The 57,671-nt window shown below is 36.1% G+C and carries 30 protein-coding genes (1 of these 30 running past the window's edge); 8 read left to right on the forward strand and 22 right to left on the reverse strand.

The features are described 5' to 3' along the window. The 4 genes from C245_RS0109105 to C245_RS0109120 all read left to right on the forward strand — a co-directional run. Positions 1 to 1,368 (forward strand): gliding motility-associated C-terminal domain-containing protein (locus C245_RS0109105; RefSeq protein WP_017496282.1); only part of this gene is annotated, 1,368 nt, incomplete at its 5' end. A 144-nt stretch (positions 1,369 to 1,512) separates the two neighbouring features. Continuing rightward, the gene (locus C245_RS0109110) at positions 1,513 to 2,430 is read left to right on the forward strand and encodes a type IX secretion system membrane protein PorP/SprF (RefSeq protein ID WP_017496283.1); all 918 of its coding nucleotides are present in this window, start codon (positions 1,513 to 1,515) and stop codon (positions 2,428 to 2,430) included. 11 nt (positions 2,431 to 2,441) lie between these two features. Beyond that, entirely contained in the window at positions 2,442 to 4,376 is a 1,935-nt protein-coding gene (locus C245_RS0109115; protein ID WP_017496284.1) for an OmpA family protein, read from the forward strand. Positions 4,377 to 4,457: 81 nt separating this feature from the next. Further along, a complete protein-coding gene (locus C245_RS0109120; protein ID WP_017496285.1) occupies positions 4,458 to 4,937 on the forward strand; it encodes a hypothetical protein in 480 nt (159 codons plus the stop codon). 379 nt (positions 4,938 to 5,316) lie between these two features. On the opposite strand, the gene C245_RS0109125 is transcribed toward C245_RS0109120, so the two are convergent. From C245_RS0109125 to C245_RS0109165, 9 genes are all read right to left on the reverse strand, one after another. Further along, a complete protein-coding gene (locus C245_RS0109125; protein WP_017496286.1) occupies positions 5,317 to 9,759 on the reverse strand; it encodes a non-ribosomal peptide synthetase in 4,443 nt (1,480 codons plus the stop codon). Positions 9,760 to 9,936: 177 nt separating this feature from the next. Then, positions 9,937 to 10,902, reverse strand: coding sequence for a hypothetical protein (locus C245_RS0109130; protein ID WP_017496287.1), 966 nt, complete (start codon positions 10,900 to 10,902; stop codon positions 9,937 to 9,939). Further along, positions 10,889 to 11,836 (reverse strand): cysteine synthase family protein, encoded by a 948-nt coding sequence (locus C245_RS0109135; protein ID WP_017496288.1) that lies wholly within the window; start codon positions 11,834 to 11,836, stop codon positions 10,889 to 10,891. Before C245_RS0109135 ends, C245_RS0109130 begins: the two co-directional genes overlap by 14 nt. A 3-nt stretch (positions 11,837 to 11,839) precedes the next feature. After that, positions 11,840 to 12,631: a bifunctional 2-polyprenyl-6-hydroxyphenol methylase/3-demethylubiquinol 3-O-methyltransferase UbiG gene (locus tag C245_RS0109140; RefSeq protein ID WP_017496289.1), complete on the reverse strand. Its 792-nt coding sequence runs from the start codon at positions 12,629 to 12,631 to the stop codon at positions 11,840 to 11,842. 319 nt (positions 12,632 to 12,950) lie between these two features. After that, positions 12,951 to 14,666 (reverse strand): carbamoyltransferase C-terminal domain-containing protein, encoded by a 1,716-nt coding sequence (locus C245_RS0109145; protein WP_017496290.1) that lies wholly within the window; start codon positions 14,664 to 14,666, stop codon positions 12,951 to 12,953. A 14-nt stretch (positions 14,667 to 14,680) separates the two neighbouring features. Continuing rightward, positions 14,681 to 25,705 carry a non-ribosomal peptide synthetase gene (locus tag C245_RS0109150; RefSeq protein WP_017496291.1) on the reverse strand — a complete coding sequence of 3,675 codons (11,025 nt, stop codon included), beginning with the start codon at positions 25,703 to 25,705 and terminating at the stop codon, positions 14,681 to 14,683. Continuing rightward, complete coding sequence (locus C245_RS0109155) at positions 25,705 to 26,982, reverse strand: KamA family radical SAM protein (RefSeq protein WP_017496292.1); 1,278 nt, start codon at positions 26,980 to 26,982, stop codon at positions 25,705 to 25,707. The genes C245_RS0109150 and C245_RS0109155 overlap by 1 nt, the downstream gene beginning before the upstream one ends. After that, positions 26,982 to 28,055, reverse strand: coding sequence for a hypothetical protein (locus tag C245_RS0109160; protein WP_017496293.1), 1,074 nt, complete (start codon positions 28,053 to 28,055; stop codon positions 26,982 to 26,984). Before C245_RS0109160 ends, C245_RS0109155 begins: the two co-directional genes overlap by 1 nt. 10 nt (positions 28,056 to 28,065) lie before the next feature. After that, a complete protein-coding gene (locus tag C245_RS0109165; protein WP_017496294.1) occupies positions 28,066 to 38,124 on the reverse strand; it encodes a non-ribosomal peptide synthetase in 10,059 nt (3,352 codons plus the stop codon). Between the two features lie 993 nt (positions 38,125 to 39,117). On the opposite strand from C245_RS0109165, the gene C245_RS0109170 reads away from it, so the two are divergent. Both C245_RS0109170 and C245_RS0109180 read left to right on the forward strand, forming a co-directional pair. Beyond that, complete coding sequence (locus C245_RS0109170) at positions 39,118 to 39,639, forward strand: hypothetical protein (protein ID WP_157495804.1); 522 nt, start codon at positions 39,118 to 39,120, stop codon at positions 39,637 to 39,639. Between the two features lie 215 nt (positions 39,640 to 39,854). Continuing rightward, entirely contained in the window at positions 39,855 to 40,532 is a 678-nt protein-coding gene (locus C245_RS0109180) for a hypothetical protein (RefSeq protein ID WP_017496297.1), read from the forward strand. Between the two features lie 169 nt (positions 40,533 to 40,701). Here C245_RS0109180 and C245_RS0109185 read toward each other — a convergent pair whose 3' ends face one another. The 13 genes from C245_RS0109185 to C245_RS0109245 all read right to left on the reverse strand — a co-directional run bounded on the left by C245_RS0109185 (position 40,702) and on the right by C245_RS0109245 (position 55,697). After that, on the reverse strand, positions 40,702 to 40,944 hold the full coding sequence (locus C245_RS0109185; RefSeq protein WP_232424344.1) for a hypothetical protein: 243 nt from the start codon (positions 40,942 to 40,944) through the stop codon (positions 40,702 to 40,704). Positions 40,945 to 41,001: 57 nt separating this feature from the next. Continuing rightward, on the reverse strand, positions 41,002 to 42,357 hold the full coding sequence (locus C245_RS0109190) for a S41 family peptidase (RefSeq protein ID WP_017496299.1): 1,356 nt from the start codon (positions 42,355 to 42,357) through the stop codon (positions 41,002 to 41,004). Positions 42,358 to 42,413: 56 nt separating this feature from the next. Then, entirely contained in the window at positions 42,414 to 43,202 is a 789-nt protein-coding gene (locus tag C245_RS0109195) for a hypothetical protein (RefSeq protein WP_157495805.1), read from the reverse strand. Positions 43,203 to 43,242: 40 nt separating this feature from the next. After that, a complete protein-coding gene (locus tag C245_RS0109200; RefSeq protein WP_017496301.1) occupies positions 43,243 to 44,097 on the reverse strand; it encodes a T9SS type A sorting domain-containing protein in 855 nt (284 codons plus the stop codon). 71 nt (positions 44,098 to 44,168) lie between these two features. After that, positions 44,169 to 45,467 (reverse strand): hypothetical protein, encoded by a 1,299-nt coding sequence (locus tag C245_RS0109205; protein WP_017496302.1) that lies wholly within the window; start codon positions 45,465 to 45,467, stop codon positions 44,169 to 44,171. 525 nt (positions 45,468 to 45,992) lie between these two features. Continuing rightward, positions 45,993 to 48,821, reverse strand: coding sequence for a TonB-dependent receptor domain-containing protein (locus C245_RS22820; protein ID WP_017496304.1), 2,829 nt, complete (start codon positions 48,819 to 48,821; stop codon positions 45,993 to 45,995). A 41-nt stretch (positions 48,822 to 48,862) separates the two neighbouring features. Continuing rightward, entirely contained in the window at positions 48,863 to 49,231 is a 369-nt protein-coding gene (locus tag C245_RS23650) for an STN domain-containing protein (protein ID WP_017496305.1), read from the reverse strand. A 155-nt stretch (positions 49,232 to 49,386) separates the two neighbouring features. After that, positions 49,387 to 50,235 (reverse strand): FecR family protein, encoded by an 849-nt coding sequence (locus C245_RS0109220; RefSeq protein WP_017496306.1) that lies wholly within the window; start codon positions 50,233 to 50,235, stop codon positions 49,387 to 49,389. Between the two features lie 390 nt (positions 50,236 to 50,625). After that, positions 50,626 to 51,204 (reverse strand): RNA polymerase sigma factor, encoded by a 579-nt coding sequence (locus C245_RS0109225; protein WP_017496307.1) that lies wholly within the window; start codon positions 51,202 to 51,204, stop codon positions 50,626 to 50,628. Positions 51,205 to 51,608: 404 nt separating this feature from the next. After that, on the reverse strand, positions 51,609 to 52,406 hold the full coding sequence (locus C245_RS0109230; RefSeq protein ID WP_017496308.1) for a TerC family protein: 798 nt from the start codon (positions 52,404 to 52,406) through the stop codon (positions 51,609 to 51,611). A 37-nt stretch (positions 52,407 to 52,443) separates the two neighbouring features. Beyond that, positions 52,444 to 53,688 (reverse strand): cation:dicarboxylate symporter family transporter, encoded by a 1,245-nt coding sequence (locus C245_RS0109235; RefSeq protein ID WP_017496309.1) that lies wholly within the window; start codon positions 53,686 to 53,688, stop codon positions 52,444 to 52,446. 42 nt (positions 53,689 to 53,730) lie between these two features. Further along, entirely contained in the window at positions 53,731 to 55,023 is a 1,293-nt protein-coding gene (locus tag C245_RS0109240; protein WP_026109967.1) for a CitMHS family transporter, read from the reverse strand. A 17-nt stretch (positions 55,024 to 55,040) separates the two neighbouring features. Beyond that, on the reverse strand, positions 55,041 to 55,697 hold the full coding sequence (locus tag C245_RS0109245) for a DUF2490 domain-containing protein (protein WP_017496311.1): 657 nt from the start codon (positions 55,695 to 55,697) through the stop codon (positions 55,041 to 55,043). A 220-nt stretch (positions 55,698 to 55,917) separates the two neighbouring features. On the opposite strand from C245_RS0109245, the gene C245_RS22825 reads away from it, so the two are divergent. Both C245_RS22825 and C245_RS0109255 read left to right on the forward strand, forming a co-directional pair. Continuing rightward, positions 55,918 to 57,018 (forward strand): sensor histidine kinase, encoded by a 1,101-nt coding sequence (locus C245_RS22825; RefSeq protein ID WP_017496312.1) that lies wholly within the window; start codon positions 55,918 to 55,920, stop codon positions 57,016 to 57,018. Further along, positions 57,015 to 57,671 carry the 5' portion of a response regulator gene (locus C245_RS0109255; RefSeq protein ID WP_017496313.1) on the forward strand. It continues 30 nt past the right edge of the window, so only the first 657 of its 687 coding nucleotides appear in the window; the start codon lies at positions 57,015 to 57,017; its stop codon lies off the right edge, out of view. Before C245_RS22825 ends, C245_RS0109255 begins: the two co-directional genes overlap by 4 nt.

A 57,671-nucleotide genomic window follows, 5' to 3' on the forward strand; every position in this document is an offset into this window, starting at 1 on the left:
GAAGATACCACCAAACCTACCTGGACCACTCTAGCGGGAAGTTTGAATAAAACCATTCAATGTAGTGATACCGAAGGGCTGACAACTGCACAAGCCAGTGCGCCTGTAGCAACCGATAATTGTGATAGCGATGTGACGATCGTGAAAACTACAGGACAGTTTGTACCCTCTGCTACTTGTGCAAATGCCGGAACCTATACAAACAGTTGGGTAGCAAAAGACAATTGCAACAATATTACAGATACTTTCACTCAGGTGATTACAATCGAAGATACCAGCAAACCAGTCTTTAATGGAGTCCTTCCTGCGAATATTACAGTATCATGTGATAAAGTTCCTGCACCGGCTAATATAACAGCATCAGATAATTGTAATGCTAATGTGCCGGTAGTTTATACTGAAACAAAAAACAGTATTGAAAATGAATGCAGCACAAATTATACACTGACCCGTACGTGGACCAGCAGCGATTGTAGTGGTAATACAACTTCCTACACACAGCTAATTACTGTTAAGGATACTACTCCTCCAACAGGAACAATTCCGGCAGATGTTACTTTACAAAACATAGCAGATATTCCTGTTGCCAATACGGGAGCCGTAACCAATACTGCCGATAATTGCAGCCAAACCGTAACGGTAACCGTAAGTGATTCTAATAATGGAGGCACTGGTTGTGGAAACAGTCCTTATATCTTAACAAGAACATACACTTTATCCGATTGTGCCGGCAATAAAACAATACTCGTACAAACCATAACAGTTGTACATGATATTGTTACGACAGCTCCTTTTGCAATTGAAGCCTGTAATGCCGATACTTCAACGGTTAATTTGTTAGGTCCGTTGCCTAGAAATACTTCTACAACCGGTACCTGGATTGATACCAATAATACCGGTGCACTAAACGGCAGTGTTGTAACTACTTTTGGACTTCCGACTGGTAACTATTCATTTGAATATCAAATAAAAGACGAAGCGTGTCCAAGAAGTTTAGTGGTAAACCTTGCGGTTAATGATGATTGCAAAGTTTTGGCCTGCGGAACGATACTGGTTCATAACGCATTCTCTCCTAATAACGACGGTATAAACGACCGATTTGTTATCGACCATATTGAAGACACAGCTTGTTATCCTGACAATAGTGTCGAAATATACAACCGTTGGGGGGTATTAGTATTCGATACTAAAAATTACAACAATACCACCAATGCTTTTGATGGCATTTCAAGAGGAAGAACAACAGTAAGTCAATCAGATGGTCTTCCAACAGGAACTTACTTTTACATTCTTAATTACACCTCCGTAGATGGAAATGGTGCAATACAAATGAACAAAAAAGACGGATACTTATATCTTTCCAGATAAGCAGATACCATCCTGATTGCGTAATTCATCAGTGATCAGGATGGTTTTCAATTGAAAAACTCATGTAATAGATTTCTGAATTCATTTAGCTTATTTTTTTTAAGATTCAAAAGGCAATAACAATATTAAAATAATTTACCTACTATGAAAACAAAATTACTTTCTTTCGTCCTGGTATTTACTGCTATAGTAAGTTATGCACAGCAAGATGCGCAGTTTACACAATATATGTACAATACTATAAATATCAATCCGGCATATGCGGGCTCACGAGGAGCATTAAGCATTTTCGGATTATATCGTACGCAATGGGTTGGACTTGACGGAGCACCGAAAACCAGTACCTTTTCTGTAAATACTCCAATAAACAATAGTAATTTGGGAGTTGGAGTTTCGCTGGTCAATGACAAGATTGGGCCTACAAATGAAAATACTTTTTCTGCAGATCTTTCTTATACCATACAAACCTCAGCAGATTTTAAACTTTCATTCGGGATTAAAGGCTCAGCCAATTTTTTTAATCTCGATGTTACTAAATTAAATCCGGAAAGCCAGGGTGATCCACAGTTTCAGGACCTGAACAATAAATTCTCTCCCAATGTAGGAGCCGGAGTCTATTGGCATTCAGATAAAGCCTACATCGGTTTATCAGTACCTAATTTTATCGAAACCAATCGGTACGATGATAATGATTATGCCATTTACAAAGACAGAATCAATTATTATTTAATTGCCGGGTATGTTTTTGATCTTGACAGACTTCAATACATCAAATTCAAACCCGCTTTACTCACAAAAATGGTTCAGGGAGCTCCGCTTCAGGTAGACGTTTCTGCCAACTTTATGTTTATGGATAAACTTGTGTTAGGTGTTGCCTACAGATGGAGTGCCTCGCTTAGTGCTATGGCCGGGTTTCAGATTAGTGATGGTCTGTACATAGGATATGGTTACGACCGTGAAACCACTAAATTAAACAATTACAATTCTGGTTCGCATGAAATCTTCCTGCGCTATGAATTCTTCAGAAAAAATAGTAAAATGACAACTCCTCGTTTCTTCTAAAATTTTTTATCATGAAAAAATATATACTCCTTTGCACCACCGTAGTAAGTGTTTTTTTATCTAACAGTTTTGCGCAACAGGGTAAAATTGTTTCCGGAGACAAAAAGTACGATAACTATGCCTATATCGATGCAATTAAAACGTATCAGAGAGTAGCCGAAAAAGGTTACAAATCAGAAGATCTCTTTAAGAAGTTAGGTAATTCCTTTTACTTCAATTCCGAATTCGAAAAAGCAGCAAAATGGTATGGCGAATTATTTGCTCAGAATACTGAAGTTGAACCTGAATATTACTATCGATATGCACAATCATTAAAATCAACCGGAGATACAGCCAAAGCCAATCAAATGATGGATTTATTCCGACAAAAATCAAAAAACGACAGCAGAGCCAAACTATATGAAACAGATAAAAATTATCTGGATAAAATAAAAGCCAATTCGGGCCGCTACACTATCGAAAATGCAGGAATAAACAGTAAATACTCCGATTATGGAACAGCTTTCTATCAACACAAAATTATATTTGCCTCAGCCAGAGATACCGGTAATTTCAGTCAAAGAATTCACAAATGGACTGGTGAGCATTTTACCAATTTATATCAATCCGATATCGATGAGAATTTTAATCCTAATGCTCCCAAAAAATTCAAATCTAAAATAAACACCAAATTCCATGAGTCGACTCCTGTTTTTACAAAAGATGGAAAAACTGTTTATTTTACGAGAAACAATTATATAAATGGGAAAAAAGGGAAAAATGAAAGTAAAATTACTTTAGTAAAAATATACAAAGCTACATTTGAAAACGGTGAATGGACCAATATAACAGAGCTTCCTTTTGACAGTAATAATTACAGCACGGCACATCCTGCTTTAAGTCCTGACGAAAAAACACTCTATTTTGCATCGGATATGCCGGGATCAATAGGACAATCTGATCTCTACAAAGTTAGTATTAACGGTAATGGAGAATTTGGCATTCCTGAGAATTTGGGCCCAGGTGTTAACACCGAAGGAAAAGAAAGCTTTCCCTATATAAACGATCAAAATGAAATTTACTTTGCGTCAGACGGACATCCGGGACTGGGAGGTTTGGACGTTTTTGTTGGAAAATTAAGCAATACCGACGTAAGTAATGTTCAAAATCTTGGAGCCGATATCAATTCTCCTAAAGATGATTTTGCTTACATAATCGATACCAAATCGAAAAAAGGTTTTTTTAGTTCCAATAAAGATGGCGGAAAAGGCTCTGATGATATTTATCAATTTTTGGAAAGAATACCACTAACCTGTGTTCAGGAATTATACGGAACTATAACTGATCTGGCTACGGGAGAAGTCTTACCACAAACCAAACTAAGTTTATATTCCGACAGCAATAAAGTCATCGCAACAGCCAACTCTGATTCAAACGGAAACTACACTTTTCCTGTAGAATGTGGGGCAACCTACTTCCTGAGAGCTGAAAAAGAGAAATATTATACCAAAGAAGAAAGTATAACAATCTCAAATAAAAATGGAAGAACAAATTTATCAATAGCATTAGAAAAATCGGATTGCCTGGTAACCATAGGTGATGATCTGGGTAAATGTTTTGGCATTAAAATGATCTATTTTGATCTGGATAAATCAAACATTCGCACAGAGGCAGCTTTAGATTTAGAAAAAATACTTGATGTACTAAACCAGTATCCGAATATGAAATTAGACATTCGTTCTCATACCGATAGTCGGGCAACATTTAAATACAATGAAGCCCTATCCGACAGAAGAGCCAAATCTACCATACAATGGCTGATCAAAAATGGTATCGCACCACAGCGATTAACAGGTAAAGGATACGGAGAAACTGAACTGGTAAACAAATGTTCGGATGGAGTGCCTTGTACCGAAGAAGAGCACCAAATGAACAGACGTAGTGAATTTATTATTACGGCTTTATAATAAAAAAGTACCAATCAATTAATTTTAGGTTCGATTTTTGTTTTACTTTAGATTATTAATAATTTAATACCATTTGAAATCATGAAATCACTAAAATACTTCTTTATTGCAATGACATTCATTGCCGTAAGCTCTTTACAGGCACAGGTATCGGTTAATGTAAATATTGGAACACCGCCAGCATGGGGTCCTGTGGGTTATACAGATGTCCGTTATTATTATTTACCGGATCTCGAGATGTACTACGACATCAATGCATCCAATTACATTTACATAAGTAACGGAAAATGGATCAGAACTAGAAATTTGCCGAGAAGTTACAGAAACTATGACCTTTATAACGAATATAAAGTGGTACTAACCGATTACAGAGGCAATTCACCCTATGACAATTATAAAACTCACAAAGTAAAATATGGTAAAGGCTACAAAGGAAAACCACAAAAAACAATTGGTCAAAAACCAGGGAAAGGGAACAACAAAGAATATAAAGAATATAAAGATAATGGGCACGGAAATGGCAATGGACATGGAAAAGGGCATGGACATGGCAAACACTAAAACGTAAAAAAGAAAGGGGTACTTGGCAAGTACTCCCTTTCTTTATATAATAAATCATTTTTCGCGCTGCGCAAATGTCTCTGACTTTGCGCCAACTTACACTATCTAGTTTAAAGCATATAAGTAATAAAGTGTCAGACTTTAAAAGTAAATTTCTTAGATGTAATTTCCAGAAAAGAAAAGATTTAAAACAATATTAAAAAATAACGGTAAAAAGTCAGGAGACTTTTATAAACTGTAATAATTCATAAGTGCAAAAAAAAGCGCAAAGTCGGAGACATTTGCGCAGCTTTGGGACTTTTATAAACTGTAATGATTCACAAGTGCAAAAAAAAGCGCAAAGTCAGAGACATTTGCGCAGCTTTGGCGATTCAATCCTTTAAAAATTAAAATCAAAATCTAATGTCGTGTTGATTTCCTGCTGTAATTTATCGTCTATTTCTCCAATCTTCCTTAAAGGATTAACGACAATTTCATTTAGCATTTTACCAAATTCTGATACAATCATTTGTATGGTATCTTCCTCAAACAAATCAGAATTGTAATCGATAGTTCCTTTTAACTGATGCTCACTTTCAAACAAATTAAACACAATAGGTATTCTACTGAATTTGCTTTCAATTGGATAAGATGCTAATTTCAATTCATCTAATTCAATGCTGTTTTCAAAATTAAATTCGGGTTTTTGATAGACCAGCATCAGATCGAAAATATCCGACGCTATTTTGTCAAATGGCAGATCCTGATAATTGTTTATTTCCAGTATGTTATGATTAACATTCTCCCATACATCTGTAAAAGTTTGTTCTGACTGTATTTGAGTTCTCAGCACCAGAGTTTTCACAAACATTCCTATTTGATTGTTTAAATCATAGCTATTTCTTCCTGAATTTACGGTACCAATGCATATATCAGAATGGTTGGATAGTTTATAAATTAGAGTATTGATTGAAGCCACTAAAAGGGTGTAGAAAGTCATTTGCTTTTCGGCAGCCAGGTGTTTTAAAAGGAGCGTAACTTCTTCTGTGAGCTCAAATGATAATTTACTTCCGTTTTGTTTATTATTCTGAATACTAAAATCCCTGTCAAATGAATTTTTAGGTGTATAGTTTTGAAGATAATTTTTCCAAAACAACTTATTTTTAGATTGATCCTCTTTTACTGTTTTATTAAACCACTCCGAATAATCTTTAAACTGAAGTTTTAGACTGTTCTCTTTTGTTCGATTTTGAGTGCTTTGATTATAGTTTCGGATAAATTCTTTGATAAAAATTTCCAGTGATAAGCCATCCATCATAATGTGATGTGTCGAAAAAAGGAGTAAATGTTGATTCGTTTCTAAGGGTATCAATTGAGCTCTTATCAACACGTCTTTTTCTAAGTCAAATTCGGTATTACTTAATCGATCGATCGCTTCTTCGATGGAATCATTTTTTAATTGATGTACAACAATTTCAAATCTATTCTTTTCCGGAGCATTTATTTTTTGATACGGAATTCCATCAATTTCAATAAAATTGGTTCTTAGAATTTCATACTTTTCAATGATTTGATTGATGGACTGGTTCACTTTAGCTGTATCTATAATTCCCTCAATAGTATAGCCGGCAGACATATTATAAGCAATCGAATTCTTTGTTTGCTGAGAAGCCAGCCAAATGGTATATTGAGCAGGAGTCAAATCATATAAATCTTTGATTTCAGCTAAAGGTATGGCATTCGATTGGGTTGGCTTTAACTCTTGTAAATAAACAGCCAGTGCTTTTATAGTCGGGAAATCAAAAATCGTTTTTAAAGTAATCTCTACATAAAGGTTTCGGGAAATTAATCCAATCAATTTTACTGCATTCAAAGAATGGCCACCAAGCGCAAAGAAGTTATCCGTTACACTTATGGCTTCTTTTGTATTTAATACTGTTGCCCAATAGTGTGATAGTTTTATTTCTAAATCGGAAACCGGTTCTTTAAAATGCTCTTCGTTTGTATTATACTGAATCTCTCTTTGTGACAACAATTTTCTATCTACTTTTTGATTGGGCGTAAGCGGAAATTCTTCCAGTGGAATAATTGCATTCGGAATCATATAGTACGGAAGCGTCTTTTTCAATTGATTCGTAATTTCAATTGTATCGATGAACTCTTGATTTTTTAAAACATAAGCGATTAAAAAAGCTTCTTGTTGCGCTCCTTTTTTAGCAATGACAACAGTATCTTTAATTGCAGCTATTTGATTGAATTGCGACTCAATATCGCCCAATTCTATTCGATAACCTCTAATTTTTACCTGATTGTCATTTCGCCCTAAAAATTCTATTTCTCCATTGTGATTCCATTTTCCAACATCACCTGTTTCGTAACACAAAGTATTCGTATCAAAAGGATTTTGGATGAATTTTTCTTTGGTTAATTCGTTGTTTTTATAATATCCCAGTGCCAATCCATCGCCAGCAATATAAAGGGCTCCCGGAATTCCGATCGGTTTTGGACCTAAAAACGCATCTAAAATATAGAATTGCGTATTGTTGATGGGTTTACCAATATTGGAGGCTTGCGAGGGGTGCTCTATTTTTTTTATGCTGGACCAAATAGTCGTTTCGGTTGGTCCGTACATATTCCATAATGCGGAACTGTGGCTGATTAGTTTTTGGGCTAGTGATTCGCTTAACAAATCGCCGCCACATAATACTTTTAGTTGTTTATCGCCCTGCCAGTTGGCATTGAATAACATTTGATAAAAACTTGGTGTGGCCTGAAGGATTGTGGGTTTGAGTTCTTCTATTTTTCTAATGATTAAATTAGGATCGGATAACAAATTCTGGTTAGCAATATATAAGGTTGCTCCTGAAATTAAGGGTGCAAAAAATTCTAATATAGAAATATCAAAAGAATAAGTTGTTACTGAAAATAAAATGTCATTTTCATTAATTCCGGGTACCTGCTGCATACTGGTTAAGAAATTAAGCAATGACTGATGTCCAATTTCAACTCCTTTTGGATTCCCTGTTGATCCTGATGTGTATATAATATAGGCCGTATCTTGTGGGGATACGTTTTGAAAAGCTGTTGTATGTAGATCCTCAATTTCAGCAAGAATATGTTCTAATGCTATGGTCTTTACCTGTTTGATCGCCTCAATTTCATTATTATTTTCGTTAATAATGATGCCGGTTTGACTATGGGCCACAATATAGCTTAAACGGTCTTTTGGAAAAGCAGGATCTAACGGAATATAAGATCTGCCTGTTTTTAAAATCCCTAACAAAACAGCGATCATATTAGCAGAGCGACCTAACAAAACAGCAATTGGTGCTTTATCTTCCGTACCAAATTTTGAAACAATATAAGTTGCTATCTGGCTGGATAGCTTATCCAGTTCGCTATAAGAATATGATTTTGTCTCCTCTTTTACTGCAATTTTTTCAGGTACTCTTTTAACTTGTTCCTGAAATAAATCCAGTACCGTTTTATCTTTTGGATACTCAACTTTTGTACGGTTAAAATCAAATACTACTTGTTGCTTTTCTTCTTTGGTTAAGTAGGTTAACTCTTTTAGTTTTTTATCTGAATTATTTAAAACAGCATGAACCAACTTTTCAAAATGATTGACCACTTGTGTGATACTAACCTCATCAAAATAATTCAAATTATAGTCAAAATCAATTTTCACATCTTCTGATTCGTCAAATTCTCTTATGTACAAAGCCAGAGCTACTCTTTCTGATTGATGACTTAATGGAATTACTTTGGTTTGTGTGTTTTTAAAATGAGCGGAGTAATCTTGTTTTTCGTAAGAAAGTGTGATATTAAACAATCGCTCTTTTTGACTGTACAACTGCAATTCCTGAATTAACTTTCCTAAGGGCAGTCGCTGGTGGCGATAATCTTGTTTTAACTGATTTTTGATATCAATTATTAAATCCTGAAAAGTCGCTTCAAAGTCCAATGACATTCTCAAAGGAGAAATTCCCATAAAAAGCCCCACCGTTTTTTTATAAGCAGACTTACTTCTGTTTAAAACGGGCAAGCCGATAGCAAAATCGTTGTTTTCGTGTTTTCTGCCAAAATAAGTGTACAGAATTCCTAAAATTAGAGCAAAAGTGGAACATTTATAGCTTGTGGCTAGTTCATTTAATTGGTTGTAAACCTCTCTTGCAATAATCAGTTCTTTACGGCTGCTTTTGTTTATTTGCACACGGTCATCTAACTTATCGAATAAATTCTCCGGTAATGGTTTGAATTTTTGAGACCAGTATTCTAAATCTTGTTTTAATGATTCTGAATTTTGATATTCGAAATCATCTTGTTCAAAGTCTTTGTAACTAAATGGATAATCGGAAATAATTGCGCCATATTCAGAAATCTCATTGTAGTTCTGAACCAATCTTTGAAACATTAATGAAGTTCCCCAGCCATCGGTTATGATATGATGATACACCGAGAATAAATAGTAAAAATCGTCCTGAACTTTTACTAAAGTGAAAATATGCAAAAGGCTTCCTTTTAATAAATCAAAAGGTTTCATAAATTCCTTTTGCATATAGAGATTTGCTTCCTCAGTTGGGTTTTCAAAGTCTGAAAAATCAATATACCCCAGTTCCGATTGATGGTCTGCTACTATTTGAATACCAACATTTTCTTCCTTTTTTACAATAATACTTCTATAAACATCGTGCTGATCAATCAAGGCAACATAGGCTCTTTTGAATATTTCTATGTTTACTTGACCTTTAATTTCGATTTTAGCCCCAATATTGTAAACAGGCTCATTAGGAAATAATAATTGTTCGAAGTAAATATCTTGTTGGGGCAATGTCAGTTTCATGAATATTCTTTTTATAGTAGTTCCATAACATTATCAGTTACTTTTTATCCATAATTGCTTGGCCGTAGTCCAGTTTTATGATTCTATCGGTCTATTAAAAAAAGGCATCAGTATGGATAACTGCGATAATCGTTTTGCTTCTTCTTTCGGTTTTGGCATTACGTGTTTTCCTAAAAATTACAACGTTTGTCCGATACGCTTATCTTGCGATAATTCATAGAAATATTTGGCTATCCCGATATCAAAAATCGCCATCCCCATAGGACAGAACATTATGGTATCGTTTGCTTTTATAGTTTTTCTTAATTTTCCGGATAAGACATCCGTGATTATAAGAACGTCTTTCTCCAGCAGTCCTTTTGTCTGGTGCATCATTTCAATATCGGTGTTTTCGCGGCATACTTCGTCCCAATTATCAACAATCACGCAGTCAATAAAATCATAAACATCGGCTTCATAATCTCTTAATGAAACATTGAGTTGCAACGAACCCTTTGGAGGTGGAAGATTGATGTATCTTTTTGACGAGGCCGTACAGGTAATAAAAATTTTTGAGTTTAAATACGCTTGTTCCCAATCGTTTGCGAGTACGATTTTATGTTTCCATTTTTCGGGCAGCAACTCTGTGTCAATTGGATTGATATCGTAGACATAAATTTTGTCAATGATATCTTCATGCAAAGTAAAAATCATCTCAAGATGCATCCTCCCAATTGGTCCTAAACCAATAATACCAAAATTTATTTTCTCCTTAATTTCTACTGCTTCTCTGTAGCTTTTTATGATCGCACCAGTAACTGCCGATGTACGTATGGCCGAGACCATGGGCGTATTTATCACCGATATGGGAACACCGGTATCGGCATTATTGAGAATAATAACTGAATTGGCCCTCGGGAGATTATTTTTTATATTGTCAGGAAAGCTGGCGATCCATTTTATGCCCGAAATATTATAATCTCCTCCTACATAAGCCGGCATAGCGATTATTCTGTTTTTTAAATCTTTATATCTAAGGTATGGTTTTATAGGTTGTGCGTAATCCTTTTTTTCTAACAGGAGAACAGTATCTTCAATAACCTGAATAATTTCATTCCAGTTATTCCCTATTTCCAATATATTTTGTTCATTAATGTATTTCATAAGAAGTTTGTTGAAAGCATTTATAATCTATTAATTCCAGGTAATCATCGCCGGAATCGGGTATAATGACCAGGCAATTCTGTTTCTTTTCAGAATTTTCAATATTTTGCAAGGCAGCATAAAAAGCCGCTCCTCCGGAAGCACCAGCCAGGATACCGTACTCATGGAAAAGTTTTTGGCAGCCGCTTATGATTTCCTCTTCACTTAAAATAACATGATCATGTATGTCTGCCAGGGCAATAAAATCAGATGTTTTGCTGGCACCAATACCCGGTAGTTTGCGTTCTTTGGTTATGGTAGAAAAAATCAGTGAGCCTTCAATATCTACCGCTATAATCTTTATTTTTGGAAAATACTTCTTGATATGCTGTGATAATCCGGTGACTGTGGCTCCCGAACTCACAGAAATAAAAATATAGTCTATTTCATCAATTTGATCTTTTATCTCCTCCATCATCGCATTATAAGCCAGGTAACAATTCTTGTTTTTATATTGGTTGGGCTGGAAAGAATTTTTATTTTCTTCAAGATAGTTTTTGATAAATTTTATTCTGTTCAGTAAATAATTACCGGTCTCGTCTTTTTGTGTGATCTGAACGATGTGACTGCACAGCAGTTCCAGCTTTTTCTTTTTGTATAAAGAGATGCACGGATCTATAACCGGTATAAACTTTAGGTCCAGTTTTCTGCAGATCAAAGCGAGCGCTATCCCAAAATTTCCCGAAGTAGATTCGATTACAACTGTGTCTTCATTGATTGAACCATCAAGAATTGCTTCTTCTATTACTTTAAATGCAGATCGCATTTTTATACTACCACCCAGTTGATAGTATTCTACTTTTATAAAAATATTCTTCTCTGCGCATATATTATACAAAGGAGTATTTCCAATAAGTTTTTTTAGTTTGTACAGTTTGTCTAATAATGTATTCATCGATTAGGATTTGTGTTTTTTTGCAATGCAGATATAGGACAACGGATAGGAAAGTTCTTTTTGTTCCAGGTCTTCTTTTAAATTTGATATATCATTCGCATATTCAAATAATTTGTAAAGTGACAGCCCATTATCGGCAATGGCATTGAATAGGTCGGAGAACGTATAATTAAAACTATAGTTTGCGCTTCCTTCATATTCGGTTTTTCCTAAATAATCCAGGCCACCCTCCTCTTTTAATGGTTCTTTTCTAAAATAATTTTCTTCTTCCGAAAGTTTCATATCCTCATCGATAAGCCAGCTAAAAGGATGTTGCTCCTGAATAACCAGAAATCCTTCAGGAGATAATGCTTTAGAGATTTTTTTGATGATCTGATTCAAATCAGGCAGCCAAACCAGGGCACCTACTGTCATTAATACGATATCAAATTTTTCGTTTTCTATAATTTCGTCCATTTCATAAACATCATAGACATGAAATGTACAGTCAAGCCCCAGTTGGTCGTTTAGAAAACGTGCCGAATCGATCGCTTCGTCAGAGATATCGATACCGACACATGTGCCGGCATTCATTTTTTTTAACGAAATCAGTTCCTCACCGTCGTTACAGCACAGTTGAAGTATTGATTTGTTTTGGAATGTTATTTTATTTAATACTTCCAGAAGGTTCTCATCCAAGGTACTAAAGTCCTCTAAAGTGAATTTGCTTTTATATCTCTTCTTAAAATCCTGATGCATTGGATTCACCTCATTCCATGCGATCCTGTTTGCTTCGGTATATTTTTTATAATCCATATCGTGTATAATTTTTTGATTATTAGGAGTTCTTTTTTAAACATTCCTTTAAAAGCACTGGCGAAAAAATAATTGTTTAACGCCAGTACTTCTTCTGTGATTTTTTTTCTGAATACGGATCTCAACTGTTGACCATTAATTTCGTTATCAATAGTAGCATCGCTGTACTGATTCCACTTGTCTCATCGCTTCTTTTAAAACAGTCCCGAGTTTTTATCAATACGATTAACTACTTCTGCAATAGACGGATACCTATACAAAGATACATTCAATAGTTGGTGAATCTTTTTCAAAATTTTCGTTCTCAGCATCAAAAAGATTACACTTTTTCCAGATTATCCTGTTTGTTTAAAATAAAATTACCCATAACCAAATAATCAATATTGGATTTCAGAAAAGTTTTTATCGCATCCTCAGGAGTACAAACAATTGGTTCTCTATCATTAAAAGAAGTGTTTAAAACCATCGGGATACCGGTTAGTTTATAGAATTCTGATATTAACCCATGATATTTTGGATTGGTTTTCTGATTAACGGCCTGTATTCTCGAAGTCCCGTCAACATGCACTACTGCCGGTATAAGTTCTTTTTTATTGGTTAAAGCCGGGTAAGCCATAAGCATGTACTCGGATACAGGTGTGCTTTTTTTAATGTCAAACCAGTTTTCTGTTTCTTCTGATAAAACACTTGGGCAAAATGGTCTGTGATCTTCCCGGTGTTTTACTATTGAATTGAGTTTTTTAATCATATGGAAATTTCTCGGATCTGCCAAAAGACTTCTGTTTCCAAGCGCCCGGGGTCCAAATTCCATTGCTCCCTGAAACCATCCAATAATATTACCTGCTTTAATAAGTTCTGCTGCTTTCACTTCTATGTCTTCCACATGTGAATACACCAGATTTCTCTTAGACATTTCATTGTGTATTTCTTCGGTCGTAAATGAAGGCCCTAAGAACGTATTGTCCAAAACCAATCCTTCTAAATTACCTTCTGCTTCAATATTCAGTTTTAAAGCCGCTCCCAATGCAGTTCCCGCATCATTTGCTGCCGGCTGTATAAAAATATTTTTGAATTTACTATTTTCAAAAGCGATAGTGTTGGCAACACAGTTTAAAGCTACACCACCCGCAACACAAAGATTTTCAGATTTTGTTTCTTCAAAAAGCCTGTCGGTAACTTTTACAATAATATCGGTTGTCCATTTTTGCAGAGCAGCGGCAATATCCTTGTGTACCTCTTCTAATTCATCTAATGTTTCTCTTTTTTTAATGTTGAATAACTTTTCTAACTTAGAATAATCTTCAACCCTGAAGCACAGTACCTCATTATCCAGTTCAAAAATAGTTTGATCATTGATGGAAATTATCTTACTGAATTCCTCTTCGAATGTTAAAGGATTTCCGAACGATGCTACGCTCATTACTTTACATGCATCGTATTCTGAAAAGCCTAAAAATTTAGAAATTTTCTCCCATAAAAAACCAATCGAATTAGGATAAGCAATTTGTTGTACTACATCAATATTTTTGCCATGTCCGTAAGCAAGGGTGGTCGATTCAAACTCACCGATTCCGTCAATAGAAAGTATGGCCGCATCACTAAACGGAGATGGATAGTATGCTGATGCACAATGTGCTATCGCATGTTCGATAAAGCTAAACTGTCCCTTGAACCCCATTTCCTGGAGTTTTTGAGGAATTTGTGTTAATTTATCATAGAATAACTTTTCGCCATCCTCACAACCCCAATTGTTTGGTACGAAACGATCTTCTGAAGGTATGTTTTCTAATCTTCTTTCAGGTTTAAATGAAAACCCTATTAGAGAAACATCTTCTAAACTTACTCCCCCCATCTCGAGACATTTGTTTATTGCAAGAATCGGCAATTCATCCGGATTGTCAATTTTTGATTCTTTTGCATGTTTGACTCTTGAGAGTCTTTCTTCTTCAATAGCCGCCACTACTTTGTTATCAATTATTAAGCATGCCGCTGATTCATGGTATACACAATTTATTCCTAAAATAATATTTCTCATAATTTTGTATCTTTTTATTTCTCTATTTGATTTGTTATAATTTGGGTGTTTTTTTGTATTTTTTCTTTTTGGAGTATTTCATAATGCCCCCCTTCAAGCCTGATCAGATTGATTTTACTTTTAATTAAGGCTTGCCAAATGCTGTGTTTGTCGATGCTGGAATTTTCACTCAGAAAAACATAGGTTGGAATATTGATCATTTTGTTTCCTGATATGAACGAAGTGATTTCAGCATATTTCCATATTCGGTCTACAATTATTTTCCTTTCATCGGGAGTAAATTTATTCAGCTGATCTAATTCTAAGTATGCGTCAACGTCAGCGTCTTCATAAGCAGTTGCTTTTTTGTTTATTTTGACGGTCTGAGGCGGTGGAACTATATCCAATACGATAAACTTATTGACCACTTTATAATCTTCCAGTTTTTTTAGCAGTTCATAAGCAAATAAGCCTCCGGCTGAATAACCCAGCAGGTCAAGTTCGCCTTCAATTCCGCTGTTCATTATCATTGCTATAGCGCTGTCTACGATGTCATTTAAACTGTTATGCATTTCTTTATAGGAATCTAAAAAAGAAAAATCAAGCGCATAAACGTTGTAATGATCAAGGTGTTTTGACAACTCTAAGAAATCTACTGCGGTGGTACTAATAGAGGGTATGCATACCATATTCTTTGTTTTTCCACTGCTGAGTTTGTGCAGATAGATCCCAGCTTCTTTATTCTTTGCGTTTTTGTCTACATAGGCCGCTATGCTGTAAATGGATTGGCGGTTGAATACTTCTACTATTGGGAATTTTATACCGAACTCTTTTTCGATTTTGGAAATCAGTTGAATCATGTTTATAGAATGTCCTCCATATTCAAAAAAGCTGGAATGAATTTGGATTTCTTTTTCTAAAATTTCTGTAAAGAAGCTTTTTATGATTTGCTCTGTTGCCGTCAATTTGGTTTCGGGCGACAGGAAATCGCTATTGAGCTTCAATTTGTTTAATTTGTTCTTGTCAACTTTTCCATTATCATTCAGTGGTATTTTATCTAAAACAATAATTTTTCGCGGAATCATGTATTGCGGCAAATACACAGACAAATGCATTCTGATTGCAATATCATTCAAATAATTGCTGGCCGATTGTTTGTTCAGCAAATAGGAATAATCCGTTTGTAAAAAAGTACCTTCTTTTTCAGTAGAAGCTTTGAGACTGATCAGATTAGAATATCCAAAATGACGGCATACCTCTGCATAACACTTTAAAATCTCATCCTCTTCCAGTGTGTTGAATGCCGAAAGGGTCGAAATATTCAGAATGGCTATGGCGTTGTATTGTGTTTCCTCTACCCTACGCAGTAAAATGCTACTATCATCGGAAGCAGCAGTTGCGTCTGACAGAAAAACAGGAACAGCTGTTACATAACAGATTGTTTTACCGCTTTCGTCATTAATTCTTATTTGCAGATCGGGATAATCGTAAAGTATCTGATCAAAATCTTTAAAAGATTCTAAAAATAATGGTTCAAAAGGTACTGTTTTGGAAAGGCCTTGGAAGTCTTCCCTAATCATTTCATTTTGATGCAGGGTAATCCACGTGTATGCTCTGCCATCCTTAGCTACAAAACTGTTGATTCCTTTTTCGGGTTCAATAAAAGCAATTAATTGTTCGTAAGCTGCTTGTTTGTTTACAAGTACGGCAACATTAAAAATAGCATTATGATTTAAAAGAACTGATTCTATTTCATCAATCTCAATCCTGTTGCCATTCAATTTTACCTGATTGTCGAGTCGTCCGTATACAATTAAATTACCGGCTTCGTCATAAATACCCTTATCACCTGTTTTGTAAAGCCTTGTGCTAAATCCATCCTGAAAGGGATTATCAACAAATGCATTTTCGGTTTGTTCGGGATTGTTCAGGTAATCGGCAGCTGCACCTATTGATGATATATACAATTCCCCCGGAACACCAAGCGGACAAATTTTCATCTTCTTATCCAAAACATAAATTTTGGTATTGGCTACCGGCTTGCCTACGGGAACAAACTGATCTGTCCCAATAGTGCTTTCAGAACAGTCAAATCGGGTAGAATCTACGGTGGTTTCAGTTGGTCCATAGCAGTTATACAATTTACACTCCAGCACATTAAAAAATCGGTTTCTTAATGAGGTCTGCAATAAAGCCCCCCCTACCGCTATTCTTTTTAGACTTTGAAGATTTGAAATTTCGTTTCTTTCAAGACCATCCACAATAGATTCTAATAACAAAGGCACCGACTGCACATGCGTAATCTTATGCTTCTCGATATAGGTTTCATAGGCTTTTATGCTTTTTTCATCATCATCTTTCATCACGACAATTTTTGCGCCTGTGGCTAATGGCCATAAAAAGTCCATAATCGACGCATCGAAGACTACCGGTGTGTGAAATAAAATAGCTTCGTTTTCATCGAAATTAAAAGCCTCTGTAGTAGATTTTATAATATTGATTATCCCTACATGTTTGATATTAATACCCTTTGGCTTTCCTGTTGATCCTGAAGTAAATATAGTATAAGCCAGATCCTGGTTTTCTACCTGTACATTTGGAGCAGAATCAGAAAACCCGGAAAGATCTGTAGTGTTCAGGTCGATGAACAATTTCGAAAAAGAGGCCTCCATAAATGCCTGAGACAAACATTCTGTAGTGGTAACTATTGCTTCAATTTCTGCCTGATTGATAATTTCTTCGATACGCTGTACGGGATAGTCTTTACCCAGCGGCACATAAATTGCACCTGCTTTAAGTATTCCTAATACTGTGGCTATAAACTCTGTCGATCGCTGCATCAGCACTCCAACCCTGTCTTTTTTCCTAATACCTTTTTCGATCAGATAATGGGAAATTTTATTGGCAAGAGCATTGATTTGGGCATAAGTAAGCTGTTGTTCGTTGTCGACTACTGCAACATTCTCAGGATATTTTACCGCCGTTTCTTCAATCAGGTTATGAATACCGTAATCTTCAATAGCAAAAACATCTGTATTCTCGGTAAAATCGCTAATGATCGTTTTCTCTTCGTTCAGCAATATGTCATAATCTCCAATATTCTGTTCGGGATCTGCTATACACTGACGGATCAACTGCTCGTATCGCGAAAGGAAATTTTGCGCTGTTGATGCTTTAAACAAATCTGTATTGTATCGCAATGAATACCACATATAATGCTGTGAGTGATCAATCTGAAGCGTGAAATCAAAAACAGAGGTATGGTTTATTTTCAAATCATACTGACCAGTGATGTCATTGATGGTGATGCCATCAAAGTTTCTTTCGGTCAATTCGGTGTCATCATTCTGCACGCCAAAAAATACGGACATTACTTTTTGTCTTGAAAAATCTGTAGTCGGATTTAATTCTTCGATAATCTTGTTGAAAGGATACAAATGGTTTTCATAAGCATCCAGCGAACTTTTCTTTGAATGCTCCATTAATTTTCTGAAAGACCAGTTTTCCTCTACCGTACAGCGTATCGGTATTCCCGATGCAAATAGGCCGATAATATCTTCCAGATTTTCCTTATCTCTGTTCCATATAGGAGTTCCTACCACAAAATCATCCTGGTTGGTTAATCTGTATAATAATAAGTTTAATACAGAAATTAGAAAGATTTGATAGGTGACCCCATTTTGATTACAGAAATCGGTTATTTCCTGTTTGAAATCTAAATCAACCGATTTGAAAATAAAGTCTCCATTAAAGGAATGCACCAGTGGCCTCGGAAAATCTGTAGGCAGTTCGAGTGGTTCCGGTATTGTTTTGTATTTTTCCAACCAGTATTGCCTTTGAGACTCTAATTGTCCCGAATCGATCAAAGCGTTAATCCATTCGGTGTAATCGACATAGTTTACCTTTAATTCCGGAAGACCAAAATCACCTGTGGCAATTAAATTGTTATAGCCCTGAGTCAGTTCCTTATGGAAAATAAAAGTTGATATCTGATCCCAGACAATATGGTGCGTCTCTAACGTAAAAATGTATTTTTCATCCGCCAGTCTGATCAATTTAACGGTACAGATTGGTGGTTTGGATAAATCAAAAACAGTGTTGCTGTATTTTTTTATGATTTCCTGCACCTTACTTTCCTGCTCTGACTCTTGTCTGATATCGATTAGAAAGTCAGTAAAATTAAGTTCTGTATGTTCCCTGAGAAGCTGATAAGGCCTGCCATCGTCTTCAACTAATGCTATTCTGAAAATATCATGCCTGTCATACAGATGTACTATTGTTTGGTACAATGCATCAATATTCAGATCACCATTGAATTCAAGTATAAATCCGATGTTATAAAACGTGCTGTTCGGATTAAATTTTTGCAGGTACCATTCGGCAAACTGAACAGGTGATATTTTATACCTGCTCTTTCTGCTTTTCTTCGCAGGATTTGGCAATACCAGATTTAGCCTTTCTTTTTTATGAAAGTCAATTCTTTTTGCAAAATCTTCGAGAATTGGATATTCAAAAAGATCCTTCAACGGGATATCAACCTGAAATTCTTTCTTGACTTTTGTAATGATCTGTATTGCGGAAATAGAATGTCCGCCATTCTCAAAGAAATTATCATTGATTCCTAAGCTATTTCTTCCCAATGTATCCATCCAAAATTCAAGAATCTTTTCTTCATAGGTGTTTGAAGGAAGGACTATTGCTTTTTCAGAATTACTTTTGGAATCGCTCTTTGCTAAAAGCTGGTTGCGATCAATTTTCCCGTTAGAAGTCACCGGAAAACTCTGCACAATAAACAGCTTTGAAGGAACCATATACTCCGGCACGCTTTGTGCAAGGCGTCTCCTGATTTTTTCAGTTTCTACCTCTATATCTTCATTTGTTACAGCATTGTTTATGATTAGAAAGGCTACAAGATAGTTTTGGTCATTGTTTTTGTTCAAAATGACTACCGCTTCTTTGACCTCAGCGATCTGTAATATTTTGTTCTCTATTTCACCCAATTCGATCCTCCTGCCATTGATTTTGACCTGAAAATCTCTTCGTCCGAAAAATTCAATATTTCCGTCTGGTCTGTATCTTCCGATATCTCCTGTTCTGTACATAGGAACTTTTGAAGACTGAAAAGGATCTTCCAAAAACACCTCACTCGTTTTTTGAGGATTGTTCAGATACCCATATCCGACTCCTATACCTGAAACTACAATTTCTCCCCTTACTCCTATCGGAACCTGTTGAAACGAATCGTCGATGATGTAGATTCTGAAATTCTGTAAAGTTTTTCCAATCAATATGTTTGGCCCCTGAGGACACTCTTTCATGATATAATGTGTAATATCATCAGAGGTTTCTGTTGGTCCGTATGCATTCACAATCGGGATATTCGGAAAGGCATCAAACCATTTGCTGATCAGGGCATGATGTACTGTCTCACCCGTAACTAACAGATATTTTAAATGCTCCAGTTCCTTAAAACCATTGTTTTCTGCCGAATTGTATAACAGCGACAGGTAGGAAGGCACCACTTCAAGTATACTTACCTGATCTGAAGTTAAATGATACAACAGGTTTTCGGGATTTGTTATCGTATCATCATCATAAATGACAATTGACCCACCCTGAACCAGAGCAGCAAAAAACTGCCATATTGAAATATCAAATCCTTGTGAAGCATTTTGCGCCACTACACTATCAGCCGTTATTTCGAGGTCGTCAATTTTGGCATAGATATGGTTCATCATCCCCAAATGATGTAAAATTGCACCTTTGGGTTCACCCGTTGAACCGGAAGTGTAAATGATATAAGCAGCCTCGTTTAAATTGGACCAATCAGAATAGGTATCGTTCTCTTTTTTAAGGGAACGCTTGTCGTACTGATACCTTTTTTGCACACCTCCTGCGGTGTTTGTTTGAGATTTATCTAAAGATATCAGGGTATCATAGCGAAAAGAATACAATTCATTTTCAATACTTCCAATTTTATCGGTATGCAGTACGTCACTGATGAAATTGTATTTAAACTTTAAATCATCGAAGAAATATCTTTCCACAAAAAATTCTTCGTCCCACTCCAGTTTAACTCTTTCATTGTTATTGGCTTCTTTATAATCTTGCAGGGAAGTTATCAGACTTTCTTTCTTATCGTTGTCCATGATATCTCCAATGAAAATTTTCCCATGGTTGCCCAATAAGGCAAAACATTTTTCCAATACATCCAGGAGATAGTTATAGCCATGAAAATTCTGTATAACACTATTGATCACAATCAGGTCGAAATCACCCGTCTGAATTTGGTCAATTTCATGGGCAAAAAGATTGTGTTGATGAATATTATCAAGCTCTAATTCCTTAATCGTTGCTTCGTTGTTTTTTAAAACGTTTGCCGATAAATCTACTCCGTGATATTCCTTAACCAAAGGAGCAATGGCAAACATGGTAATTCCTGAACTACAGCCTATTTCCAGTACTTTAGAATTTGTATTTATTTCCTGGCTTATCTTGAATCGGGCATTTTCACGATACTCGTTCATTTCTTCCCGGCTGAAAGGTTTACCGGTATAACTGTTGAGCCAGCCACCAGCTGTGATATCATCAGTAGAACGTTCGGCTACATACTCCCAAAGATCTCTGTTCATAGAAGCATTTTTTGATTCGGCTTCCAGAAAGATATTTTCACTGTTGACACAAAAGATGCTTTTAAGACCCGGACAATCCCACTGCAATAACATTGCTTCTTTTACAAAGTTTCTATCGATCACAAGCATCTCCAGACCGGCGTCGTTGATTAACTTTTTGATACGCTGGTAAGGATAAGTTGGGTCAAAAGGCAGGTAGGTCATACCTGCTTTCCATACTCCTGTAATTGTTTTTACGATTTCAGGGGAGCGTTTCATTAAAACACCTATAAGTTTATTATCGGTATTTAATGACAGGAAATCTGCAATCTGACTACTTTCCTTATGAAGTTCACCGTAGCTGGTTTGCACGCCATTATATAAAATCGCACATAAATCAGGGCTGGTTTGCGAATGCTCTTTTATATAGTTTGGAATTGTTTTTTGAGGAACAAATTTATCGGTGCTATTGAATTGGCTGATGCGTTTTCTGTCTTCTTCAATCAGCAAATCATAATCGCTAAGATTTTTGTCCGAATCAATTCCAACCTGATCTAACAAATAATTAAAATGCGTGAACAAACGCTCGATATGCTCAGACTCATAAACGTCCGTATTGTATCTCGCATTGAAAATAATTTCTCCGTTCGCTTGTTCCACCAGCATGATGTTCAAATCACAGATCGCTGTTTTATTATCTGCTTTGATCACATTCACTTCGACTGACTCTGCACTCAGATTATCATCCGAAGAAATGGTATTGGCATAATTTTGAGTTTCAATCAGAACATCAAAAACCGGAGAACGGCCTAAATCTCTCTTAATATTTATATCATTGACCAGCTCATCAAAAGGATAATCTTTATGTTCAAAGGCTTCAATTATATTATTTTTTGTTAGACTGATAAGATCCGAAAACTTACAATCCCGATCAAATTGTGTCCTTATGACTAAGGTGTTAATATAGAATCCGATTTGATCTTGCAACGATAATTTTTCTCTGTTGGCAATAACAGTACCCAGTACGATGTCAGTGTTTCCTGTATACTTATAAAATATATAATTAAAAACAGACATTGCAGTCATGAAAAGCGTCGCATTGTATTCTTTACCAAGTGCATGCAGGTTTTTTGTACTGTTTGACGGAAGCGTGTAAACCACATAGGTTCCGTTATAAGTCTGCGTTTTCGGACGCTCGCTGAACGAAGGCAGATCTATCTTCAAAAGATCTCCCTCGAGTTTCTGACTCCAGTATACTCTTTCTTTCAGATCGATATTACTATTCTCCCATTCTGCATAATCCTTGTTCTGAATTTCCAGAGGAGAAAGATTTACCGGAATCTGGGCAGAAAAAGCATTATAATACGATAAGATATCTTTCATTATTATTTTGAGAGACCACGAATCGGATATAATATGGTGCATGCAGATGAGCAGTAAATAATCGTCATCTGCTTTTTTCAAGAGACTTAACTGTATCAGTGGTCCTTTTTCTAAATCAAATTTATGCTGAATGAAATCCTCAATGTAGTTATTGATTTTTACCTCACCATTGTTTGCTTTGCTGTAATCCAGATATTCCAACGCTGAAAATTCCGGGCTGAACGGCAACACGTTCTGCACGATTTCGTCATCCAAAAGAACGAAAGCTGTTCTCAGTATTTCATGCCTTTCGATTAAAGCGGCACAAGCTTTTTTTAAGTAATCAATATTTAGTTCCCCTTTAAGTTCAGCGGCCACCGGGACATTGTAGGCTACAGAAGCCTCATCAAATTTACTTAAAGACCAAAGACGCTTTTGAGAACTGGTTGTTTTATAATATTTTTTTTCCGAAATCTTTGGAATTTCAGAATAGGCCGAATCCAGTTTATTCTCCTCAATAAACGAGGCAAGCGATCTGATGGTAGAGTATTTAAAAATATCTTTTATCTCAATTTTAATACTCAATTTTTTATGCAAAAGCGAGATTAGCGAAACCGCATTTAAAGAATGTCCGCCAATGTCAAAAAACAAGTCATTAACCCCAACCTTTTCCAAATTGAGTAGTTCCTGCCAAATCAAGGTAATGCTTCGTTCTAAGTCAGTACCGGGAGCTTCATATTCCGAAGTCAGACTGTCTTTTGCATTGATAATCTTTGGAAGTTTTGCGGTATCGATTTTTTCATTTGCGGTTAAAGGAAAGCTGTCCAAAAAGAAAAAATAGTCCGGCATGTAATACTCCGGCAGTTTTGTCTTCAGTTCTTCTTTGATCGTTACGGCCTTAATGGGTTCGCTATTGTTTGTGGGAACGATGTAACAAGCCAGATAATCATTTTCTGTTTTTGGATCCTGAATAACCGTTACAAAAGCCTGACTTACGGCATTCAATTTTAGAATTTGGTACTCAATATCGGCACTTTCTATTCGTATACCTCTAACTTTTAACTGATTGTCTTTTCTTCCTATAAAATCTAAATTTCCATCCGGTTGCCATCTTGCGAAATCACCCGTTTTGTAAAATCGGGTAGTACCAAAATTTTCAATGGTAACAAACTTTTCCGCATTCAGTTCTTCAGCATTATAATAGCCATTTGACACATAAATACCGGCTACATAAAGTTCACCAATCATTCCCATTGGTGTAAACTTTTTATGCTTATTAAGTAAGTATAGCCGTGCATTTTCAATTGGTTTTCCTACTGAAACTTTTTTAAGCTCCGACGGAAATGCAGAACAATCATAATAAGTCACATCAACCGTTACTTCTGTTGCGCCCCACGTATTTATTAATCTTGTGCCATTTGTAGCAAACAAAGTATCGTTAAAAGAATTGACAACTCTGGACGAAAGAGCTTCAGCACCCGTAAATATCCATCTTAAAGTGGCCAGTTTTTCAATATGATTTTCAAACGTATTGATATAATCCAAAAAAACAGAAAGCATGGATGGAACAAAATCCATAGTGGTTACTTTGTAGGTACTTACCGCCTCAAGAATAGCTTCTGGATTTTTCTCTTCACCATTGGGTAAAAAATAAATTTTTGCTCCTGAAGCTACACCACGAAACATTTCACAAATGGAAGGATCAAAAGACAAAGGTGTTTTCTGAATGGTCACATCGCGATCTGTGAAATTGTACTGTTTTGTTAACCAGCTTATTCTGGCAACGAAAGATTCATGCAAAATAAGTACTGCTTTCGGGCTACCCGTTGAACCGGAAGTGAACATAAGATATGCCGGATCTTTTGGGCCCGCTGTAGCTTTAATATTTCCAACAGGATAATGCTCTAAGGACAAATGATCCAGATCTACTATTGTTCTGCTTTCATCTGCTACAGCATTACTGTAGGGAGCTTTTGAAATTATGATCGGAACTTTTACTTCTGCAAGCATCACCTCAATCCTGTCGGCAGGAAGTGTAGGATCTATCATGAAGAATGTACCGCCTGCCTTTAGTATGGCCAATATGGAGATGATAAGGTCATTCGATCTTTCTAAATAGATTCCAATTACAGCATTTTTAGTGTCCTTTTTTTCCAATAGATAATGTGCCAACCGGTTGCTCCTTTCGTTTACCTGTCTATAAGTAAGCTGGCTTTGGGAATCGATTGAAAATAAATTATCGGGGTTACTATCCGCCTGACTTTCAAAAACAGCATGGATCGTATCAGCCGAAAGGGCAGATAAACTCACAGGTGGATTCAATCCGTCTTCGTAATATTTTATTTCACTATCAGAAAATAGGCTAATATCCTGAATAAGAATTTCGGGGTTGCTTATTACCAACCTCGCTACATTCAGGAAATGAATCCCCATCTGCTTAAGATAGATGCCTGATACAGCAGCCGGGTTGGCTTCTATTTTCCCCTCAAGCACATTGCCTGTTTTTTCAAATGTAAAAACGATATCATCGCCAGTCGATTCAGCTCTACCATGGATTGGCTCAAATACATGCCACACGTTGGACAGGTCGTTGCTGTTACCACTGATTTTTTCGGCTAAAACATTCCGGGGATAATCCTGATTCTCATAAGACAACTCAACAGTCTCACTCAATTGCATTACAAACTCTTTAAAAGAATTTGAAGCATCAATTTCTCCGGATATATAAACCGAATCGTTGAGTGTTTCTTCATCGGCATTTTCTAATAAAACTGACGAAATTGTAGTGATTGTATCCTGATCCAGATAGTTATAAAGCATGATTTTCAGAACAGCATCCAATAGGACATAAACAGACAGATCATTTCCTTTCGCCAGGGAAAAAATCTTTTCACTGATTTGCTCATCAATACGGAAAACGTATTCCTCTTTCTCAAAATCATCAGAAACTGTGGTATTATTAGTAAATACTAAGTGCGTTTTCTCTGCTATTTGAGCGATTCTTTCAGACCAATATTTTTCTTGTTTAAGGAACTTTGCAGATGTAAGAGTTAAAACGGTGTCTAAAGTGGTATTGGTATTCTCCATTAATCTTCTCTTTTTGAGTTTCTAAAATTTTGCGGCATTATAAATTTTTCATTGCCCTGAATCAAATCCATAATGGATATGTCTTTGCCTTTCCTGTTGCCTGAAGTAATTTCCTGATCCGGTTCCTGATCCGAATCTGTGTACACGGTAATAAAACCTTCATAATTCCTTAAAACAACTTTGTTTGGGGACTGACTTAAAACATAGTTTGGAGCCAACGGAATTTTACCACCACCATAAGGTGCATCAATTACAAAAGTTGGAATGGCATATCCGGAAATATGCCCCCTTAGTCCTTCCATAATCTCGATGCCTTTGGATATAGGAGTTCGAAAATGGCCTGCTCCTTTTACTAAATCACATTGATACAAATAATAAGGTCTTACCCGCATCTTTACTAATTCGGTACATAGTTTACGTTGTATTTCGACAGTGTCATTGATCCCTTTTAATAATACGGTCTGGTTGCCTAAAGGAATTCCGGCTTTCGACAGCTTGTCACAGGCTTGTTGTAACTCCGGAGTAATTTCTTTAGGATGATTCACGTGGATGTTCAGCCAAAAAGGATGGTATTTTTCTACCATATCGCAAAACTCCTGAGTTATAATATTGGGGTTGAATACCGGTGTCCGCGTACCAAGCCTAATAATTTCGACATGAGGAATTTCTCTTAATCGCATTAAGATCGATTCCAGCCTTTTAATTGGCAGCAGTAAAGGATCACCCCCCGACAGCAGTACGTCCCGGATTTGTGGATTGTTGCTTATGTATTCAATCTGATTGTCAAAATCAGTGGAGTTGTAATTTTTTGAACTGTCTCCTACCAACCTGCTTCTTGTACAATATCTGCAATAAGATGCACACTGGGTAGTGACCAGCATTAAAACGCGATCCGGATACCGGTGTACGATACCATTCACCGGCGAATACTCATCTTCGCTTAAAGAATCTTCGTTCATACCGCTAAAATCATACATTTCCTTCTCGGTCGGCAAGACCTGCCTCCTTATCGGGCAGTTGAAATCGTCTTTGTCTACCAGACTCAAGAAATAAGGTGTAATATCAACTCTAAACAACGAGTTCTGATTTAAAGCATTAGCTTCGGTAGGCGTAAGATTGATAATTTCTGATATTTCTTCAAAGCTATTTAGCCTGTTGCTTAACTGCCATTTCCAATCGTTCCACTTCTCATCAGGAACATCATTCCATTCCCGATGCCGATACGATTGGACAAAAGATTTCTCCTTTTCGGTACTAATTATTTGCTCATTTTGCATTAAAAGTAGGATTTAAGTTCGCCCGTTCTTCGTATATCCAATGTTGCACAGTGAAAACCTCCGCCAAAAGTGTTGAAATTGTAAAAACTACACGGTATCGGTTTCATTCCAAATTTTTTCAGTGCTTCGATGGTTGGTTTTTCGTTTTTCTCTACCAGAATTCTTTCACTGTCAATCATAAAGGTGTTCATGGTAAGCCATTTGCTGCTCATATACAACACCTGGCTGTCCGGCATAACCGGTGCAGGGGCTTTCATAATGTCCCAACTTTTGAACATCTCAGGAATTTTATTCATCCTGTCGGGATGGATCAACAGTTTACCAGGTGCCAACGGTACAAAAGTGGTGTCAATGTGCATCGGGTGCCTGTCATTGCAATCTATTTTATGAATGGTATATTCATCCCCAATGTGCTGCTGGAGCCACTTAATACCTGCATCATTGGTTACATGACTTTTAAGCACAAAGATGTCTTTACCGCATTTAGTAAAATCAGCGGCGTCAAATACCGGCTCAAAATCATTTATAACATAATTAATAGGGTCATTGCCGCTTCCTTCCTGATAATTATAATCATAAAGTTCATCCAGCAATTGCGGCTTCGGAGCTGCCGACCATTTTGCTCCCTTATTAAAATATTCTTTTATCAGAGGTCTGAAAGAATTCACTTCATGATGTCTTGATCTCCAAGGCATCGGAGCTTCAATGATGTTTTCACCTATAACCAATAAAACATCGCGTGGCATCGCGCTATATAACCCGCCTTCGCTTTTCCAGTCAGGGGTGCTGTAAGGTCTGTTAAAATCTACCGGATCCGGTCTTCTAACGATTACTCCCTCCTGTTCCAATATATGAGCCAGGTTGTCCAGTTCCAGCTGCGCGGCTTTTATCTGTTCGGCAGGGAATAATTTTCCTCCATTTTTTTTATAAAAATCCCAGTGGTTTTCAGGCATTGTTGCTTTCAGGGTAACATGCCATGGCGGTACTGATGCACCTTCCATTGTTCCAACGATTACTTCTTCTAACGGGTCCCATTCATTGTAAGAACTTACAATAGGTTTTGTTTGCGACATACTTTTTACTTTAAAAATTAAAACTTATTTTTTTACTAACTTTTTCAGGTTCTGACTTGATTGTATTGGATAAATTTATTTCTGAAATTTTTATATCGGGGCTACGCAGCACCTGTTCCATAATTTGTATAAATGAATTAGAAAATGCCTTAATGGTAGCGGGTTTGAATAAACCGGAATTAAATTCGAAGTTAATCAGCATGGTATTGTTGTCCTGTACCATTGCATCGAGAGTTAAATCATATTTACTTATTCCTTCCGAGTACTTACCGTCATAAGAAATAATTTCTAATCCCTCTATTTCTCTATTTTTGATAATGTCAAAATTCTGTACCGCTAACATTATATTAAACATTGAAGCTGTTTTTAAGTCGTTGTTTTTGAAAGACAATTCGTCTATCAGTAAATCGAGAGAATAGTTCTGATGTTCAAAAACTTGAAGATTATTAAGGTGTACCTGTTCGTACAGTGCTGTAAAATCAATATCCTGATCGAATATATTCCGGATGGCTATAGTGTTGATATAAAGCCCAATTTGTTCTTCCAATTCGAGCATGTCTCTTCCTGAAACAACTGTGCCTACAATGATGTCCTGATTCCTTGTATATCTAAAAATAGCTATGTTTAATACCGATAGTAAGAAAGAGAAAAGCGTTGAGTTTTTCGTGACTACCAGTTTTTCTATACTTGCGGTCAGTTCCTGAGAGAGCTCTAAATAAACATTTCCGCCTGCATAATTTTTAACCGTACTCTTGCGCGGATAGTCTGCCGGAAGATTAGATACGGGCAATTCTCCGTGCAACTGCCGCAGCCAAAATTCTTTGCTCTTCTCGTCTTTAGCCAGTTGTTCCTCATCATTCTTTTTCCATGATACATAGTCTTTATAATGAATTCGCAATGGTGGTAAAGAAATATCTACCCCTTTTACCAGACTGTCATAATACCTGATGAGTTCCTCAAAAAGTATTTTTAAAGACCAGCCGTCTGCGGCCATATGGTTTAATGTGATGTTTAGAATGTGTTCGTTATCGCTTAGTTTGATTATGTTTATTCTTAAAGGCAACTCTTTTTTCAGATCAAAAGAGAGTGTTAATTCCTGACGGGTAAGGGTCTCTGCAATCTCTTCCTTATTGAATTCTTCCGACAGGTCAATAAAATGGATCAGATTCTCCTCTAAGTTTTCCGGCGCTATGATCTGCTGTTTAGGCTCTCCTTCAAAAAAAACAAACCTGGTCCTTAAGCTTTCATGCCTTTGGATTAATCTTTTTACAGACTCCTTAAACATCTCTACCTTTAGAGATCCGGATAAGATGCAGGCGAAAGGAATGTTATAAATAGCCTGTTCTTCCATGCTTGAAATAATCCAAAGTCTCTTTTGCATATCAGACATCTCATAAAAATCTTGTTTAGGAATCGAAACGATTGGTGAATACACTTTTTTGAAGGCCAAATCGAGACGCCCCCCCTGTGAGGAGATTGTAGGGTATTTAAAGATGTCTGAAACTTCTATTCCAGAGCCTATTTCTGTTTTTATCCTATTAATGACTTTTATGGCTTTCAGACTATGTCCGCCCAATTCAAAGAAATTGTCAGTTGTTCCGATGGTATCAATTCCCAATACTTCCTGCCAGATAATTGCTAATTTGTTTTCAATATCATTTTTTGGGGCGACATATGTTTTCCGTATGAAGTCTTCTCCCTCCACAGCCGGCAGCGATTTACGGTCTATTTTGCCATTTGGGGTTAAGGGTAAAGCATCCAGCGCCACATAGAAACCCGGAATCATATAATCCGGCAGACGCTCTTGCAGAAAACCTCGCAGTTCCGATTTATCGATATTGTTTTTTGTAACCAGATAGGCCACTAATACTTTCTCCTGCTGGTGCTCTTTTACTTCTACAACGACTTGTTGAAGATTTTCTGAAGATTCTGAAATGGCATTCTCTATCTCGCCCAGTTCAATCCTGTAGCCGCGAATTTTGACCTGATGGTCTTTTCTTCCTAAAAATTCAATGGTACCGTCAGCCAGCCAACAGCCAAAATCTCCTGTATCATACATTCGGGATCCTTCGATAAAAGGATTCGATATAAATTTTTCTGCTGTAAGTTCAGGTTTATTCAAATACCCTCTGGTAACACCTGCTCCTGATACATACAGCTTTCCTGTAACTCCTATTGGCAGCAGTTGTAAGGCTTCGTCTAAGATGTACACCTGGGTATTGGAGATCGGTTTGCCAATTGGAATTGATCTGTATTCCTGATTTTGTATGATATAATTGGTACTGTAGGTGGTGTCTTCTGACGGACCGTATAAGTTTCTAACTTCTGCTTTTTCTGTTTGAAGTTTGGAAACAATATCAACTGGCACTATTTCTCCTGCCATATTGATAAAGGATACGTTGTTTAAATCGATCTTCTCTTCTATTAATTTTCTAACGACGGAAGGAACTGTGTTTAATAAGATTTTGTTCTCTTTATGGATATAGTTTTTGATGTCTAAGGCGTTTTTTAGAACTCTTATTTTTTTCCCGATCGATAAGGGATAGAAAATTTCATAAATCGATAAATCAAAACAATAGGATGTTACGGCGTACATCACTTCAAATTTTGAAGAATCAAACTCCAAGTCAGACCAGTTAATCAATTCAAAGGCATTGCGGTGTTCTACCATCACTCCCTTTGGATTACCTGTGGTTCCTGAGGTATAAATAACATAGGCTAAGTCTTGAGTTGTATGGTTTTTTTCCAGATTCTCTTTTGCATATTGCTCCTGAATTTCACTGAATCTTTCTAATGCTGCTTCGTCGATAATGACTTTACTGTTACTGTCTTTTTCGATATAGGCTATTCGATCTTCGGGATAATGGATATCTATGGGCACATAGGCTGCTCCGGATTTCAATATCCCTAACATTGCGACTATCATTTTCTCGTTTCTTTCCAATTTGAGTCCAACTAAATCGTTCGGTTCAATGGAATAGTTTTCTCTTAAATAATTGGCGAGTTGATTGGCGCTCTCATTAAGTTCCTGATAGGTCAATTGGATTTCTTCAAATACCACAGCAATGGTATTTGGGGTTCTTGCTGTTTGTTCTTCAAATAGGTCTACTATGGTTTTATCTTTCGGATAAGCTACTGCTGTGTTGTTAAAATCAGCTAGTAGTTGCTGCTTTTCTTTTTCGCTTAAATAATGTATTTCCCGGATATTTTTTTCTGGCTGTTCTATTGATGCGGTAAGCAGGTTTTCAAAATGAAGAAAGATTCTTTCGATAAGACTCTCTTCATAAATATCGGTGTTGTAATCAATTCTAAGGTTTAATCCTTCTGTTTCAACGAAGGTAAAGCTCATGTCAAGCTGAGCTGTTTTACTCTTAAAATTGTAATCGCTTATTTCGAAGTTTATCAGTTCTTCGTTATTGAGATTGTTTAACTGTCCCTGGTTTTGTAATACCACTAAGACATCAAATAAAGCCGAACGGCTGGTGTCTCTCTTTAGATTCAATTTCCCTACCAGTGCATCAAAAGGATAATTTTGATGATCGTAAGCGCCTAACAAGGTTTCTTTTTGCAGGGCTACTAAATCTAAGAAGCTGTTTTTTTCTTTTAATTTAGTACGTATGGCAAGGGTGTTCAGATATAATCCTAACTGATTCTCCAGGTCCGGATGTTCTCTTCCTGCTATTGGGGTTCCAATGATGATATCATCCTGAGCGGTGTATTTATGCAACAGGGTATTTATCCCTGCCATTAGGGTCATAAATAAGGTAACATCCTGTTCTTTTGAGAATGTTTTTAACTTCTCTAAAAATGCTTTTGAATAGTGATGCGTGAGATTATGTCCGTTATAGGTCTTCACTAATGGGCGTGTTTTAAAGCTTGGCAAGTCCAAAACGGGTAATTCTCCTTGAAACTGTTGCAGCCAATATTGCTCTGATGCCTGCTGTTTCTCCTGATGCAGTTCTTCATTAAGCCACAGCGTATAGTCTTTATAGTGCAGGCTTAGTTCCGGCAAGTCAATTGCTTTTCCTTGTGTGAGTGCGTTATAGGTTTTTATAACTTCTGATAGTAGTAGCTCTATTGACCATCCGTCTCCAATTATATGATGCAGGGATAAAAAGAATACATATTCGTTCTCTTTTAACCTGATTAAAGAGGCTCTTACAAGTGGTGCCTGCTCTAAATCGAAAGGTTCGTTGTTTTGATTTTGCAAATAAGCCGCAATTTCTCCTTCCTGATTTTCAACTGAACTATAATCTTTCTCTGTGATTGCAAAGTGCACTTGTGCCGCAGCTTGTATATGTTGACGGACTTCTCCCTCATCGTTTGTTTTAAAACAGGTTCTTAAAATTTCATGGCGATGAATTAATCGTCTAAACGATTCTTCAAGTTTATGAATCTCAACAATTCCTGTTAATTTAACTACAGCTGGCATATTATACGCTAAGGAGCCACCTTCTAACTGACTCAAGGTCCATAATCTACTTTGGGACGCAGTCAATGGATAGGATGCTGCTTCCGGTGCTTTGGTGATGGCGCTGTATTGATTTTTTTGCAATTGTTTGCTTAGTCCTTCGACTGTAGGGTTGGCAAAAAATATTTTAAAGGATACAGTTTTGCCTAATTGTTTATGGATTCTGTTGATTACCTGGGAAATGATCAGACTATGTCCGCCCAATTCAAAGAAGTTGTCGGTTGTTCCGATGGTATCAATTCCCAGTACTTCCTGCCATATGGTTGCTAATTTGTTTTCAATGTCGTTTTTGGGAGCGACATATGTTTTTCGTATGAAGTCTTCTCCCTCAACATTCGGCAAAGCTTTACGATCGATTTTACCGTTTGGCGTTAAGGGTAAAGCATCCAGCGTCACATAGAAACCCGGAATCATATAATCCGGAAGACGCTCTTGCAGAAAAGCTCGCAGTTCCGATTTATCGATATTGTTTTTTGTGACCAGATAAGCTACCAAAACTTTCTCCTGATGATGCTCTTTTACTTCTACAACGACTTGCTGAAGATTTTCTGAAGATTCTGAAATGGCATTCTCTATCTCGCCCAGTTCGATCCTGTAGCCGCGAATTTTGACCTGATGGTCTTTTCTTCCTAAAAATTCAATGGTACCGTCAGCCAGCCAACAGCCAAAATCTCCCGTATCATACATTCGGGATCCTTCGATAAAAGGATTCGATATAAATTTTTCTGCTGTAAGTTCTGGTTTGTTCAAATACCCTCTGGTAACACCCGCTCCTGATACGTACAGCTTTCCTGTAACTCCTATTGGCAGCAGCTGTAAGGCTTCGTCTAAGATGTACACCTGAGTATTGGAGATCGGTTTGCCAATTGGAATTGATCTGTATTCCTGATTTTGTATGACGTAATTGGTACTGTAGGTGGTGTCTTCTGACGGACCGTATAAGTTTCTAACTTCTGCTTTTTCTGTTTGAAGTTTGGAGACAATATCAACTGGCACTATTTCTCCTGCCATATTGATAAAGGATACGTTGTTTAAATCTGTGTTCTCTTCTATTAATTTTCTAACGACGGAAGGAACTGTGTTTAATAAGATTTTGTTTTCTTTATGGATATAGTTTTTGATGTCTAAGGCGTTTTTTAGAACTCTTATTTTTTTCCCGATCGATAAGGGATAGAAAATTTCATAAATCGATAAATCAAAACAATAGGATGTTACGGCGTACATCACTTCAAATTTTGACGCATCAAACTCTAAGTCAGACCAGTTAATTAATTCAAAGGCATTGCGGTGTTCTACCATCACTCCCTTTGGATTACCTGTGGTTCCTGAGGTATAAATAACGTAGGCTAAGTCTTGAGAGGTATGGATTTTTTCCAGATTCTCTTTTGCATATTGCTCCTGAATTTCACTGAAGCTTTCTAATGCTGCTTCGTCGATAATGACTTTACTGTTACTGTCTTTTTCTATATAGGCTATTCGATCTTCGGGATAATGGATATCTATGGGCACATAGGCGGCTCCGGATTTCAATATCCCTAACATTGCGACAATCATTTTCTCGTTTCTTTCCAATTTGAGTCCAACTAAATCGTTCGGTTTTATCGAATAGTTTTCTCTTAAATAATTGGCTAATTGATTGGCGCTTTGATTAAGTTCCTGATAGGTCAATTGGATTTCTTCAAATACCACAGCAATGGTATTTGGGGTTCTTGCTGCTTGTTCTTCAAATAGGTCTACTATGGTTTTATCTTTCGGATACGCTACTGCTGTGTTGTTAAAATCAGTTAGTAGTTGGTGCTTTTCTTTTTCGCTTAAATAATGTATTTCCCGGATATTTTTTTCTGGCTGTTCTATTGATGCGGTAAGCAGGTTTTCAAAATGAAGAAAGATTCTTTCGATGAGACTCTCTTCATAAATATCGGTGTTGTAATCAATTCTAAGGTTTAATCCTTCTGTTTCAACGAAGGTAAAGCTCATGTCTAGCTGAGCTGTTTTACTCTTAAAATTGTAATCGCTTATTTCGAAGTTTATCAGTTCTTCGTTATTGAGATTGTTTAACTGTCCCTGGTTTTGTAATACCACTAAGACATCAAATAAAGCCGAACGGCTGGTGTCTCTCTTTAGATTCAATTTCCCTACTAGTGCATCAAAAGGATAATTTTGATGATCGTAAGCGCCTAACAAGGTTTCTTTTTGCAGGGCTACTAAATCTAAGAAGCTGCTTTTTTCGTTCAGTTTAGTGCGTATGGCAAGGGTATTTAGATACAATCCTAATTGATTTTCTAAGTCCGGATGTTCTCTTCCTGCTATTGGGGTTCCAATGATGATATCATCCTGAGCGGTGTATTTATGCAACAGGGCATTTATCCCTGCCATTAGGGTCATAAATAAGGTGACATCCTGTTCTTTTGAGAATGTTTTTAGTTTCTCTAAAAATGCTTTTGAATAGTGATGCGTGAAATTATGTCCGTTATAGGTCTTCACTAATGGGCGTGTTTTAAAGCTTGGCAAGTCCAAAACGGGTAATTCTCCTTGAAACTGTTGCAGCCAATATTGCTCTGATGCCTGCTGTCTCTCCTGATGCAGTTCTTCATTAAGCCACAGCGTATAGTCTTTATAGTGCAGGCTGAGTTCCGGCAAGTCAATTGCTTTTCCTTGTGTGAGTGCATTATAGGTTTTTATGACTTCTGATAGTAGTAGCTCTATTGACCATCCGTCTCCAATTATATGATGCAGGGATAAAAAGAATACATATTCGTTCTCTTTTAACCTGATTAAAGAGGCTCTTACAAGTGGTACCTGTTCTAAATCGAAAGGTTCGTTGTTTTGATTTTGCAAATAAGCCGCAATTTCTCCTTCCTGATTTTCAACTGAACTATAATCTTTCTCTGTGATGGTAAAGTTTACTTGTGCTGCAGGTAGTATGTGTTGACGGACTTCTCCCTCATCGTTTGTTTTAAAACAGGTTCTTAAAATTTCATGGCGATGAATTAATCGTCTAAACGATTCTTCAAGTTTATGAATCTCAACAATTCCTATTAGTTTAACTACAGCTGGCATATTATACGCTAAGGAGCCACCTTCTAACTGACTCAAGGTCCATAATCTGCTTTGGGACGCGGTCAATGGATAAGATGCTGCTTCCGGTGCTTTGGTGATGGCGCTGTATTGATTTTTTTGCAATTGTTTGCTTAGTCCTTCGATTGTAGGGTTGGCAAAAAATATTTTAAAGGATACGGTTTTGCCTAATTGTTTATGGATTCTGTTGATTACCTGGGAAATGATCAGACTATGTCCGCCCAATTCAAAGAAGTTGTCGGTTGTTCCGATGGTGTCAATTCCCAGTACTTCCTGCCAGATAACCGCTAGTTTGTTTTCAATGTCGTTTTTGGGAGCGACATATGTTTTTCGTATGAAGTCTTCTCCCTCCACATTCGGCAAAGCTTTACGATCGATTTTACCGTTTGGCGTTAAGGGTAAAGAGTCTAAGGCGACATAGAAACCCGGAATCATATAATCCGGCAGACGCTCTTGCAGAAAAGCTCGCAGTTCTGATTTATCAATACTGTTTTTTGCCACCAGATAGGCCACTAAAACTTTCTCCTGCTGGTGCTCTTTTACTTCTACAACGACTTGTTGAAGATTTTCTGAAGATTCTAAAATGGCATTCTCTATCTCGCCCAGTTCAATCCTGTAGCCGCGAATTTTAACCTGATGGTCTTTTCTTCCTAAAAATTCAATGGTACCGTCAGCCAGCCAACAGCCAAAATCTCCTGTATCATACATTCGGGATCCTTCGATAAAAGGATTCGATATAAATTTTTCTGCTGTAAGTTCTGGTTTATTCAAATACCCTCTGGTAACACCTGCTCCTGATACGTACAACTTTCCTGTAACTCCTATTGGCAGCAGTTGTAAGGCTTCGTCTAAGATGTACACCTGGGTATTGGAGATCGGTTTGCCAATTGGAATAATAGACTTATCAAAATCTTTTTTTACTTCATATATCGATACGCAAACAGCACATTCTGTAGGCCCGTATGCATTATAATAATCAATTCCTGATTTTACAATTGCTTTTGCTTTACCCGGATTAGCAGATTCACCGGCTGTAATGATACATCTTAGTCCAGAAATATCATTCTCTGTCAATAATCCTAAATAGCTTGGAGGAAAAGTTACAACTGATACTTTTGTATCTTTTAAAAAGTTTATAAACTGATTCTGGTCTTTAATTATTTCTTCTGTCGGAATAGATAGCGTCGCACCACTAAACAAACTCATCAGAATCTCCGATATTGAAGCGTCAAAAGAAACCGAAGCAAACCATGCTATTACATCGTTTTCGGAAATTTCAAAAGATCTGATTTGATCTAATGCCATATTTAGGACACTCCGATGTTCTACCATTACCCCTTTTGGATGCCCTGTAGAACCTGAAGTATAAATTACATAAGCTAAATCTTCGGATGAAATCACTTTATTGATAGTGTCGCTGCTACTAGTATCAAAATGGATTGATTCAATAGCTACTGTTTCGCAATTATCAATAGCTAAAGTGGCATCATTAACAATTAACAATTTTAAACCACTGTCTTTTATTAAATAATCTATTCTTTCCTGAGGATAATTGGTGTCTATAGGCAGATAAACTGCGCCTAGCTTTACTATTGCCAATAACGAAATGATTCCTGTATCTGATTTAGGCAGAAACACTCCAATTATATCTCCGTTATTTACAGTATGTTTTGAAGAAATATAATGGGCCAGCTGATTTGCCTTTTCGTTTAATGCGCTATAAGTTAATTCTGTTGCTCCAAATACAACAGCAATATTATTTGGTGTTTTTGCTGCTTGCTCTTCAAATAAATCTACTATTGTTTTATCTTTCGGATAAGCTATATTAGTATCATTAAAATCTACTAATACTTGGTGCTTCTCTTTTGGGGATAGTAGTGGATATTCTGATAAATTAAACGCTACATTCTGCTCTAAATTAACTATAAAATAATTCAAATGCTGAACCAGATATTCCACTATGGTTTGCTTTACAAAACCTTCTAAATAAGAAGCTTGAATTTCTATAGTATCCTCTATTTTTACATGAAACAAAATACCGTTACATTCTAACTTAGAGTCTGAATTGAAATTTATACCGTAATGAGATAAAAGACTTAAATCATGAACATTTGTTTTCTCACCTATAAGAGCATTAGTGTAATCGGAATTTTTTAAGCTCTCTAAAATTTCAAGCTTTACTTTTTGAAGATATTCTTTAAATGAAATTTTTAAATCTACAGGAAATGACAGAAGTAAAGAATGGTGCTGATCTTTATAGTTTGACACCAGACAACCATCAAATTCATGGATCAGTTTCTTTAACAAAAAAGAATAGATCGCACTTATAACTGTATATTGAGCTATTACGTTTTTATTGGTAAGTCTATTAAAATAATCTAGTTCTTGGGCCTTAATAGTAATACGAGGAAGACTATTTTGTTGCTGTTGCAACCCAAGCACTTTTTCTCTGTTCAATATTTTTTTCTTCCAATATTTTGAAACTAAATAAATATTATTTGATTCTATGTTTCTATCCATAAATTTCACATTCGTGTGTTTTAATCCGAACCAGTATTCCTTTCTAATGCTTATTTAACAAGCACTAAGGATGTTACAAGACTAAATTTTTCTATGTTATCCTTTTTTTATCCTTCTTATTTGCCATCCCTTATGTCTAAATCAAAAGATGACAGATTTTTCACCAAAATAGCAATAACATTTACCTAAAAATTACGGATTTTTCACATAAAAATTACGGACTTCCCTCATAAGAGACCAACCATCCATAATTCACTCTGCTTCATTTTAATGAAAGCGCCCTGTTAAGTTCTTTTGATTTTAAGAAGTTCGAAATACATTACAACAGCGCATTGAAAGAGATATCATTTTTGCCGCAAAAGGAAAAGTCCCGATGAAAATCAGGACTTTTTTGTTTCAACCTATTTTTAGTATAAACTGTTGATTGGCCTTACAAATAAAAAAAACACTAATTTATTCAAAATCAAGTATTTATACGCTATCTCATGATTTTATAAAAAAGTAATTTTGAAGAGTAATATTACAAAACAAAAAACTATCAGTAAGCTAATTTTTACAATACCAAGCGTAATTAGAATACGATATTCTAAAAAATAAAATAAAAAACACGGATTTATGGTCTTGCTTAATTCGTTTACTAATAGAAAAAAAACAATGCTGCATTACCCGCTTAAACAAACCTTCCTGTAGAGGTTTTTATTACAGGGGCGGAAACTGAAAAGCCTCATGAGTAAGACAAATACTTTAGAAACACCAGAAAGTCTGGTGATCTGAAGTTAGTTGTTACAGGTAGTGATAAATTCTTGTAGCAATGATTACAACCCCAAAAACAAATAAACAATGAGCACTATTATTGACAATTTTGAGAAACATGATTATGTTATACTTGAAACACGTGGCGTTACTAATGATGGCACATGGATACATACAGAAGGAAACGATTACATTTTCTATTATAAGTTAGATATGTGGACCCCAGAGCAAAACCAAATAATGGGACAAGCCTTCTTAAGAGCCTTACAAGTTCCTAACAAAATAAAAGATGCTGTTTTGGCCACTTCGGGACAAAAAGTGGTGGATGGTCTTTATACACTGGATCAACCTGCTATGGTGAAAGCTTTGAATTCTATAAGAGGAATGTCACAAACTAATGTAGTCCAAAGAACATTAATTGGTAATGGTACTATACAGCAAGCAAATGAGCAGTTATTTAACGATATCCTATCGGGCGTGGGCGGTTCAGTAAACCCAATGCGGGACTATCTTAACAGAGCGATGGCGGCAACTCAGGCTGCGGCTGCGAGTAACACAACAGCTCAAAACCTTGGTACAACTATCACTCTTCTGTCCTTAGTACCTGGTCTGAATATACCTACAACGTCTGTTGTATATGCCGTTTCAAAAGCTTCTTCTGCTGCTGTACTGATCAAGCATAAATGCTCAAGCGATTCAACCAAATTTTCTTATAATGTAGACTATACAAAAGTTGGTTATTCCTACGTAGAACCTCTTTAGTTCAACAACAAAACTTTTTCGGAACTCCTGTTTCGTAAAGAGAAATTAATTTGTGTCAGTTTATGCACTTCTTTGAAAGGAATACTTACTCTATTCAATGGAAAAGAGTGCATAAAATGGCCAAATTTGTTTTTGCTGCAATAGAAAAAACCGTTTTCGAACAAGTTTTTCAATTGCAATAAGGAACTTTTCGTACACAACAAAAAAACATACCCATGAACAAATCTATACCATATTGCATTACGCCCACCCCTGATGGCGCGTGGCTGCACACCTGTAATGAAAATTTATTGCTGGCATCGCTGTCAAAGGACACAGATAACAAAACAGAAACAATCATTCTGGAAACATTTAAGAACGCGCTCGCATTATTCGTTGAAATAAGAGCCGCTCTAAAAAAAACATGCCATACAACACCTTTTGTTGGAGGATTGTATCTGGTAGACGGCACCGAAATGCAGAACGCTATGATCACTATAAATGGAATGGGGGAAACATCGGCATACTCCAGCACAAAATCGTATAGCGGTACACCCTCTGCCGTGAATTTACAATTCTTTGAAGATGTACTAGGGATTTCGAATGATAAACTAAAATACCTGGAATCAAATCTATTACGATATATGAAAATTATACAAGAAGATGCAAAACGGGCAACAGCTGAAACGATTGGCATTTTAACTTGCGTTGTAGGTTATGTTGAACTAACAGGAACAACCGTAACCACATTTACTTATGTTACCGCCACCAAAACGACCAAAGATCAATTTGATAAAATAGACTGTGAGTGTAATGATTTAGACAAGTTTAACTATGAATTCAACATAGTAAAATTTAATTATTCTCCGGTCAATTCTGCCGCAACTAAAGTAGTTGCCAACGAAAATAACTAATTCATTCTATTCCAACGCTGTTAGAGTTTAGTATTGTTTTTATCATGCTAACCAGGTGAAATATCATTTTTTTTATTTAGATAAAACCATGAGTCACATACACAAACACTCCAGCTGTGTAAAGTCTCATGGCTTTTACTTTCTATTGGAATTACTGCATTTTTCTACTTTATCTGTTTCGGCAAGCTTCTGAATTCAACTTTCTTAGATTTTTATGAAGTATGCTTCGGGTCACTATTTTTTTCTGTTCGTAATTTCTGGCACATCTTTGCAATTCCGTCAGCAGAATCATAAAACTACTATACAAGACATCCAATTCTTCCATATTCTGACAGATCTTGATATTATCCTCTTCCGGTTTAATTACAGAATTGCTATAACTGTTTTTATATTTATTAAAAACCTCTTCCATTCTCCGATGTTCTCTTTTATCGATACCCTGCATAATGAAGTAAAAATCGTATTTGAATTAGTGAATTGTCATTAAGAAATCAGCGTCTGCTTCGTTTGCAGATAAAGGAAACGTCTTCGCTGTTGCCAGACTATTTTTAGCAGTATTTCCGTTAATAGAATTTAAAGCTTTGGCTAATAAAACCTCAGAACTGTTTCCTAAAGGAAAAACTTCCGGCTGCTGAATTTCATCTAAGGAAATGAGCGGATCAATTCCTTTTGAATAATTGCCTTCATGTCTGGAATTAAATAATTTATATATAGCCGGATATAAAGTCCAACCCTTTTTTGTTGATATTCTATCGTCTATAAGCGGAAAACCGGCTACATCTTTACCAAAGGTCTTGTTACCAATGGTTATAACTTCCATATAAGGTTTTAGATTATTTATAATGAGCTCTGAGGCAGATGCAGTGTGCTGACCACATAAAATATAGACTCTGTTTATGGATGGATGAGCATTTCGAAGAGCATCAAAACTTATTTTTGATTCATTACTTTCTAAAGCCTGTTTAAAGGATTGGTCTACATTTCCGCCATTCGTATTTCCTTCAAATTTTATAAAAAGAGTGTTGGATTGAATATTAGGAGCCAGAATAATACTTAAAGCTGTTGCAGCTGCGATATCTCCTCCTCCATTGTACCGCAGATCTACAACAAGTTCTGTAATTGATTTACTTTTAAGTTCCTGAAAAGTCTGAAGATACGACTGTGCCTGTCCGGCATCAAAATGAGAAATTTCGACGTAACCAACTTTTTTGCTTTTAGCTTCAATAATAGTATAATTGATGGGCTGCGAAAAGCTAAATCCCTGCAGTATAGAAATTTCTTTTACATTAGAAAACCCTGATTGTACCGTATAAGAAACGGTCTGCAAATTCAGCTGTGTTGATGCGGTCATTTTAGCATATAATGCCCCATAATTATTTTGGCTCAGTGTTGTTCCTTCTATTTTTGTGATCAGCTGACCTCTCTTTAAACCATTTCTTTTGGCAGGAGAATCTTCTAATACATACAGAATTACGCCATAAAATTTCGATTCAAATTCAAAAAAAGAAACTTCGAATCCAAATTTACGTCTGAGACTTTGCTTTGCCGTTTCCGGCTGTTCAGGATGCACAGCATACGAATAGCGATCGTCTTTTTGCAGTAAACCTACAAAGTATTCTTTGGGAGAAAGATCTAAACGGCCTTTTTCCGGCATTGTGCTGTTCCAGCGATAATATTTCTTCATCTGCTGGTACATCCACTCATTAACATACTCATTTGTGCCTGCTTCATAAACCGGAGCGGGAGAATCATTATCTGAACAAGAGAATAGAAAAACAGATAAAAAAAGAAATAACGATAAAACAGAAATAGTTGAATATTTCATTTATTGATTTTGATTGTTAGTAATGATTTTATATTCCCGCAAATGAAGATTTATTATTATTTAAAAACGAAATAATCGGTTAGGCTTAAGGTTCCTTCTACACCCGAAAAATTACCATTTGCATCTAATTTTTCTTCCAGTATAATTAATTTTGATTTATTAACAGACATGGTCATAATAACCGTTACTTTTTGTCCCGGGACATACGATTCTGTTGTACCGTGTTTTACCAATTCCATCAAAATGGTTGGAGGCGAGCTGAATGGAAATTCAATAAAAGAACTAAACTTTTCTTTATTTATATTTTCTACGGTTCCTAAAACCTGTCCGTTGATTTTGCGTATAATTCCGTCAAGATTACCTGTGTAACTATTTTTAGAATACAAATTTTGATTGGGAAAAATAAATTTATAACCACTGTTAGCCGTTTTACTTAAAACACCTGGCTTTATACGCGAAACATTATCAATCCAGAAATTATCTTTTGCAAAAAAGGAAATGGTATCCTTAACCTTTTGTGAATTAAACTGATAGGTATATAATACTGCCTTAGTGGTTTTGTTTAATATAGAAATAGTCTTTCCCTGACTGCCGAAATATACAAAGTCATACTCTTTTTCTATTTTTTTGACGAAGGCCGTTTTTTTGTCTTTACTAATTTCAATAATTTTATCGTTAACCCTTACCTGTAGTGAATCATTTAAAGCACTGTAACCGCTAATGGTTACTCTTCCCGGCTGATTGGTTTCATTGCTGTAAAAAGGCAGTTTTTCATCCGTAGAACAAGATGTTACAAGAGTAATTAAAATTAAAAAAACGAATAACTTTGGCAATAAATTCATCATGTTTGTTTTTTTGTTTGCATAATTTGATTTGAAAATCAGATTACTTTTTAATAAATTTTATTTTTTTAGAAGCTCCATTATTGTTTGCAGAAAGGAAATAAATGCCCTGCATTAAATCACTAACAGATAAACCTTCAGGCTTATAAGAAGACTCTTTTATTAAAACACCGCTCGTATTGTAAATTTTTAAAACTGTTTCTTCATTTTTATACTCTTCTGCTATTTCTAACTCCAGATTATCCTGAACAGGATTTTGTTTTAAATAACATAAGGATGATTTTAATGTATGATCAGCTGTTCCTAATAAAGCTTCTGCCATTACTGAAATTTTATCTATTTCGTAACCAATAAAAGGGCCTGAAAGATTATTTCCTAATGCGAGATATACTTCGGCTTTGCCGGCAAACTGCGAAATATCTACCGTATAATTTTTAAATTCTGCATCTTCAACAGTATTTCTTTCCAGGGTAATAGTATGCAAAAGTTTAAAAGAAGCGGGATCTGCAGAGGTAGAACCATAGATAGCAATATTCTGATTACTGTCGTAAATACTTGGCTGTGCTTTTATGGTCAAACTAATTTTTCCGGAGTAAAAAGAAATATTCAAAGCCGGACTGATGGCCAGATTGTTTTCTAATCCTTCAAGCGGTCCGCCTGTTTTAAAATCAATATTGTAGGTACCCAGAACATCAATAGTTCCGTCAATTACACTTCCGGTACTCGCATCCAACTGAATGTTTTTTCTGGCCATCCAGTTACTTCCATTTCCATCTCTGTCCAGTAAATTCCAGTCTGAAACATTAGAATCATCAAAATCATCTTCCCAGATTGTATATTGAGCAGATGATATCGTTGTAATCATTATAAAAGCAAAAAAAAGTAGTGTTTTTTTCATGTTTTTTATTTTAAATATGGGCAGATTTCTCTGCCCATACGGTATTTAATTAGTAAGCTGTTTTTTTCTAATTAGAAATTAGAAAACTTCGTCCAGTTATTAGTCCAGTTAGATTCTGTTTTAAAGGCTCCTGTTGTTCCTGTAAAATTAAGAGCGCCATTATTAAAGAAAGGCTGGTTTAAGCTCCATTTTGTAGCCGGGTCAACAGTAGAAGTAGTTGTACCAAGACCTGTTAAAGTTGTTCCTACCGGAAGAGCAACATTATCAAATCCGTGGATTGAAACTCTTAAATAAGAAGATCCTGATGGAACAGAAGGTGAATCCCATCTAATTCCTGTGTTGTATCCCGTTACAGTTACATCTGTAAGGCTGATGTTACCAGCTCTGCGTACGTGAATGGCATTTTCATACAAATCAGCAACTGTAGAAGAGCTTACACCAATAATAGACAATTGAGAAATAACCGGACGTGTGATAATGGTCGTAAGTGTTCCGGTAGCGTTGTTGTCTAATTCAATACCATTAGAATCAGGATTTCCTCCACTTAAACTGTGAGTTGAATTACTGTCTGCAAGTGCGATAGCTTTTGTGATGCTTCCTGTGTAACCAAAATCGAAATCGAAGTTGTCATCATCTGCAGCAAAAGAAACTAAATGAGTAGCGTTTACCTTACCTCCAAAAAATTCAAATGAATCATCTTTACCATAAGATACCTGAATGTGGTTAACAGTAGTTCCGCTTCCAACACCAGCCAATGTTAAACCGTTAATTTCAACATCTGTATCTAAAATACGTCCTGCAAATTCAATACGTACATAGCTTAAGATTCCCGCATTGTGGTTGTTGTTTGAACCTCCATAATAAAATTCAGTGAAATTAGACTGATCGTCTAATCCTTCAACAATGTTAGTTACAGAACCTGTATTTACCTCTGCATCTCCTAAAATAACAACTCCTCCAAAATCTCCCGGAAGAGCTGAAGTATTAGCATTGTCATCTAATAAGTTATAACTTGTAAAAACAATTGGAGATTCTGCAGTTCCCTGTGCATCAATTTGTCCCGTTTTAGTAATTACCAAAACTCCTGTAGCAACTCCAGGTGCCAAAGGTTTTGCTTTAATAAAAGTTCCTGCCTGAATAGTCAATTTTGCGCCATTTTTTACTGTAATAACACCATCGATTTCCCAAACTCTGTCGTTTGTCCATGTTGTATTAGAGGTAATAGCACCGCTTACTGTTTGTACTGTAGGTGGATGAGCATAATCAGCACCTGAAGCTTTCATTGAAAAAGAAGAATCTGCAGTAGAATCATCATTTTGGCAAGAGCCCAAAAGTAGAGCTACCATTGCAAATAGAAAAAAATTTTTCATAATAATTTAATTATTGCTATATTTGCTGCTAATCAAACTAGGCCTTTGGAGAGAGCAGCAAAATATCTTTCCTTAGGTCTTTCTCGTTTTTGGCAAAGATCTTTTTGATAAACTTTTTCCGCTTTACCATCGGAGGTTTATACCTAAACTCCATCTTTCATTCTTAGGATTTCCAACGCAATGAAAGGATTGCTTTCCATTCTTCCTGATCTTTTGATGCAATCACTGCAGGTCTTTTTATAACGCTGTAAGTATTTAAAAGACCATACAGGGACTGCAAAAAAAAACAATAGACCTTGATTAATACTAGTGAAGAATTAAAAAATTAATCTTACTACAACTATATTAGACTTCGCAAGAACAAAATATCACCACTATTTTTATTGTTAACGGTTTCTTAATGTCGAGGATCTTTCTGACTTAAACCACTCTTTTTCTCAGACAAATAAAAGTCTCTCTCCCAATTTATTTCGTGCGAAGTAATCCTTTACTCCTTCCGATAAAGCTTCTTAATAAATTTTGTGTTTAAAATGAATAACTCAAGGAAACACTTATCGTTCTGCCGCTTTTAGCTTTAAACAATACTTTGTCAATATCTTCGTCGTATTTATTTGTGGCGTTTGCCCCTAAGCTGTATCGGTCTCGTGGATTTGACCCTACCGGCACATTTTCAATATGTGAATAACTGTTTGAATTATCGTAGGTTTTAATTGCTGCATCAAACAAGTTTTTCATACTGCATTTGAATTCGAGATTTTTTTCTTTAAAAAACTTATAACTAATCTGCGCATCCGTAATGGAATAAGGCATTCTGATTTCTTCAGACTGATAATCAAATCCTACTAATATGTACTGATCTCCTATAGCATTATGTCTCACACTAAATCCTAAACGATCTCCCACGTAGTCTAATCCTAAATTATAAGTATAGGGCGACTGTCCGTAAAGCGGTCTGTTTGCTTCATACAGTCCTCCTGTTCCATCAATGGCGACATAAGAGGTTACTTTAGTTCTGTTAATAGAAGCATTCCCGGAGATAAAAATATCTTTAAGGGCTTCTCCTTCCCCTAAAAAAGAAAGACTTTTATACAACTCTACTTCGACTCCCCAAAGTTTAGCATTGGCTGAATTAAGGTTGTAAATATTTCTGATTCTTGATGGATTTAAACTTCCCACTGATTCCATAGGATCGTCTATATTTTTATGGTATACACCAAAAGATAAAATTTCACCCCCCGATGGAAACCATTCTAATTTCAAATCATAATTGTTGGAAACACTGGAAATCATTCCGCCTGAATAATTATAAATTTTAGCAGACTGAATAGGATCGTAATAAGGAATACTCAAACGTTCTGCAAATTGAGGACGCAAAACTGATTTATTATATCCCAACCTAATATTCAGTTTATTGGTAGGACTTACAACCAAACTTGCCGATGGCAGAAACTGCCACAACTTATCGTCTTTTTGATCTTTTCCAAAATCTCCGGCAGCTTCAGACTGGCTTTCAATTTCGGTATACAAATAGCTTTCTGCTCTTACTCCCCACACTAATCTTACATAACGTCCAATTTTATCGTCGAGCATTAAAAAGGGCGAATGTACTTTTACATCACCTACGTATCTGTTACCGTATACTCCATAATCCTGCCATCCAAAACCTCCATAATGATATCTTGAACCGTCTAAAAATTTGGAAAGAGGTTCGTAAATTTCCGCTTTATCTGCACCTGTACCAATTACCACAACCTTTGCCGATTCCTGCTGGTTGGTAGCTTTTTTATAGGTCCCAAAATATCCCGCTTTTATATCATTGGTGTACGTATCGCTAAAGTCAAAAGAGTACTTAAAATTTATAGCGAAATTATAATCTGTTTCATCATTTGTAAAGTTACTTCTGCTGAAAGGAAATCTTGTTTCTGAGTTGTATACATAGTGATAAAGCAAAGTGTCATCACCCACTTTTTTTCTGTAGGTATCCAAAAAAGTAGCGTCTTTAGTATCTTTTGAAACGGTATTGTAAGCTCCGAACCAATTGACATCCAGCTTACCAAACTTATGACTCCCTTCTATTTTACTTTGCAGCAAGGTCTGATAAACAGGATAATCTGTTTCTGAAGTAGAAGGAAGTATCGATCCATTCATAATTTCAGATATAGCATCACTGTCACTCCATCCTGTTACCTGAGTAAGCTGATTGTTGTAAATGTGCATCACTGTATTACGTGCCGTTATTTTATGATTATCAAACTGAATTCCCGCATTAAACATTCCTGCCAAAGTTGAATTAAACGTATAGTTGGCTCCTGAATTTCTGAATCCGTATTTGGTAAATGTTGAATACAATGCTTTATCCGTCTCCGGAACAAAAAGTGAATTATCGGCATTACTTGCTCTTTGTGTATGCTCAATATCCAGTTTATCCTGAGTATTTTTAAAAAATAGCGATCCTACAAAACCCCACTTGTTATTATCTTTTAATTTATACGCTCTTCCCATCGCGTATTGAAGTGTTGTTCCCGGTGCAGCATAAGTTTTATAAGTCGTAAAATTGTCTGCTGTAAACCTCTTAGACTGTTCTATAAAAAGCCCGGAATCAGCTTCATTTGTTGGTATTGGTAAGGCTGTCAAATTCGTTGGATAATCTCTTCTGCCATCATCAAAACCTAAATAATCATAAGCACCTTCCTGCTTCGTAAGCCTTTCTTTAAAAGTACTTCTGCTGTTGTATGAAGTACTGATCGAGAAACTATTAAAATTTTCTTTAGGAATATCTTTTGTTTTAATTTCTACATAACCACCCGCAAAATTGGCATACATGTCCGGGGTTGCTGATTTGCTGACTACAATACTTTCCACCATGGAGGTTGGAATAATATCAAAAGAAAAGTTTTGCTGATAGGCATCGGTGCTGGGAAGTGTAATTCCGTCCATAACGGCCTGATTCCATCTTTCTCCCATAGAACGAACTACAACATATTTATTATCGATGGTGGTTACACCCGTAATCCGTTTTAGTGAACTTGCAACATCTCTGTCCGGTGTTCTCGCAATTTGTTCTGCAGAAATACCATCAGAGAACTGTGCTGCTTTTTTTTGCTGTAACAGTAATCCCTGAATTGAAGCTGTTGCCTGTTTGTAATTTTGCACAATTACAACTTCTTTGAGTGACTGAGCGGCTTCTTTTAAGGAAACAACCAAAGGTGTTTCTCCTCCTTCCGTTATTTTTACACCTGTAATTTTCTGTGTTTGAAAAGAGATAGCGCTGATTTCAATCGTATATTCTCCAGGTTCTAATTCTAAAATATAATTACCATCGATATCAGACTGTACTCCGTAATTTAACTCCACTACTTTTATGTTAACTCCCGGAAGTGAAAGTCCATTGGTATCTACAACTTTACCTGTAATTTTTCCTTTCTTTTTTTTTTGTCCGCATCCTTACTATTTACGGCTATATTATTTTCGTTTCTTCTAAAATTTAAGTTGGTCATTTTTTGCAAATCACTTAAAATTTCATCAATGGAAACGTTGTCTTTTTTTAGCGTTATAAGAGGCAGACTAAGATCTAAATCCTTTTGATAAATAAATTGGTAAGGTGTGCGTGATTTTAAATTCTCGATAATTTTTTGAGGCGAAGAATTTTTAAAATCAACTGATACAGTTCCGGTTTGCGAATAAATAGTATTTGTTCCGAGAAAAACTCCAAAAAATAAAATCCATAAGACAAAAGAAAACTGCCTGGAAAAATCATTGTTCATAATTGATAATTATTAGTTTATTAGAATTTGTTTTTGAATATGATGTACGTGTTAAATCTTTCAAGTTTGGGCATAAAAATCCCCGGCTGCTTATAAACCTTATTTTTCAAAAGTTATAGGCTGCAAAAAATCGCATTAAAATGGTGTATTCTTTTTTACCTGCTGATCAAATAGGTATTATTACCGGTAGGTCTGATTTTTATTTCTAAGGCAAATGCAACAGTCTGCAGCATTTCGTAAATCCCCTGCCTGCTGTCGAGTGTACCCTGAATGGTGAGGTTTTTTAAATCCTCTTCTAAATAATTTACCTTAAAATCATTTTCTTCTTTTAATTTATTTAAAACCTGCTCCAGAGTCAATCCGTCAACATACAGTAATGCTTTTTTCCATTCAGGTTCCAGCATGTCTGTCTTTTCTTTTTTTACAGTAGAAGATACCACAGTATAGACTGCTTTATCTCCTCTTAGCAACAATACCGTATTTGTTTCACCTTCAACTTTTACTTTTCCGGTTCTGACATTTACCTCAGGCTGTTTTTCATTGTAGGCTTTAATGTTGAATGAAGTTCCTAAAACGGTTGTTTTTATAACTCCTGAAGTAATTACAAATGGTCTTGAAGGATCCCGTTTTACCTCAAAAAAAGCTTCTCCTTTTAAGCTCACATTTCTTTCGTTATCTGAAAAGCGTACCGGGTATTCAATTTGAGAGTTTTGATTCAGCCATACCCTTGTTCCGTCAGGCAAACTTATAAGTCGGATATCATTTTTAAATGTACTTGTTGAAGTAATTTCAATATCTGTTTTTTTATGTAAATCGAAAAAATGATAGCTTCCAATTGAAATTACAAATACGGCACAGGCCACAGCCATCCAGTTATACAGTCTTTTATATTTATCAATCGTAACCCTGCGTATATTGTTCCACATTCTTGCCTCAATATTGTCAGGAAGTATACCACGGTTGGGGATCACATTCCATTCTTCTTTCATTCTTTTGGATTTCATTCGAGTTAACATTTAATATTTGAAATTTACGTACAGCTATCAATTCAACTACATTAGATTCTCACTTCGGCAAATATCACGGTGCAATATTACTATTAACGTTTTCTTAATCTGAATAAAGATTTAACAACAAGAGTTTAGAACAAAATCAATCCGCAAATACCTAAAAAAGGTTTACATAACCCACTGGGGGCAATTATTTTTAAACCCATAGAAGCAATAATTTAACGCTCTCACAAAAGGCGTTTCTCTTATTGTAAACACACAAAGACTACTATATAGGAAACATGTTTCTTTTTGTACCCTTTTATGAGCATTAAGCCAATGTCTCTGTGTGCTAAGTAATTTTTTTATCAATTACACCCAACGAGTTTTATCTTCTGAATGTATCTACAATACTAATTCTGTCTGATATACAAAGAATAAAGCAAACCAATAGAGTTCATGATTATGTACAGAGTTTTTCTTAAGAAATTGTAAGGTTTTAGAAATTTGATTGGCAACAGCCCCCGGAGACATCTCCATTTCTTCGGCTATCTCCTTGTAACTGCGGTCTTCAAACTTGTGCAGGCTGAATATTTTTCTTCTTTTAGCAGGGATTTTATCCAATAGGTATTCAATTCTTTCCATCTGTAAACTCACTTCTTCTTCAGACTGTGTTTTACTATCCAATTCCAGAATCAGTGCATTATCTTCAACCGAAAAGATTCGGTTTTGCTTTTTATACCATCTGGAAATTTCCTGCTTAGAACTCTTAAACAGAACAGCTTCAAGACTTACCTGAGGATCTAATTTGGTACGATATTTCCAAAGATGAATAAAAACATTCTGTGTTACATCTTCTGAATCTGCTAATTGTGAGGTGTATTTTTTAACAAAACAAAATACTTTAAAATGGTATAAATCATATATTTCTTTAAAGCATGAATCATCACCAGCACGTAACCTTATAATTAAATTAGAACTCATAATAAAAATTTCAACTGTTAAAGAAGACCCTTACAAATGTATGATAAACCTCAATTGTTAATTTTTGAATTCTGTCATTTAATAATTTGTTAATATTGTGACATTCACAACATGACGTCGCTGCTTTAGGTTAGTTATAAATCTGCATTTAATTATTTCGAAATGAAATACTGATGAAAATATAAAACCGGAATTCTTTGCTTTTATTTAAATTATTAGGCGCTGGAGGGTAATTCAATAAATAGTTTCTACCGAATTATGGACCTGGAAGTGTAATGTTGATCCTGCTTTGTCTGCAATTGAAGAAAGTTTTGCAGTCTATGTAATTTTAGTCGTCATTACGCCGCAAAGAGTAACTTTGCGGCGTAATGATAGACTTTATCTGTTATACTTTATAATGAAATTTATCTCACAACAGATTTAGTTTTCTTTGGAAAATCAAAAAAGGTACTGGTCAGTATGGGCACAAAAAATATGGCAACGGTAAGGGCCGAGATCCCAATATCTGCAGCATGACTTCCCAAGAATTTACTGAATGCTGTTTCGGGATAAAAATGTTCGTATAAAGACAACGCCAGCTTGATCCCTAAAATAGCAATTACTACAAAAGCTGCGGTTTCTAAAAACTTATATTTTTCTAGAAGATTCACAAACCTCTGTGCTATAAAACGCATTGCCAGTATCCCTATAAATACTCCAATACATACCAATATGATATTTGGTGTAAAGGCTACCGCTGCAAATACATTATCTATTGAAAAAGCCATATCCATAAGCTCCACAAGGCAAACTGTAGCCCAAAAATGACCTATCGTATTCACTGTAAGACGATACAACCAGTTCCCCTCCTTATTTACTTTTTCCTCTTCACTGCCTTCTTTCTGCTTGTCTTTGTACCAAGAATATACGAGATAGAGCAAATAAAGTCCGCCGATAGGTTTAAGCCACCAAATAGCAATAAGTGCCGAAGCAAATACCATTGCAATACCCCTAAAAATATAAGCGCCCCAAATACCGTATTTAAGCGCACGCTCACGCTGGTTTTCCGGTAAATCCATTACCATTGTAGCCAGTACAGCTGCATTGTCTACAGAGAGTAGACTCTCAATGAGAATAAGGTTTCCAATAATTGCCAGTGATGTACCCGGATGCGCAATAATATCTTGCCAAAGGCTATTAAAAGTAGTAATCAAATCAGTCATATTTATTATTTTAAAGTATGGTGCCTTAATGGCTTATTTATTTTGTTATGGAAAGGTCTATTTCTGGATTGGGTTCAAAGTCATTTTCATATTTCGAAAGGAGTATAACGGCTGCCCCATTGCCTATAAAATTAGTTATAGTACGGGCTTCGTTCATAAACTTATCAATACTGAAAAGCAATGCCAAGCCTTCTAAAGGAAATTTATTGAGTGTTGTAAACGTTATGGTTAGCGCTACAAAACCAGATCCCGGTATTCCCGATGCTACTTTTGAGGTCACCATGATAACCAACCCTATAGTGATGATATCACGAAACGTAAGCGGAATGTTAAACAACTGAGCAACAAACAACGTACATATAGGCAAAAATATAGATGCGCCTGCAAGGTTAAAAGAATAACCCAGCGGTATTGAAAGGCCTACGACAGCTTTACCACACCCCGCCTGTTCCAGCTTTGCAACAATCAAAGGAAACACTGTTCTCGATGATGATGTACTAAAAACAATAAGCAGTTCTTCTTTAATATAGTTGAGAAACTTCCAAAGGCTGATGTTGTAATAACGCAGCAAAAGCCCCAATACTATAAATACAAAAGATGCCATTGTGATGTAAGTCGTAGCCAGCAGTTTTCCCAAAGGCAAAAGACTATGTATACCAAATCGCGATACTGCATAAGCCATTCCGCCAAAAGCTGCAACTGGTATAAGTAAAAACAAATACAGGAGTACGCTATACAAAAAGGTCATAATTTTTTGCAAGATCCCTACATACTTTGCCCTGCCCGGCGAAAGGCTAAGCAAAACACCTGTTACAACAGCCAACAGCAGCAATACCAAGGGACGGTTAAGCACTATAAAATTAAACCAACCGCTATCAAGTGATTCGGTAGCTGTAAAATGTTTGGGCAGAGTTACATCTATGAGTCTTTTTTCGATCTTACCGGGCTCTATAAACAACGCTGCCATTATCCCCATGATCATGGCAATAGTCGTTATTATTTCAAAATAAACGAATGCCTTAAGCCCTACACGACCCACTTTTTTAAGATTGCCAATACTGCTTACCCCTATAATGATCGTTAAAAATATGATGGGCTGTATAAGGGGTTCAATAAGATATAAAAATCCACTGCCTAAAAAATCCAATTGAATACCCTTTTCAGGATAATAGTGTCCTACAGCAATTCCCAACAGCAATGCTATAGTAACATAAGCTGCTAGATTTTTCAAATACTTTTGTGGTATTCTGCTGCTTTCCGGATATTGTGGTGTGGTATTCATCTTTTTAAACCTTACTCATTAAGTTGCTATACAAAGGTAGTTTTAAAAAGTTATTAACCCGATAAGCAATGCTGCAATGAGCATGGCAAGTGATGAACCCAAAGCCCATTTTATAGTAAATTTTACGTGATCAGAAAACTCAACTCCGGCCAATCCTACTAAAAGATAAGTAGAAGGTACCAGCGGACTTAACAAATGGACTCCCTGACCTATAAGTGATGCCGATCCTATTTCTAATTTTGTAGCCCCCAAATGTAACCCCGTTTCGGTAATCAGTGGGAGTATCCCAAAATAGTAAGCATCGTTACTCAAAAAGAAGGTCAACGGTGCACTGCTTACCGCTGTTAGCACAGGAAAAGCATTTCCCCAGGTATCCGGTACCACCGATATCATCGAAGCTGCCATAGCATCCATCATTCCCGTTCCGGAAAGTATGCCAGTAAAAATACCTGCTGCAAATATCATCGATGCTACAGAAAGGGCATTGCCTGCATGTAATTTTAGTACTTTTTGCTGTTCATCGACTTTTGGATAATTGATGATCAGTGCAATACAAAATGCAATCATAAAGGAAACAGCCAGCGGCAATACATCAAACATCATTGAAGCCAACAGCAGTATGGTAAGCAGCAGATTAAACCATATCAGACCAGGTCTTTTGAGCTCGCGCTCTATTACAGTTTCTTCCTCGTTTATCAGATGCTTGTTCATATCTCCTTCACGGGCAATCCTCTTTTTTTCACGGAGACCAAGCCAGAATGCTGCAAATATTACCCATAGTACACCACCTGCCATGACTGGTATCATAGGCATAAACAGTTCTGATGCATCCATTTTAAGCGTTGTCATTGCACGTGCCGTAGGCCCTCCCCAAGGCAGTATGTTCATTACCCCGCCGCCAAGCATGATAATGCACGAGAGTACAAGCGGATTCATACCCAGCTTTTTATATAAGGGTAACATTGCGGCTACAACGATCATATAGGTAGTCGCACCATCGCCATCAAGCGAAACCAGTACCGTTAAAAAGGCAGTTCCTAAAGCTATTTTAACCGGGTCGCCTTTTACAAACTTTAATATCAGGTTTACCAGCGGATCAAATAATCCTGCATCAATCATGATACTGAAAAACAGTATACCAAAAATGAGCATGATGCCGGTGGGAGCAATATTTTTTACACCTTCCATGATTATAGAACCAAGATCGGCTGTAAAGCCACCAAAAATGGCAAAAAGTATAGGGATAAGTATGAGCGCTGTTAACGGAAACAAACGTTTGGTCATGATCAGGTACATAAATACAATGATCATTGAAAATCCTAAAATTGTAAGCATGACGGTATATTTTAAGTTTAATTATTTTCTGTTTTTGACGACCAGTCAAATGAGTTTCTATAGCCCGCCAACACATAATTACTGGTATCGTCCGGACTAACCTGATTGACAAATGAAAGTTCTATGGCTGATTGTTTACCCACATTAATCCCTAATCCGGCAGTGATCCTGTTGCTGTCAAATTGTTCCGTCTTTACTACATTCATCCTGATTTCATTTTTCAGAATACCGTATAATAAATTCTTCCCTCCTTCTTTACCCAATGGAATTTTTAACGATAGGAGATAACGCAATCTTACTACAAAATCATCCGGGTTGGTTAAGAAACGTTCTTCAACACGATAACGGTGTAATAAGGTAGTACGGCCAATTTTATTTTTGATTGTTAACTGCTGAAACGGCCTGTTTTCATACCGCAGCTTTTTATCGGTGTCGCTGGTATAGGGCTGAAGTACCAAAAACATATACCCCACAGCCGGATAAAGATCATGATCTAACTTTCTTTCCAGGTAGGTAGAAACTAAAAAAAGACGTGAATCCATTACTAAATCGTATGCCCGATATTGAGAAAGTGCCGTAAAGCTGTACTTTTCGCTTAATTTTGCGGACATTGTATATTGCAGCCACATGTTAAAATTATCTTGTTGCGCTACTGCTTTCGTAGAAAAAATCATTAAAAAAAACAGGATTGATATATATTTTCTATACATTTTGATAAATCGTTAATTTATTTGTCTGAGGTAAAAGTATACGATTGATTTTTTCAAAAAAGTAATTTTCAACGAACGACTCATTTAATAAACAAACAACGCAAAGTGCCTGTTTTAAAATAATGATATTTGTATTTTTAATGATATAATTTTAAAGGGTGAATAATTTTTAACACAAAAAAGTATGGTTTTACTAACAAACATCATTATCCTCCTTGTAGCTTTCCGATTACTGTTTGAACAAAAGATTATAGGCAGTCTCATGAAGAAGCAATGGACAAACCTTATCAGGTTTCAACACATCCTGTTTTTTGTGATATACACCTCTTTTCTGGTAATTTCGACACTTTATTTTACGGAAATGCCTTTTGCGTTGTATAGAATACTTTTTATTATGGCTGTTAATACGGTATTATATTTCGTTTGTTATTCCTATTTAGTTCCCGCCTATTACCAAACCAATAAGTATCCTGAATACCTGCTATATGCACTGATATTATTTATATCAACAACGTTGTTAAGACTGCTTGTTGAACCTGAATTTTCTCAGGAGAGCGATGCAGTACAAGACCAGACATTGTTTTTGATCAGCGTATACAGTTCACAGAGTATCGTAATTTTAGTTGCTTCTTTTTTAGGAATATCAAGACATAAATTCTTAATCGAATATGACTATCTCGACCTTGAGGTGAAAAAAAATGAGACCGACCTCAACCTCATGAAGTCAAAGATAAATCCTCACTTTTTACTCAATACCCTTAACAACATTTACGCGGGCAGTTACAACCAGCATGGCAATACAACCGAAGCGATACTACAGCTAAGCCAGCTGTTGCAATATGTTATATACGAAACCGATAAAAAAACTATTGCGATACACAAAGAGTTCGAAATGATGAAAGCTCTTGCAGGTTTGTATCAACTTAAGTACAACAATACGCTGAACATCGTATTTGAACTAAATGATAGCGAAGTACAGGAACAGGTAGAGGTTCCTCCTTCTATATATTTTACACTTTTTGAAAATGCACTAAAACACTCCGGTATTGGAGCGGATAGAGAAGCCTATATTAAGGTGAACTTTGATAAGGTTGATGATACCTTCGTATTCAGGATAGAAAATTCTGTACCGGAAAAGATTCACTTTAATAACCATAACGGATATAACGGAATGGGGCTCGTTGCACTGAAAAAAATCCTCACCATGAAATATGCAGAAAATTATCAATTGTTTGACGAATTATTAAATAAGACGTACTTTTCTACTCTCAAAATTAAATTATGAAACAATTGCAGGCTGTGGGCGTAGATGACGAATACCTTGCGCTGGAGCTAATAAGAAACTACTGTGCCAATACTGATGGTGTCAACCTGCTCGCTACCTTTAGCAATCCACAGGAAGCCACCAATTTTTTGCAGCAAAATGAAGTTGACTTACTTATCCTCGACATTAATATGCCCGACATCAACGGCATAGAGTTGCTGCAAAATACACCCAACAAGCCACTCTGCATTTTTATAACCGCCGAAGAACAACATGCTGCCAAAGCATTTGAACTTGATGTAGTAGATTATCTTATAAAACCTATAAGTATTGAACGTTTCGAAAAAGCCATTACAAAAGCCAAAGAATACCACCATTTTATAAAGTCTAAAGATATTGCCGAGGACTATATTATGTTTAAGTCAGACTATATTGTAAATAAGGTAAAGCTGGATGATATTTATTGGATAGAAGGCTTTGGCGAATACCTTAAAATTGTATCCCGTTACAAAAACCACATGGTATTGGAACGCATGGCAAAGTTTGAAGAAATGCACCGTCACCTGGGTTTTATCAGAATACATAAGTCGTATTTGGTTTTAAAAAGCCACGTAAAATCATTCAATTCACGCATGGTACAGCTCAGAGATGGCAGAGAGTTGCCAATAGGCCGT

Origin of the sequence: Flavobacterium sp. WG21, assembly GCF_000335775.1 — a bacterium.
GTDB classification, from domain to species: Bacteria; Bacteroidota; Bacteroidia; order Flavobacteriales; family Flavobacteriaceae; genus Flavobacterium; species Flavobacterium tructae.

Coding starts and splice junctions, on each gene's coding strand:
- C245_RS0109110 (WP_017496283.1), top strand. CDS start 1,513: ATGAAAACAAAATTACTTTCTTTCGTCCTGGTATTTACTGCTATAGTA.
- C245_RS0109115 (WP_017496284.1), top strand. CDS start 2,442: ATGAAAAAATATATACTCCTTTGCACCACCGTAGTAAGTGTTTTTTTA.
- C245_RS0109120 (WP_017496285.1), top strand. CDS start 4,458: ATGAAATCACTAAAATACTTCTTTATTGCAATGACATTCATTGCCGTA.
- C245_RS0109125 (WP_017496286.1), bottom strand. CDS start 9,759: ATGAAACTGACATTGCCCCAACAAGATATTTACTTCGAACAATTATTA.
- C245_RS0109130 (WP_017496287.1), bottom strand. CDS start 10,902: ATGAAATACATTAATGAACAAAATATATTGGAAATAGGGAATAACTGG.
- C245_RS0109135 (WP_017496288.1), bottom strand. CDS start 11,836: ATGAATACATTATTAGACAAACTGTACAAACTAAAAAAACTTATTGGA.
- C245_RS0109140 (WP_017496289.1), bottom strand. CDS start 12,631: ATGGATTATAAAAAATATACCGAAGCAAACAGGATCGCATGGAATGAG.
- C245_RS0109145 (WP_017496290.1), bottom strand. CDS start 14,666: ATGAGAAATATTATTTTAGGAATAAATTGTGTATACCATGAATCAGCG.
- C245_RS0109150 (WP_017496291.1), bottom strand. CDS start 25,705: ATGGAGAATACCAATACCACTTTAGACACCGTTTTAACTCTTACATCT.
- C245_RS0109155 (WP_017496292.1), bottom strand. CDS start 26,982: ATGCAAAATGAGCAAATAATTAGTACCGAAAAGGAGAAATCTTTTGTC.
- C245_RS0109160 (WP_017496293.1), bottom strand. CDS start 28,055: ATGTCGCAAACAAAACCTATTGTAAGTTCTTACAATGAATGGGACCCG.
- C245_RS0109165 (WP_017496294.1), bottom strand. CDS start 38,124: ATGGATAGAAACATAGAATCAAATAATATTTATTTAGTTTCAAAATAT.
- C245_RS0109170 (WP_157495804.1), top strand. CDS start 39,118: ATGGGACAAGCCTTCTTAAGAGCCTTACAAGTTCCTAACAAAATAAAA.
- C245_RS0109180 (WP_017496297.1), top strand. CDS start 39,855: ATGAACAAATCTATACCATATTGCATTACGCCCACCCCTGATGGCGCG.
- C245_RS0109185 (WP_232424344.1), bottom strand. CDS start 40,944: ATGGAAGAGGTTTTTAATAAATATAAAAACAGTTATAGCAATTCTGTA.
- C245_RS0109190 (WP_017496299.1), bottom strand. CDS start 42,357: ATGAAATATTCAACTATTTCTGTTTTATCGTTATTTCTTTTTTTATCT.
- C245_RS0109195 (WP_157495805.1), bottom strand. CDS start 43,202: ATGATGAATTTATTGCCAAAGTTATTCGTTTTTTTAATTTTAATTACT.
- C245_RS0109200 (WP_017496301.1), bottom strand. CDS start 44,097: ATGAAAAAAACACTACTTTTTTTTGCTTTTATAATGATTACAACGATA.
- C245_RS0109205 (WP_017496302.1), bottom strand. CDS start 45,467: ATGAAAAATTTTTTTCTATTTGCAATGGTAGCTCTACTTTTGGGCTCT.
- C245_RS23650 (WP_017496305.1), bottom strand. CDS start 49,231: ATGAACAATGATTTTTCCAGGCAGTTTTCTTTTGTCTTATGGATTTTA.
- C245_RS0109220 (WP_017496306.1), bottom strand. CDS start 50,235: ATGAAATCCAAAAGAATGAAAGAAGAATGGAATGTGATCCCCAACCGT.
- C245_RS0109225 (WP_017496307.1), bottom strand. CDS start 51,204: ATGAGTTCTAATTTAATTATAAGGTTACGTGCTGGTGATGATTCATGC.
- C245_RS0109230 (WP_017496308.1), bottom strand. CDS start 52,406: ATGACTGATTTGATTACTACTTTTAATAGCCTTTGGCAAGATATTATT.
- C245_RS0109235 (WP_017496309.1), bottom strand. CDS start 53,688: ATGAATACCACACCACAATATCCGGAAAGCAGCAGAATACCACAAAAG.
- C245_RS0109240 (WP_026109967.1), bottom strand. CDS start 55,023: ATGCTTACAATTTTAGGATTTTCAATGATCATTGTATTTATGTACCTG.
- C245_RS0109245 (WP_017496311.1), bottom strand. CDS start 55,697: ATGATTTTTTCTACGAAAGCAGTAGCGCAACAAGATAATTTTAACATG.
- C245_RS22825 (WP_017496312.1), top strand. CDS start 55,918: ATGGTTTTACTAACAAACATCATTATCCTCCTTGTAGCTTTCCGATTA.